The organism is Rhizobium sp. TAL182 (assembly GCF_002117725.1).
GTDB lineage: Bacteria > Pseudomonadota > Alphaproteobacteria > Rhizobiales > Rhizobiaceae > Rhizobium > Rhizobium esperanzae.
This window is the reverse complement of sequence record NZ_CP021026.1, coordinates 226,511-280,614: the sequence shown is the minus strand read 5'-3', so window position 1 is coordinate 280,614 and position 54,104 is coordinate 226,511. Positions and strand designations below refer to the sequence as shown.

General features: G+C 61.3%; 55 protein-coding genes (1 of these 55 cut by a window edge). 28 read left to right on the top strand and 27 right to left on the bottom strand.

Annotated elements, in window-relative coordinates; translation table 11 throughout:
- The 4 genes from repC to Tal182_RS24325 all read right to left on the bottom strand — a co-directional run bounded on the left by repC (nt 1) and on the right by Tal182_RS24325 (nt 5,827).
- Complete coding sequence (repC, locus tag Tal182_RS24340; protein WP_085861330.1) at nt 1-1,305, bottom strand: plasmid replication protein RepC; 1,305 nt, start codon at nt 1,303-1,305, stop codon at nt 1-3.
- 199 nt (nt 1,306-1,504) lie between these two features.
- The gene (gene repB / locus Tal182_RS24335; RefSeq protein ID WP_085861329.1) at nt 1,505-2,494 is read right to left on the bottom strand and encodes a plasmid partitioning protein RepB; all 990 of its coding nucleotides are present in this window, start codon (nt 2,492-2,494) and stop codon (nt 1,505-1,507) included.
- The gene (repA, locus tag Tal182_RS24330) at nt 2,491-3,708 is read right to left on the bottom strand and encodes a plasmid partitioning protein RepA (RefSeq protein WP_064807157.1); all 1,218 of its coding nucleotides are present in this window, start codon (nt 3,706-3,708) and stop codon (nt 2,491-2,493) included. The genes repB and repA overlap by 4 nt, the downstream gene beginning before the upstream one ends.
- A 1,033-nt stretch (nt 3,709-4,741) precedes the next feature.
- Nucleotides 4,742-5,827 carry an ROK family protein gene (locus tag Tal182_RS24325; protein ID WP_085861328.1) on the bottom strand — a complete coding sequence of 362 codons (1,086 nt, stop codon included), beginning with the start codon at nt 5,825-5,827 and terminating at the stop codon, nt 4,742-4,744.
- A gap of 124 nt (nt 5,828-5,951) precedes the next feature.
- On the opposite strand from Tal182_RS24325, the gene otsB reads away from it, so the two are divergent.
- The 7 genes from otsB (at nt 5,952) to Tal182_RS24290 (ending at nt 12,780) form a co-directional block, all read left to right on the top strand.
- Nucleotides 5,952-6,731: a trehalose-phosphatase gene (gene otsB / locus Tal182_RS24320; protein WP_170965873.1), complete on the top strand. Its 780-nt coding sequence runs from the start codon at nt 5,952-5,954 to the stop codon at nt 6,729-6,731.
- A gap of 182 nt (nt 6,732-6,913) precedes the next feature.
- Nucleotides 6,914-7,798 (top strand): AraC family transcriptional regulator, encoded by an 885-nt coding sequence (locus Tal182_RS24315; RefSeq protein WP_064807153.1) that lies wholly within the window; start codon nt 6,914-6,916, stop codon nt 7,796-7,798.
- Between the two features lie 211 nt (nt 7,799-8,009).
- Entirely contained in the window at nt 8,010-9,083 is a 1,074-nt protein-coding gene (locus Tal182_RS24310) for a sugar ABC transporter substrate-binding protein (RefSeq protein ID WP_170965874.1), read from the top strand.
- Between the two features lie 64 nt (nt 9,084-9,147).
- Nucleotides 9,148-9,966, top strand: a complete 819-nt coding sequence (locus Tal182_RS24305) for an ATP-binding cassette domain-containing protein (RefSeq protein WP_085861327.1) — start codon at nt 9,148-9,150, stop codon at nt 9,964-9,966.
- Nucleotides 9,963-11,222, top strand: coding sequence for an ABC transporter permease (locus Tal182_RS24300; protein ID WP_085861326.1), 1,260 nt, complete (start codon nt 9,963-9,965; stop codon nt 11,220-11,222). Before Tal182_RS24305 ends, Tal182_RS24300 begins: the two co-directional genes overlap by 4 nt.
- Nucleotides 11,223-11,247: 25 nt before the next feature.
- Nucleotides 11,248-11,976: an SDR family oxidoreductase gene (locus Tal182_RS24295; RefSeq protein WP_064807149.1), complete on the top strand. Its 729-nt coding sequence runs from the start codon at nt 11,248-11,250 to the stop codon at nt 11,974-11,976.
- Between the two features lie 39 nt (nt 11,977-12,015).
- Nucleotides 12,016-12,780, top strand: coding sequence for an SDR family NAD(P)-dependent oxidoreductase (locus Tal182_RS24290; protein WP_085861325.1), 765 nt, complete (start codon nt 12,016-12,018; stop codon nt 12,778-12,780).
- Between the two features lie 66 nt (nt 12,781-12,846).
- On the opposite strand, the gene Tal182_RS24285 is transcribed toward Tal182_RS24290, so the two are convergent.
- Both Tal182_RS24285 and Tal182_RS24280 read right to left on the bottom strand, forming a co-directional pair.
- Nucleotides 12,847-14,115 (bottom strand): D-tagatose-bisphosphate aldolase, class II, non-catalytic subunit, encoded by a 1,269-nt coding sequence (locus Tal182_RS24285; protein WP_085861324.1) that lies wholly within the window; start codon nt 14,113-14,115, stop codon nt 12,847-12,849.
- Nucleotides 14,116-14,118: 3 nt separating this feature from the next.
- Nucleotides 14,119-15,102 (bottom strand): sugar kinase, encoded by a 984-nt coding sequence (locus Tal182_RS24280; protein ID WP_085861323.1) that lies wholly within the window; start codon nt 15,100-15,102, stop codon nt 14,119-14,121.
- Between the two features lie 334 nt (nt 15,103-15,436).
- Here Tal182_RS24280 and Tal182_RS24275 point away from each other — a divergent pair, with 334 nt between their 5' ends.
- The 4 genes from Tal182_RS24275 to Tal182_RS24260 all read left to right on the top strand — a co-directional run bounded on the left by Tal182_RS24275 (nt 15,437) and on the right by Tal182_RS24260 (nt 19,836).
- Nucleotides 15,437-16,750, top strand: a complete 1,314-nt coding sequence (locus Tal182_RS24275) for a sugar ABC transporter substrate-binding protein (protein WP_085861322.1) — start codon at nt 15,437-15,439, stop codon at nt 16,748-16,750.
- A gap of 135 nt (nt 16,751-16,885) precedes the next feature.
- Nucleotides 16,886-17,656 carry an L-iditol 2-dehydrogenase gene (locus Tal182_RS24270; protein WP_085861321.1) on the top strand — a complete coding sequence of 257 codons (771 nt, stop codon included), beginning with the start codon at nt 16,886-16,888 and terminating at the stop codon, nt 17,654-17,656.
- Between the two features lie 33 nt (nt 17,657-17,689).
- Nucleotides 17,690-18,700 (top strand): zinc-dependent alcohol dehydrogenase family protein, encoded by a 1,011-nt coding sequence (locus Tal182_RS24265; RefSeq protein ID WP_085861320.1) that lies wholly within the window; start codon nt 17,690-17,692, stop codon nt 18,698-18,700.
- A gap of 125 nt (nt 18,701-18,825) precedes the next feature.
- Nucleotides 18,826-19,836 (top strand): LacI family DNA-binding transcriptional regulator, encoded by a 1,011-nt coding sequence (locus Tal182_RS24260; protein WP_085861346.1) that lies wholly within the window; start codon nt 18,826-18,828, stop codon nt 19,834-19,836.
- A gap of 7 nt (nt 19,837-19,843) precedes the next feature.
- On the opposite strand, the gene Tal182_RS24255 is transcribed toward Tal182_RS24260, so the two are convergent.
- From Tal182_RS24255 to Tal182_RS24235, 5 genes are all read right to left on the bottom strand, one after another.
- A complete protein-coding gene (locus Tal182_RS24255; RefSeq protein WP_085861319.1) occupies nt 19,844-21,733 on the bottom strand; it encodes a sugar phosphate isomerase/epimerase and 4-hydroxyphenylpyruvate domain-containing protein in 1,890 nt (629 codons plus the stop codon).
- Between the two features lie 22 nt (nt 21,734-21,755).
- The gene (locus tag Tal182_RS24250; protein ID WP_085861318.1) at nt 21,756-22,616 is read right to left on the bottom strand and encodes a shikimate dehydrogenase; all 861 of its coding nucleotides are present in this window, start codon (nt 22,614-22,616) and stop codon (nt 21,756-21,758) included.
- Between the two features lie 64 nt (nt 22,617-22,680).
- The gene (locus tag Tal182_RS24245; protein WP_085861345.1) at nt 22,681-23,697 is read right to left on the bottom strand and encodes a TRAP transporter substrate-binding protein; all 1,017 of its coding nucleotides are present in this window, start codon (nt 23,695-23,697) and stop codon (nt 22,681-22,683) included.
- Between the two features lie 68 nt (nt 23,698-23,765).
- Nucleotides 23,766-25,046, bottom strand: a complete 1,281-nt coding sequence (locus tag Tal182_RS24240; RefSeq protein ID WP_085861317.1) for a TRAP transporter large permease subunit — start codon at nt 25,044-25,046, stop codon at nt 23,766-23,768.
- 10 nt (nt 25,047-25,056) lie between these two features.
- Nucleotides 25,057-25,620, bottom strand: coding sequence for a TRAP transporter small permease (locus Tal182_RS24235; RefSeq protein WP_085861316.1), 564 nt, complete (start codon nt 25,618-25,620; stop codon nt 25,057-25,059).
- 280 nt (nt 25,621-25,900) lie between these two features.
- Here Tal182_RS24235 and Tal182_RS24230 point away from each other — a divergent pair, with 280 nt between their 5' ends.
- On the top strand, nt 25,901-26,539 hold the full coding sequence (locus tag Tal182_RS24230) for a TetR/AcrR family transcriptional regulator (RefSeq protein WP_085861315.1): 639 nt from the start codon (nt 25,901-25,903) through the stop codon (nt 26,537-26,539).
- 13 nt (nt 26,540-26,552) lie between these two features.
- Here the strand turns inward: Tal182_RS24230 and Tal182_RS24225 are convergent, their stop codons facing one another.
- The 6 genes from Tal182_RS24225 to Tal182_RS24205 all read right to left on the bottom strand — a co-directional run bounded on the left by Tal182_RS24225 (nt 26,553) and on the right by Tal182_RS24205 (nt 31,296).
- A complete protein-coding gene (locus tag Tal182_RS24225) occupies nt 26,553-27,575 on the bottom strand; it encodes a HAMP domain-containing sensor histidine kinase (RefSeq protein WP_085861314.1) in 1,023 nt (340 codons plus the stop codon).
- The gene (locus Tal182_RS24220) at nt 27,575-28,279 is read right to left on the bottom strand and encodes a response regulator transcription factor (protein WP_085861313.1); all 705 of its coding nucleotides are present in this window, start codon (nt 28,277-28,279) and stop codon (nt 27,575-27,577) included. The genes Tal182_RS24225 and Tal182_RS24220 overlap by 1 nt, the downstream gene beginning before the upstream one ends.
- A 2-nt stretch (nt 28,280-28,281) precedes the next feature.
- Nucleotides 28,282-29,823 carry a DUF4173 domain-containing protein gene (locus tag Tal182_RS24215; protein WP_085861312.1) on the bottom strand — a complete coding sequence of 514 codons (1,542 nt, stop codon included), beginning with the start codon at nt 29,821-29,823 and terminating at the stop codon, nt 28,282-28,284.
- On the bottom strand, nt 29,802-29,978 hold the full coding sequence (locus Tal182_RS32400) for a hypothetical protein (RefSeq protein ID WP_164517820.1): 177 nt from the start codon (nt 29,976-29,978) through the stop codon (nt 29,802-29,804). Before Tal182_RS32400 ends, Tal182_RS24215 begins: the two co-directional genes overlap by 22 nt.
- A 251-nt stretch (nt 29,979-30,229) precedes the next feature.
- A complete protein-coding gene (locus tag Tal182_RS24210) occupies nt 30,230-30,418 on the bottom strand; it encodes a hypothetical protein (RefSeq protein WP_020922905.1) in 189 nt (62 codons plus the stop codon).
- A 161-nt stretch (nt 30,419-30,579) separates the two neighbouring features.
- On the bottom strand, nt 30,580-31,296 hold the full coding sequence (locus tag Tal182_RS24205; RefSeq protein WP_064807121.1) for an Ig-like domain-containing protein: 717 nt from the start codon (nt 31,294-31,296) through the stop codon (nt 30,580-30,582).
- A 643-nt stretch (nt 31,297-31,939) separates the two neighbouring features.
- On the opposite strand from Tal182_RS24205, the gene rpsU reads away from it, so the two are divergent.
- The 4 genes from rpsU to Tal182_RS24185 are packed head-to-tail and all read left to right on the top strand — an operon-like array spanning nt 31,940 to nt 33,543.
- A complete protein-coding gene (rpsU, locus tag Tal182_RS24200) occupies nt 31,940-32,173 on the top strand; it encodes a 30S ribosomal protein S21 (protein ID WP_011427834.1) in 234 nt (77 codons plus the stop codon).
- A gap of 46 nt (nt 32,174-32,219) precedes the next feature.
- Entirely contained in the window at nt 32,220-32,414 is a 195-nt protein-coding gene (locus Tal182_RS24195) for a hypothetical protein (protein WP_085861311.1), read from the top strand.
- A gap of 19 nt (nt 32,415-32,433) precedes the next feature.
- Entirely contained in the window at nt 32,434-33,003 is a 570-nt protein-coding gene (locus tag Tal182_RS24190) for an alpha-ketoglutarate-dependent dioxygenase AlkB (RefSeq protein ID WP_085861344.1), read from the top strand.
- A 60-nt stretch (nt 33,004-33,063) separates the two neighbouring features.
- Nucleotides 33,064-33,543, top strand: a complete 480-nt coding sequence (locus Tal182_RS24185) for a pyridoxamine 5'-phosphate oxidase family protein (RefSeq protein ID WP_064811920.1) — start codon at nt 33,064-33,066, stop codon at nt 33,541-33,543.
- Between the two features lie 44 nt (nt 33,544-33,587).
- On the opposite strand, the gene Tal182_RS24180 is transcribed toward Tal182_RS24185, so the two are convergent.
- Nucleotides 33,588-34,499: a LysR family transcriptional regulator gene (locus Tal182_RS24180; RefSeq protein ID WP_085861310.1), complete on the bottom strand. Its 912-nt coding sequence runs from the start codon at nt 34,497-34,499 to the stop codon at nt 33,588-33,590.
- A 97-nt stretch (nt 34,500-34,596) separates the two neighbouring features.
- Between Tal182_RS24180 and Tal182_RS24175 the strand changes: the two genes are divergently transcribed.
- Nucleotides 34,597-35,472 (top strand): aldo/keto reductase family oxidoreductase, encoded by an 876-nt coding sequence (locus Tal182_RS24175; RefSeq protein ID WP_085861309.1) that lies wholly within the window; start codon nt 34,597-34,599, stop codon nt 35,470-35,472.
- Between the two features lie 128 nt (nt 35,473-35,600).
- Here Tal182_RS24175 and Tal182_RS24170 read toward each other — a convergent pair whose 3' ends face one another.
- The 8 genes from Tal182_RS24170 to Tal182_RS24135 all read right to left on the bottom strand — a co-directional run bounded on the left by Tal182_RS24170 (nt 35,601) and on the right by Tal182_RS24135 (nt 43,934).
- A complete protein-coding gene (locus Tal182_RS24170) occupies nt 35,601-35,792 on the bottom strand; it encodes a hypothetical protein (RefSeq protein ID WP_020922900.1) in 192 nt (63 codons plus the stop codon).
- A 158-nt stretch (nt 35,793-35,950) separates the two neighbouring features.
- Complete coding sequence (gene ppk2, locus Tal182_RS24165; protein ID WP_085861308.1) at nt 35,951-36,865, bottom strand: polyphosphate kinase 2; 915 nt, start codon at nt 36,863-36,865, stop codon at nt 35,951-35,953.
- A gap of 154 nt (nt 36,866-37,019) precedes the next feature.
- Nucleotides 37,020-38,672 (bottom strand): GMC family oxidoreductase, encoded by a 1,653-nt coding sequence (locus Tal182_RS24160; RefSeq protein ID WP_085861307.1) that lies wholly within the window; start codon nt 38,670-38,672, stop codon nt 37,020-37,022.
- Between the two features lie 84 nt (nt 38,673-38,756).
- Nucleotides 38,757-39,839: an ABC transporter ATP-binding protein gene (locus Tal182_RS24155; protein ID WP_085861306.1), complete on the bottom strand. Its 1,083-nt coding sequence runs from the start codon at nt 39,837-39,839 to the stop codon at nt 38,757-38,759.
- 7 nt (nt 39,840-39,846) lie between these two features.
- Nucleotides 39,847-40,731 (bottom strand): carbohydrate ABC transporter permease, encoded by an 885-nt coding sequence (locus Tal182_RS24150; protein WP_085861305.1) that lies wholly within the window; start codon nt 40,729-40,731, stop codon nt 39,847-39,849.
- The gene (locus tag Tal182_RS24145; protein WP_085861304.1) at nt 40,731-41,618 is read right to left on the bottom strand and encodes a sugar ABC transporter permease; all 888 of its coding nucleotides are present in this window, start codon (nt 41,616-41,618) and stop codon (nt 40,731-40,733) included. Before Tal182_RS24145 ends, Tal182_RS24150 begins: the two co-directional genes overlap by 1 nt.
- Nucleotides 41,619-41,693: 75 nt before the next feature.
- Nucleotides 41,694-42,926: an ABC transporter substrate-binding protein gene (locus Tal182_RS24140; protein ID WP_085861303.1), complete on the bottom strand. Its 1,233-nt coding sequence runs from the start codon at nt 42,924-42,926 to the stop codon at nt 41,694-41,696.
- Between the two features lie 57 nt (nt 42,927-42,983).
- On the bottom strand, nt 42,984-43,934 hold the full coding sequence (locus Tal182_RS24135; RefSeq protein WP_085861302.1) for a sugar phosphate isomerase/epimerase: 951 nt from the start codon (nt 43,932-43,934) through the stop codon (nt 42,984-42,986).
- Between the two features lie 219 nt (nt 43,935-44,153).
- On the opposite strand from Tal182_RS24135, the gene Tal182_RS24130 reads away from it, so the two are divergent.
- From Tal182_RS24130 to Tal182_RS24095, 8 genes are all read left to right on the top strand, one after another.
- Nucleotides 44,154-45,224, top strand: coding sequence for a LacI family DNA-binding transcriptional regulator (locus tag Tal182_RS24130; protein WP_085861301.1), 1,071 nt, complete (start codon nt 44,154-44,156; stop codon nt 45,222-45,224).
- Between the two features lie 182 nt (nt 45,225-45,406).
- Nucleotides 45,407-45,826, top strand: a complete 420-nt coding sequence (locus Tal182_RS24125) for a biotin/lipoyl-containing protein (RefSeq protein WP_085861300.1) — start codon at nt 45,407-45,409, stop codon at nt 45,824-45,826.
- Nucleotides 45,826-47,220, top strand: coding sequence for an acetyl-CoA carboxylase biotin carboxylase subunit (locus tag Tal182_RS24120; RefSeq protein WP_085861299.1), 1,395 nt, complete (start codon nt 45,826-45,828; stop codon nt 47,218-47,220). Before Tal182_RS24125 ends, Tal182_RS24120 begins: the two co-directional genes overlap by 1 nt.
- The gene (locus Tal182_RS24115; protein ID WP_085861343.1) at nt 47,217-47,642 is read left to right on the top strand and encodes an acetyl-CoA carboxylase; all 426 of its coding nucleotides are present in this window, start codon (nt 47,217-47,219) and stop codon (nt 47,640-47,642) included. The genes Tal182_RS24120 and Tal182_RS24115 overlap by 4 nt, the downstream gene beginning before the upstream one ends.
- Complete coding sequence (gene pxpB, locus Tal182_RS24110; protein WP_064807091.1) at nt 47,639-48,346, top strand: 5-oxoprolinase subunit PxpB; 708 nt, start codon at nt 47,639-47,641, stop codon at nt 48,344-48,346. Before Tal182_RS24115 ends, pxpB begins: the two co-directional genes overlap by 4 nt.
- On the top strand, nt 48,343-49,338 hold the full coding sequence (locus Tal182_RS24105; RefSeq protein WP_085861298.1) for a biotin-dependent carboxyltransferase family protein: 996 nt from the start codon (nt 48,343-48,345) through the stop codon (nt 49,336-49,338). The genes pxpB and Tal182_RS24105 overlap by 4 nt, the downstream gene beginning before the upstream one ends.
- Before the next feature lie 21 nt (nt 49,339-49,359).
- The gene (locus Tal182_RS24100) at nt 49,360-50,127 is read left to right on the top strand and encodes a 5-oxoprolinase subunit PxpA (protein ID WP_085861297.1); all 768 of its coding nucleotides are present in this window, start codon (nt 49,360-49,362) and stop codon (nt 50,125-50,127) included.
- A gap of 61 nt (nt 50,128-50,188) precedes the next feature.
- On the top strand, nt 50,189-51,391 hold the full coding sequence (locus Tal182_RS24095; RefSeq protein WP_085861296.1) for a pyridoxal phosphate-dependent aminotransferase: 1,203 nt from the start codon (nt 50,189-50,191) through the stop codon (nt 51,389-51,391).
- A 10-nt stretch (nt 51,392-51,401) separates the two neighbouring features.
- Here Tal182_RS24095 and nac read toward each other — a convergent pair whose 3' ends face one another.
- Entirely contained in the window at nt 51,402-52,307 is a 906-nt protein-coding gene (gene nac / locus Tal182_RS24090; RefSeq protein WP_064807084.1) for a nitrogen assimilation transcriptional regulator NAC, read from the bottom strand.
- Nucleotides 52,308-52,563: 256 nt separating this feature from the next.
- Between nac and Tal182_RS24085 the strand changes: the two genes are divergently transcribed.
- The 3 genes in view from Tal182_RS24085 to Tal182_RS24075 are tightly spaced (each overlapping or abutting the next) and all read left to right on the top strand, a layout consistent with a single transcriptional unit that may run on beyond the window.
- Nucleotides 52,564-53,337, top strand: a complete 774-nt coding sequence (locus Tal182_RS24085) for an SDR family oxidoreductase (protein ID WP_085861295.1) — start codon at nt 52,564-52,566, stop codon at nt 53,335-53,337.
- Complete coding sequence (locus tag Tal182_RS24080; RefSeq protein WP_085861294.1) at nt 53,334-54,041, top strand: amino acid ABC transporter permease; 708 nt, start codon at nt 53,334-53,336, stop codon at nt 54,039-54,041. The genes Tal182_RS24085 and Tal182_RS24080 overlap by 4 nt, the downstream gene beginning before the upstream one ends.
- On the top strand, nt 54,038-54,104 hold the 5' portion of the coding sequence (locus tag Tal182_RS24075; protein WP_085861293.1) for an amino acid ABC transporter permease. 692 nt of this gene lie beyond the right edge of the window; only the first 67 of its 759 coding nucleotides appear in the window; it begins with the start codon at nt 54,038-54,040; its stop codon lies beyond the right edge, outside the window. The genes Tal182_RS24080 and Tal182_RS24075 overlap by 4 nt, the downstream gene beginning before the upstream one ends.

Sequence of the window (54,104 nt, the reverse complement as noted above, 5' to 3'; positions counted from 1 at the left end):
TTATCCCGCCTTTCGGCCGGCCGGCGCATTTGCCCGCAAGAGCGCCATCAACATCGGGCCGATCGCGAATTCTCCCTTTTCGGTTCGCCGCGTCAGGTCGCGAAGATAGCCGCCGGCGGAATTGATGTGGCCTCCGCGCTCCAGGATGCACGCCATCACGGTCGCGGCATTTTCCGCGCCCATCACATTTGCCGCCTCCTCATAGGCGGACGGGCTGACGCCCAGCATCGATCGAACTGTGACGGCTGCCGTCATCAGGTCGCGCCAGTTTCGGATCACGCCATCCGGCCCGTAGGCAAGGATCTCGGGGCAGGCCTGCAGAACCAGGCCGAGCGGGAAGGATTTCAATCCGCCGGCATCATCACGGCCGCCGGGTCGTCCAGCCTGCCGTCCCGGCCGATTGTCCGAACGGATCGCCTCGCTCCTCCCCTCTTCCGGCGTCACGGCGCCTCGCCCGTTGTCTTGCTCCGGCCTCGCGCCCGGCTTCGTGTCGAAGCTTGGTTCAAGTTCAGAGGTGGAGTCGGGATTTGAATTCTGTATGTGACGCTCGATATGAGAGGCATTGCCGCGCTGTTTTGTCGATTTAACACGAATTTCCAGCCGGTTAAGGATATCCGTCCGAAGCGCCGTCAATTCCTCCAGCAATTGTTCGAGCTGTGCCGTCGTCGGCGACCGTGGCAGGCCTTCGATCAGTTCCCGGAACTCCAGGTGAAGGCTCTGCCAATCCCCTTCAACGTCCTCTTCGATGGCCGCTTCGATCAGCTTGGCGATATCACGACGGCAAAGCGTGATGCGTTCGCGCAGGCGCTGGACATGCAGCCGCTCGGCCATCACCTCGGCGGCCAGTTGTTCGATCTCTTCGGCGCGAGCAAGCAGCGGCGCCAGCGAAAAGCCGAAGGCGTCGTTGACCTCCCCTGCCCTGTCCCTGCGGACATAACGCTTGCCGTTGGGACTGTCCTTGCGCACCAGAAGCCCCGCCTCGACGAGTGCCGCAAGATGGCGCCGCACGGTCTGCTCGGCCATGCCGTGCGTTCTCAGCGAAAGCTGGACATTGGACGGGAATACGATCAACCCGTTTTCCTCGGCCAGTTCGTTCTTGGGATAGAAGCTCAAGAGCGCATTGAGCACCGCTAGCGCCCGGTCGCTGATGCCAAGCAGCGGCTTTGCTTCGCACAGCGCGCGAAACAGCTTCCATTTGTCGACCGATTGATCAGGCTTGATCTCACCCGCCATCACCTGGCTTGCGAGCATGCCAAGCGTCATCGGCCGCCGCCCGAAGGGCGTCGTTATACTTCCGGTTTCCATCTCTTCCACCTCGACGAGGCAAAAGAAATCCGCTCGCCAAAACGGCGCCAAAAACTCTTGACAGCGATTCTCGGAAGTGCGATTCTCGGAGGTGTTCAAGACTACGAGGAAAGCTTCCGTGACGGTGACGTTCGGGGGCTTTTTTCTTTTGCGCGTTATCTCCTGTCCGAATTGTCAGCTGACAATCGGTCTAACTGCCTCATTTTCCCTCATTTTCCTCTTCGAACTCAGCGGCGAGGCCTATCAACCGCCGGGCCAGGAATTCCGAAAACGCCGCCGATTTGGCGGCGATGCGAAAGGTTTTTCCAGAACGGGTCACCGAAGCGAGCGTTCCCCCGCTTCGGGTCCGAAGCGTCTGCTCCGCCCGCTGCGGTGCGCTCTTCTCCTCCAGCGCCTTCCAGATGATATCGAAGCGGCTATTGCTCTCCAGCGTGTGGAAAGCTGCAGCGCCGATTGCGGCCTGCACCTTCTTTCGCCCGCCTGCCTCCCTGAATTTTTCGGCAAAGGCCAACCAGCGCGGACGCCCGACCTTAGGTGCCGGTCCGATGGCCAGAATGATCTCGGGATCGATCGTCTGCGCCACCTGCAGCAGCCGTGACGTTTCCGGCTTGTCCGTCGCCAGCGCCTGGGCAATCATGTCGCGGCTGAAGCCGTGTTCATCCATGCGTCGCGCAAACAGCGCCCGTTCGATGAAGCTCAAGTCGACACGCGGGCCGTTCTCCTGGCCCTGCGCGAGAATCAGTTCTTCATCCGTGAGCTTGCGCACTATGGCCTTGACGGGAAGACCGATCTCCGCGGCCGCACGCAAGCGCCGGTGGCCATAGGCGGCCTGGTAATGCCCAGCCTTTACCGGGTCCGGACGCACAAGGATTGGAACCTGCTGTCCGCTTTCCTGGATCGACTGCTTCAATCGCTCGAACTCAGGATCCTTGTCGACCGGGATGCGGTCGCGGATAAAGGACATTTCGACGGCAGCCGCATCGATCTCCAGCACTTTGTCGCCAGAGGCGAGGGACTCACGCAGGGCCTTGGCGGCGGCTGCTTCCTCTCCCAACCGTCCCAGCGACAAGTTCATCGCCTTGACCGCACCCGATGGTCGATGCGGCGGCGGCGCGCTTGGCGTCTCCGGCCGCGCCGGTTCGACAGCGCCAACCATGCTCTTCAGGATATCGCGACCTTTTGGGCTCATGTCCTGCTCCATGCACTGCGGATGAGTTGCTCGACCTCGGCATTGACATTGTCGACGGATTCGACGCCGCGGTCATAGGTCTGGCGATGCATCGTCTCGCGGCCCGCCTCGTAGATCGTCTGCTTGGACAGGCCAGCGTCCGAAACCGCCGTTGACTTCACCATCATCGAGGTCAGCACACGCTCGCCGAACAGGCTGCGCAGGAAGGCGACGATCTGCGCCTGCGGACCGTCATTGGATTCATAACGGGTGATCAGATAGCGCATCCAGTCATATTCGAGATTGCCGCCTGCCTGCTTGACGACGGCCAGAAGGTCGGAGGTCATCGTCAGGAACTGGTTCATCGACGCCACGTCGAGCATCTGTGGATGGACGGTGATCAGCACGGCAGTCGCAGCGCAGAGAGCAGACAGCGTCAGAAAGCCGAGGGTAGGGGGACAATCGATGATGACGACGTCGTAGCTCTGTTCCAGCGAATGCAGCGCATTGCCGACCCGCATGAAGAACATGTCTTTGTCGTCGCGATTGCTGTCGGCCAGCGCCTTCGGGGTATCGTGCTCGAACTCATGCAGTTCGAGATTGCCCGGAATGAGATCGAGACCGGGGAAATAGGTCTGGCGGACGATGTCGGCAACGTCGCGGCGCGTCTCGTCATATTTGATGGCGCCGTAGAGCGTCTCGTTTTCACCGACATCGAACTCCGGCTGATATCCGAGCATCGCCGACATCGACGCCTGCGGGTCGAGGTCGACGGCGAGCACACGATAGCCGCGCAGCGCCAGGAACTGCGCCAGATGGATCGACGTTGTCGTCTTGCCGGATCCGCCCTTGAAATTGGTGACGGCGATCACCTGGAGGTGGTCGCCCGGCCGGCGCGTCGGCAGATAGGAGGGTTTGGTGCGCCCCAGATGCTGGCGCATCGCATGGATTTCTTCGAGCGAGAAGACACGGCGGCCGGCCGCCGTCTTTTCGGGATTGATGCTTTCCACCTGGGCGGTGAGGTGGCGAACATAGCTGTCGGTGACGCCGAGCAGCTTGGCGGCCTCGGTGCTGCTGAATCGCCGCAGCGATTTGCGGGCATCGGGCGAAAATAACCGCTCGAACAGCACCTGGAGCTGGCTGCTGAGCATCGTCGAGTCCTGCGCAATCGTCTCGTCGATCGAGACTTGACTCGCTCTTCTGGCTTTCTCAACAATCGCGGCCTTGGTCGGCATTCACGCAAATCCTGATAAATCGGGCAATTTTGCGCAAATGATCGTGAGTCTGGCGATTCCGTCAAGCGATTTCTTGGTTAGCCAATATATAACAAACTGAATTCGTCAAAAAAATTGCGTGGAATTCCGGAATCTTAGCGCAATTGTCAGCTGACAACGGCGGCGAACCCGCATCGCCGGCGCCGGCCCGACGTATCGCCGCAGATTCTCGACGGACGTGAAAGCCACCGCCGGCTCATCGCAGGGTAACTGCGCTTGGCACAGATCGACCAGACAAATGCCGCTTCTTATTTATAGGCAGAGGAACGGCAGAGGCTTTCGGCCTCCAAGCCGCGGACGGGCTCGACGCCGGAAGCCTTGACATTTCCATCTTGGGATTCGGGATCGCGGCGTGACGGGGCAAGGCCGAGCATTTGTTCGAGACGGCCGGCATTGAGCGGAGCGCTTATTCCCTTGAAGTTCATCTTCCATCTTTCGTCTGCATGTGAGCTTGCGTGAAGGAGAGATAAGCGCAATTTGAACCGGCGGAGAACCGCCCGGCGACTTTATCACCATCTTTTCCATGTGCGGCGAAAAAGGAGAGGGGCTCAATCAAGCATCGGTCCCGATGATGGCGCTTGCGACAGCGACAATGCGACGGCATGCCCGCGAATACGACGGCCGTGTTCTGTCCGGACCATGCGTATTGCAGGAGTCGCGAACAGCGGCCGCAGCTGAGCTGCGCGCAGACGGGAACAGTCGCATGTGACCATCGACTGTAAGGATTGCAGACGCTCGCGCTATGCGAATCATGTCTCGAGAGATATGATGGAAATCGTTGAACGGTCCCATGCCGACCTGCTCCTCCGGAAATCATCTCCTGCCTAACGGAACCTACGGGGGAATTTGCTTCCGTCTACGGAATTCCTCGTTGTTTACCTGTTGTTTACCATAAGGCTGACACAGCGGCGGCCGACTCCATTTGCAGTCAACGCGCGCAGGAGGGGCGACATGATCATTGCGTTGCCGGCCGCTTTCCCGCTCTTGGTCGGGGCTACCGCGCTTTCATTCCCTCTCGATTGGTAAAATGGGCATTGCCCAACCCTGTTCCGATGGTCAGCACCGCCCATGTCGATACGTCGTCGATGAATGGGATCTGCGACAAGCCCTGCACGACGGCGTCATTGTGCATCATCACGAATGTGCTGTGATCGCCGATTGCGGGAATGGCCTTCATCAGTGCCGCGGGAAGGTTGAAGCTGTCGCTTTCCCAATTGCCGCCTGGCAGGTTCTGTCCGCCGCGTTCGATCGAACCGTCTGCTTTGATGATACCGGGACAGCCGATCCCGATGATCGGGGCAGGCTTCAGATTGGCCTTTTCTGCCTTATCGATCAGCTCCTGCAACATCGCCGCCAGCCTTTCTATCGTCGCACTGCGGCTCGGCTCGTCGTCGGCGTGACGCCAGATGGTCGATTCCCAGACACTCGCATCGGCAAAGTGCGGTTTTTTTTCCTTTCCGAACTCGACGACTCCGGCACGGACGTTCGTGCCGCCGATATCGACGGCCAGCATCGCCTCATAGCCTTTGAACATCCAGGACGGCATGAGGTGGACGGAACCGATCAGTCCAGCTTCGTCGGGATGGTGGACGATCGGGATGACATCGATATCGATACCGGCCGCCTTGAGCAGAACCATGGTCCTGGCGATCGTCAGCTCCCCGAAGCGGCTTTGCCTGAAGCCGCCGCCGACGACGATGCGCTCGGTCTTGGACCAGCGCTCGTCCTTGAGGAATTTTTTGATGACCTCGGCGAAATCCTGTGCGAAGTCCTCCACCGCGCCCATGATCAGTGCGGCGGCCTCCATGTCGTCTCCCTTCAGCAGAGACTCGATCTTTTTCTTGGAAAGCTTCGTCGTCTCGACCCTGCCGAGCGGATCGTCTCCGAACTTGCGGACATGATTTCTCCAATCCTCAAGCTTCTGCTGAAAGGTCTTCTTGTTGGCGTTGTCGCCAACGAAGCCGTTCTTGTCACGCAGTTCGTTGTTGTAGTCGTCGATCGTTACCAACGGCAGGACCATCGCGCCATGCGCTAATGGGGCACTCGCCCCGTCACGGGGCTCCGGATTGCGTTTGGCCATCGATGTCCCTTTCCGGCCGCGAGGGGTCGAACAGGCGGCAAAATAAAACGCCGACCAGCCTCTGGATGTTCCGGAGCTTATTAACTCATCTTGCCCTCGTCCGCCGGCGACCTAGCTTCAATGATTGCAGAATTTGGAGAATGCCGTGCAGGACGACACCACTACGCAGGAAATGCTTTCATTGGTGCTGGGGGAACCGGAGCACTGGGCGATGTTTCTCGACATCGACGGAACGCTGCTTAACCTTGCGCCTACGCCGGATGCGATTGAGGTCCCAGAAGACCTGCCTGGACATCTTCATCGCCTTTCGAACAAGCTCGGCGGCGCCTTGGCGCTGGTCACCGGGCGCTCGCTTGCCTATGCAGACGAGCTGTTCAAGCCCTTTGCATTTCCAACCGCAGGCCTGCATGGCGCCGAGATCAGGAGCGCCGCCGGAATGCATACGGTCGAGGCGACCCCCGAATTCCAGGCGCTGAAACATGCATTGACCGCCGAAGCCGAACATTACCCGGGTGTTCTGATAGAGGATAAGGGTGCAGCCGTTGCCGCGCATTACCGGCTGGCGCCGGAATATGAAAAAGTCATTGAAGAGCGCATGCACTACTATGCGGAGCTTGCCGGACCGAACTGGGCGCTGCAGCTCGGTAAAAGGGTGTTCGAGCTCCGACCGGCACGGTCGAGCAAGGGCGATGCGCTGGAGCGCTTTTTTCAGTCAGATCCTTTCAAGAACCGCTGCCCGATTACCATCGGGGATGATTTGACCGACGAGTCGATGTTTGCGATCGCCAATGCGCGCGGCGGCGTCTCCGTGCGTGTCGGGGCCATCGGTGCCCCGAGCTGCGCCACGAGCCGGCTGTCTTCGGCTGCACTGGTCAGGAATGTCATTGCCGCCCTGGCCGCCTGAGATGAATTTCAGATTGCCGTCGTCTTTGCGCCGCCGGCGTAGCGTCAATCATCAAAAAAGTATCGGTTTTGGCCGGGAATCGTGGTGGCGGGCATGAAGCGAGCCCACTACACTCGTCATAATAATAAAGCCGAAGGGAATTTGGCAGGCGGACGTAGAATCGCCCCTCGGAGGAGGAAACGATGGAACCCGACTTGGAAGTCGTTCAGATCAGACCGGGCGAATCCTTCGCAACGAAGGCGCATGGTTATCCCTATCACACCGTTCGCTGGCACTTTCATCCGGAATATGAACTGCATCTCGTCGTGGCGACCACGGGACGCTATTTCGTCGGCGATTTCATCGGGGAGTTCGAACCCGGCAATCTGGTGCTGGCCGGCCCCAATCTGCCTCACAACTGGATCAGCGACGTCCCGAAGGGATCGAGTATTCCGCTTCGATGCCAGCTCATCCAGTTCAGTGAGAATTTTATCAGCGACACGATGAAGGTGCTGCCCGAGCTCAATCCCTTCGAGCCGGTCCTCGAAGCGTCCCGCCGGGGCGTGCTCTTCGGCACTGAGACCAGCCGGCAGGTGGCGCCTCTAATGAACGAGGTGCAGCAGGCCCAGGGCGTACGCCGTATCGAGCTCTTCATGATGATCGTCGGGCTGCTCAGCCGGGCGCAGGATGCCCAGCTTCTCGCAAGCCCTAGCTATCTGCCCGATCCCTCGGGCTATATGTCGGCCGGCATCAACCAGGCGCTCGCCTATATCAGAGAAAATCTGACGAAATCCTTCGACGAAACCGATCTCGCTGCGATTGCCGGACAGTCCACAGGCGCCTTCTCACGCGCTTTCCGCCGCCATACCGGCATGTCGCTCGTGCAATATGTGAAACGCCTGCGCATCAATCTCGCCTGCCAAATCCTGATGAGCGACGACCATGCGTCGATCACCGACATCTGCTTCGAGGTCGGCTTTAATAATCTGTCCAATTTCAACCGCCAGTTTCTCGCGGAAAAAGGCATGACACCGTCGCGCTTCCGGCGATTGTTGGGTGACAATATCAACGTGGCAAAGGCGGCATAAGGTCCGCCGAAGACGGCAATAGGGGAGGACAAGGAGGAGGAACGAAAACTGACGCAGGCTTGAACGTGAGCGCGCGAGGAGCGGCTCGCGAGAGGAGACGCTTGTCCTCAGAAACAGCAAACCACTGGGACAGGCACAGCCGCTCATTCAGCCGAACGGCACAGCAGAACACTGCAATCACGCACTACACGATTTTTTCCAATGGGAGGAGATGGAAATGATGAAATTTTCGACAAAAGCGGCAGGCGCCGCGGCACTTATGCTGTCCTTGCTCGGCGGGACTTCCGCCTTTGCACAAGGCGCTGTTGCGGATGCGACCGTCGCGTTCCTCATGCCAGACCAGGGCTCGACCCGATATGAAGAGCACGACCACCCCGGCTTCGTCGCCGAAATGAAGAAGCTTTGTGCGTCCTGCAAAGTCATCTATCAGAATGCCGATGCCGACATCGCCAAACAGCAGCAGCAGTTCAATTCGGCCATCACCCAGGGCGCCAAGGTCATCGTGCTGGATCCGGTGGATTCCGCGGCGGCCGCATCGCTCGTTCAGCTCGCTCAGAGCCAGGGCGTCAAGGTCATCGCCTATGACCGTCCGATCCCGAAGGGCAAGGCCGATTTCTATGTCTCCTTCGACAACAAAGCGATCGGCAAGGCGATTGCGGAATCGCTCGTCAAGCATCTGAAGGCCAAGAACGTGCCGACCGACGGCGGCGGCATTCTGCAGATCAACGGTTCGCCGACCGATGCCGCCGCCGGGCTGATCAAGGACGGCATTCACGAGGGTCTGGCGAGCGGCGGATACAAGACGCTTGCCGAATTCGATACGCCGAACTGGCAGCCGGCGAATGCCCAGCAATGGGCGGCCGGACAGATCACCCGTTTCGGCAAGCAGATCGTCGGCGTCGTCGCCGCCAATGACGGCACTGGCGGCGGCGCCATCGCCGCCTTCAAGGCGGCCGGCGTCGATCCCGTGCCGCCGGTGACCGGCAATGACGCGACGATCGCGGCGCTGCAGCTCATCATATCGGGGGATCAGTACAACACGATTTCCAAGCCGAGCGAAATCGTCGCTGCTGCCGCTGCCGACGTCGCCGTGAAGCTCTTGGCAGGCGAGACGATCAAGGCCGAGATGACGCTCTACGACACACCGGCGCAGCTCTTCGTGCCGGCCGTCGTGACCGCCGAGAACCTGAAGACCGAGATCATCGACAAGAAGATCAACACCGCCGAGGAGCTGTGCACCGGCCGTTACGCCGACGGCTGCAAGAAGCTCGGCATTATCAAGTAATCCGCCAGGGAAGCGCGGCCGCCATCGGTCGCGCTTCCGCTTCGCTTTTCGGAAAGGCCAGGCGATGTCTGACACCTCTCACACTTTTGACTCGCGCCAGCCCGTCCTCAGCCTGCGCGGAGTTTCGAAGAATTTCGGAGCGGTGTCGGCGCTGACCGACATCGAACTCGACGTGCATGCCGGCGAGGTCGTGGCGCTGGTGGGCGACAATGGCGCCGGCAAATCGACACTGGTCAAGATTCTGGCCGGCGTCCACCAGCCGACCTCGGGCACCATCCTGTTCGAGGGCCAACAGGCAGATTTATCGAGCCCCAGCGCTGCGCTCAATCTGGGCATTGCGACCGTGTTCCAGGATTTGGCGCTTTGTGAAAATCTCGACGTCGTCGCCAATATCTTTCTCGGAAAGGAGCTCAATCCCTTCCAGCTCGACGAGGTCGCGATGGAGATCCGCGCCTGGAAGCTGCTGAACGAACTTTCCGCGCGAATCCCAAGCGTGCGCGAGCCCGTCGCCTCGCTTTCCGGTGGCCAGCGTCAGACCGTGGCGATCGCCCGGTCGCTGTTGCTCGAACCGAAACTGATCATGCTCGACGAACCCACGGCCGCCCTCGGCGTTGCCCAGACGGCCGAGGTGCTGGATCTGATCGAGCGCGTGCGCGAGCGCGGCCTCGGCGTTATCATGATCAGCCATAACATGGAGGATGTGCGGGCCGTCGCCGACCGTATCGTCGTCCTTCGGCTCGGCCGCAACAACGGCACTTTCATGCCCGACGCATCCAATGAAGAGCTCGTCAGCGCGATTACCGGCGCATCCAACAATTCCGTCTCCCGTCGCGCGATGCGCCGCAAGGCGCAAAGCCAAGAGAATGAGGAGGGCAGGCCATGATGAAGACCATTCAGAACGAGCCGGCAACACCCGCGCTTCTCGACCGGCGCGACGAAAGAGTGCGCCATGACGACAGCTTTGCCGGATCGGTCCGCGCCTTCTGGGACCGCATCCGCTCGGGCGACCTCGGCTCGCTGCCTGTCATCGTCGGCCTGGCGATCATCTGGACAGTTTTCCAGGCCCTCAACCCGGTGTTTCTCTCCAGCGCCAACCTCGTCAACATGCTGTTCGATTGCTCGACGGTCGGCGTCATCTCACTCGGCATCGTCTGCATCCTGATCGTTGGCGAGATCGATCTCTCCGTCGGTTCAGTCAGCGGCTTCGCCTCGGCGCTCACGGGCGTCTTCTGGGTCAACCAGGGCTGGCCGGTGGTCCTGGCGGTGCTCGCTGCAATGATCGTCGGCGTCCTGATCGGCTCGCTCTACGCGTTCCTGTTCAACCGCTTCGGTATGCCGAGCTTCGTCTCCACGCTGTCCGGACTGCTCGCGGTTCTCGGCCTCCAGCTCTATATTCTCGGAGCAACCGGTTCGATCAATCTTCCCTATGGGTCCTGGCTGGTGAATTTCGGCCAGATCATGGTGATGCCCGACCCGGTCGCCTATCTGCTGGTGGCGGTTGCCGGCTTTGCCTTCTTCTTCGCGAGCTACCGAACGGCGGCGCGCCGACGGGCGGCGGGCTTGTCGTCGAAAACCGTTGGCGGGCTGCTCCTGCGCGCCGTCATCATTACCCTCGCCCTGGAAGCGGTCGCCTTCTATCTCAACCAGTCACGCGGCATTCCCTGGATGTTCGGACTTTTCGTCGGCCTCGTCGCAGCGATGAACTATGCGCTGACCCGCACGAAGTGGGGACGCTCCATGCATGCCGTCGGCGGCAACAGGGAGGCGGCCCGCCGCTCGGGCATCAACGTATCGCGCATCTATGCGAGCGCCTTCGTCATGTGCGCCCTGCTGGCCGCGACCGGCGGCGTGCTTTCGGCGGCGCGATTGGCGACGGCCAGTCAGCAGGCCGGCACCGGCGACGTCAATCTCAACGCCATCGCTGCGGCGGTCATCGGCGGCACCAGCCTGTTCGGCGGGCGCGGCAGCGCCTATTCGGCCCTTCTCGGCATCATCGTCATTCAGTCGATCGCGAGCGGTCTGACGCTCCTCGATCTGTCGTCGTCGCTTCGTTACATGATCACGGGGGCCGTTCTTGCCGTCGCCGTCATCGTCGACTCGCTGGCACGCCGATCGCGCATTTCGCACGGCCGGGCCTAAATCAACAGGAAAGCAGAGGAAGAAAATGGGACAGGATCTGTCTGGAAAAGTCGCGGCCGTCACTGGGGCGGCGTCGGGTATCGGCCTGGAGTGCGCCAGGACCATGCTTGCAGCAGGCGCCCGCGTCGTGCTGATCGACCGCAACGAAGAGGCGTTGAGGGATGTCTGCTCGAAACTCGGCGAAAAGGCCATTCCCCTGGTCGTCGATCTCTTGGATCCAAAAAGCGTGGCGCAGATGATGCCTGCTATTCTGGAGAAAGCGGGCCAGTTGGACATTTTCCACGCCAATGCCGGCTCCTATATCGGCGGTGAAGTGCTTGACGGCGATCCCGACGCCTGGGATCGCATGCTCAACCTGAACATCAACGCCGCATTTCGCTCGGTGCACGCCGTGCTGCCGCATATGGTCGGACGCAAGACCGGCGATATTATCCTGACGAGTTCGGTCGCCGGGATGATCCCGGTGGTCTGGGAGCCGATCTATACGGCTTCCAAACACGCGGTCCAGGCCTTTGTCCACACCCTTAGGCGACAGGTCGCCAAGCATGGCTTGCGGGTCGGCGCCGTCGCGCCAGGGCCTGTCGTGACCGCTCTTCTCAGCGATTGGCCGCAGGAGAAGCTCGACGAGGCGCTCGCCGCCGGTGGTCTGATGGAGCCGAAAGAAGTGGCCGAAGCGGTGCTCTTCATGCTGACGCGTCCACGCAACGTCACCATCCGCGACCTCGTCATTCTGCCGCAGAGCACCGATATCTGAGGAGGATGTGCCGCCCACGACCGCAGAAAGGAATCGGCCATGATCTTCGATAGATTTCGCTTGAACGGACAGGTGGCGCTTGTGACCGGCGGCACGCGCGGCATCGGCCTGGCGATCGCCGAAGCGCTCGGCGAGGCGGGCGCCAAAATCTTCATCAGCGGAAGAACCCGCAGCGCGGCGGCGGAAGACCGGCTCGCCAAGGCCGGCGTCGATTGCGATTTCATCGCCGCCGACATGACGAAAGATAATGCCGCCGATGCGCTCGTCACTGAGATCCTCTCACGGGCGGGTCGGCTCGATATCCTCGTCAACAATGCCGGCATCGCCATTCATGGCGACAGCGGCGAATTCTCCGATGCCATCTGGCGCGAGATCATGACCGTCAATGTCGACGCCGTCTTCCGCACCTGCCGCGCAGCACTCGCACCGATGCGGCGCCAGGGCGGCGGCGTCATCCTCAATCTCGGCTCGATCTCCGGCATCGTATCCAACATTCCGCAGAACCAGGTCGCCTATAACGCCTCCAAAGCGGCGGTCCACATGATGACGAAGAGCCTGGCAAGCGAAGTCGCCGCCGAGAACATCCGCGTCAATGCCATTGCGCCAGGCTATATCGAGACCGATATGTCGCGCGGCGGCATCGCCAATCCCGACTGGTTCCCGACCTGGCGCAGCATGACACCGATGGGACGTGTCGGGCAGCCGGAAGAGGTGGCCGGGGCCGCCTTGTTCCTCTGCTCGGCGGCGGCAAGTTATATCACCGGCGAGGTGCTTGTTATCGACGGTGGCTATACGACTCGGTAAGCGTCGGAGAGGGGAGGGCGGGTTCCCCGCCCGGCAGCCAGGCGTCTCTCTTTTTGCTCGGAAAATTCAGGTCGCCGTGCCGCAGGCGCTCTGGTAATCGGCCAGCACGCGGTCGACTGCGGCAATCAATATAGTCTCGGGATCGCCGACTTCAGCCGCCGAAAGCTGCGGCAGATACTGATGCAGCAGCGTCTCCGGGATCGTCTTTCCGCGCAGCGCGCCGAGCAGTCTCTCGAACGCCTTGTCGGCCTCGGGCCTGTTCCAGTAATAGCGGATACGATCGCTGTAGCTGTAGTGCCGCTGCAGACGCAAAGCCGTCTCGTCGCCGTGATAATGGGCCTGCCAGTCGCCCGGTGCTGCCAGCATCAGCGCCTCCATCGCGGCCGCAAGGGGTCTATCGCCGTAACCGGCAACCATCTCCGATGCGATCATATCGAGCGCATAGGTGGCCTCACGCATCGCAAAGGTCAGGCCGGGGCCGACCTTCAGGATCGGGAAGCCGTCCTGCACCAGCCGCGTCAGCGCATCGCGCGTCTGATAATCAGTGGAATGAGCCTCGAAGACGAATTGCGGTTCCTCGTCGAGCAGTGCGGTCAATTCAGTCGCAAGTTCGGGCCTGTAGCCGATGACGTTCTCGCTGCCGAATTCGACACCCGGCTGGACGACGAAAGCGATGACGCGGGAAAAGGCGTCTTCCAATCCTGCCCGCGAAAAGATCTCGCGATGAATGGCGATCGTCGAGCGGGCTGCATCCGCCGAGGTCGGCCGGAGTTCTTCGAGCGCATGGTCGGCGCCGCCCGGCACAGGAACCTCGGTGCCGAGGATATAAAGCGGCAGCGGCACGCCGCTCGCCTTTGCCGCCCTTTCGCTGATCTGCGCCAGTCTTGCGGCGCGCTCGGCGATCGTCCGGTCGTCGAGTGCGGCCGGCTCGCCGGCGCAGCCCATCGAGGCATCGAGATGGATCTTGCTGAACCCGGCTCGGACGTAAGCTTCGACCATGGCCTCAGCCTTCTCGAGTGCGGCCTCCGGCTTTTCCTTGCGCCATGGATTGGGACCGAGGTGATCGCCGCCGAAGATCATCTGCGACCGGTCGAGCCCTTCCTCGGCGGCAATGCGCTCGGCAAAGCGGATGAAGTCTTCCGGTGTCATGCCGGTATAGCCACCGAGATGGTTGACCTGGTTGCAGGTCGCCTCGATCAGAACTGGCCCGCCGTCGTGCACCGCCCGCCGGATTGCGGCCCTGAGGACGAGGGGATGGGCGGAGCAGACCGAGGTGATGCCGAAGGGTCTGCCTTTACGCCGGGCGGCGGCAAGACGGGTCAATATCCGGTCCATCGTCTATCTCCTCGGGGTTTCGGCGATAAAGGCCGTTAGTTCGGCAAGGGTGGAGACGCCTTCCATGGGTCCGAGCTGGGTCACGTTGCGAGCGCCGGCCGCATTGGCGTGGAGCAGGGCGGCATCCGGCGCCATGCCCTTGCGGCGGCAGGTGAGATAGGCCGCGCCGAAGCTGTCTCCGGCGCCGGTCGGATCGACCTCGTCAACCGCAAAGGCAGCGCAATCGATGCGCGGAAAGCCGCGGGCGAAGAAGGACGCGCCCTGTTCGCCGCGCTTCAGCGCGATTTCACCGATGCCGCTCTCCAAAAGCTTGGCCACAGCGGCAGCTTCGTCTGTGTGGCCGGCGGCGGTGAAAAGCTCCTCGCCGGAGGGTAGCAGCAGGTCGGCAGCGGCAAGCACCTTGCCGAAGCTTTCCAGCGCGCAGTCATCCGTCAGCAGTTCCTTGCGAAGGTTGGGGTCCAGCGACACCGAACCGCCGCGAGCCTGCACCGTCTCGACGGCATAGAGGATCACCTCGCGGGCACCGGGAATGGTAAGAGCCGTTCCCATGACATGCACATGGCCGGCACGCCGAACGAGAGCCTCAGCGGCAGACGTCAAGCCGATCTGGCCGGCCGCGGATCTGGCAATGTTGAAGACGAAATCACGGGCACCATGCGGCCGGTAGCGAACGAAAGCACTGCCTGTCGGCCAGTCCTCATGGATTGCGATGGCGGATACGTCGACGCCGTCTTGGCGCAGGCGATCGACGTTCAAGCGGCCGAAATCGTCATTGCCGACGCCGGCGATGATGCCGGCCGCACCGCCCATGCGCGCAACCTGGTCGATGAAGATGGCCGGTGCACCACTCGGATAAGGCCCCGTCAGGGATTGCGGCTCGAGGAAGCCCGCACCGACCGTCGTCGCCATGATCTCCACCAGGATTTCGCCGACCGTGATCGTCGGCCCAAGCGCTTCCGGCGCAATCGCCCTTTGAGACAACGGCATCTGCAATCTCCTTCATGCGGGCAGCGGCGGCATCCTGCGCTCCGCACACCCGTCAAAAAACCTCGATCCGCCCGTAACTTGGTTGGGAGGACTAGTCAAGAATAATTTGACGCGCGGCAATTTCAATATTGCAGCGCAATAAATAGGGGACTGGTTTTATTTTGCGTTGCGAGGCTCACTTTCGATCCGCACCAAACACGATTCCCACGTGAACAGATTGAATTCCAGCCGATTATCTCTTCAAAACCTGCTTGACAAGATTAACCGAGATGACGGATAAAAGTTTACGCATGTAATTTTATGCGTGAACATCCGTAAAGGAGGAGCGGAGACCATGAGCAAGATCATTTGCATTCTATCTGCATCCGTCGCCTGCCTCGCCGTGACCGCCGGACTGGCCGGCGCCGAGGAACTGACGATCGCCACCGTCAACAATGGCGACATGATCATCATGCAGAAACTGTCGCCGGAATGGGAGAAGGAGACCGGCAACAAGGTGAATTGGGTGGTGCTCGAAGAAAACGTCCTGCGCCAGAAGGTGACGACCGACATCGCAACGAAGAGCGGCCAGTACGACATCATCACCATCGGCGGATATGAGGCGCCGATCTGGGGCAAGCAGGGCTGGCTGGCGCCCGTTGACGATCTCGGCGCCGACTACGACTATGACGACCTGCTCGCACCGATCAAGACGGGCCTGACCGTCGACGGCAAGCTCTATGCCGTGCCTTTCTATACAGAAAGCTCGTTTACGCTTTACCGCAAGGATCTCTTCGATGCCGCCGGCATCAAGATGCCTGATGAACCGACCTACGACCAGATCAAGGAATATGCAGCGAAGCTGACCGACAAATCGAAGGAACAGTACGGCCTATGCCTGCGCGGCAAGCCCGGCTGGGGCGAGAACATGGCGTTCCTCGGAACCATGATCAACGCCTATGGCGGACGCTGGTTCGACATGGACTGGAAGCCGCAAATCAACTCTGAGCCTTGGAAGAAGGCAATTACAGACTACGTCGACCTGATGACCAAATACGGCCCTCCCGGCGTGACCGCGAACGGCTTCAACGAGAACCAGGCGCTATTTTCAACCGGCCACTGCGCGATGTGGATCGATGCGACCTCGGCTGCCGGTCGCGTCTATGACCCGAAGCAGAGTACAGTGGCCGATAAAATCGCATTCACACGCGCGCCTGTCGCCGTCACCGCCAATGGCTCGAGCTGGTCATGGTCCTGGAACCTGGCGATCCCGGCTACCTCGACCAAGCTCGATGCGGCCAAATCCTTCCTGAAATGGGCGACCTCCAAGGACTACGTCAAGAAGGTTGGCGAGACGGAGGGCTGGGTCGCGGTGCCGCCCGGCACCAGAAAATCGACCTACGCCCTGCCGGAATATCAAAAGGCGGCTCCCTTTGCCGATACCGTGCTGAAGGCCATCCTCTCGGCCGACCCGTCCAAGCCGACCAAGGATCCCGTTCCCTATACCGGCGTTCAGTTCGTCGCCATTCCCGAGTTCCAGGGCATCGGCACGCTCGTCGGGCAGCAGATCGCCGCCGCGCTGTCCGGACAGCAATCGGTCGATGCCGCTCTCGACAGTGCCCAGAAACAGGTCGAACGCGATATGAAGAAGGCCGGCTACCCGAAGTAAGCCTTTCATCCTCGCGGTTTGCCGCGAGTTCCTCCCGGAAAGGTCCCGGCAGCACGACTGCCGGGACCTTCTGGTCAGGCGGTTAGCCGTCATTTCGCACTACCGGCGTCTGCGCCGGCTGAACTGGAGAACGACATGAGACTGAAAGACAAGGTCGCCCTCATCACCGGCGGTGCGCGCGGCATCGGCCTTGGCTTTGCCGAAGCATTCGTCAAGGAAGGCGCCAAGGTCGTCATTGCCGATATCGACATCGAACGGGCAACGAAATCCGCCGCCGCGATCGGCCCTGCGGCCAAAGCGATGAAGCTCGACGTCACGGATCTCACAGCGATCGACACGCTCGTTGCGGAGATCGACAAGGAGTTCGGCGGGATCGACATCCTCGTCAACAATGCTGCCATTTTCGACATGGCCCCGGTCAACGAGATCACCGAGGCCAGCTACGACAAGGTTTTCTCGATCAACCTGAAGGGCCCGCTCTTCATGATGAAAGCCGTCTCGAACGTCATGATCAACCGGGGCAGGGGCGGCAAGATCATCAATATGGCCAGCCAGGCCGGGCGTCGCGGCGAGGCGCTGGTGCTTTTATACTGCGCTTCCAAGGCGGCGATCATCTCGGCGACACAGTCGGCAGCACTGGCGCTCGTCAAATACGGCATCAACGTCAATGCCATAGCCCCCGGCGTCGTCGACGGCGAGCATTGGGATATCGTCGATGCGCATTTTGCCAAATGGGAGGGGCTGAAGCCTGGCGAGAAGAAGGCTGCCGTCGCCAAATCCGTTCCGATCGGCCGCTTCGCCACTCCCGACGACATCAAGGGCCTCGCCGTCTTCCTTGCCTCATCGGACAGCGACTATATCCTTGCCCAGACCTACAATGTCGACGGCGGCAACTGGATGAGCTGATCGCCCTTCCGCAAGAAGTCTGGAGCCAGGAAGATGGAAGCCATCTGCTATACCGAGAAGGGCGTCGCGGTCACCAAGGCGCTGCCGCTGCCGGGACTGCGGCCCGGCCATGCGCTGGTGCGCGTGCGCGCCGCCGGTCTTTGCCACACCGATATCGACGTCCTCCATGGCCGTTACGGCGAGGGCCGCTTCCCGCTCGTCCCCTGCCATGAATTTGCCGGTGTGATCGAGGCCGTGGCCGGCGATGTCTCCGGCCTCGCCGTCGGCGCCTGTGTCGTCGTCGATCCCAACCTTCCCTGCGGAGAATGCCGGGCCTGCCGCAAGGGATTGACCAATCTTTGCCGCGACCTGAAGGCCTATGGGGTCACGGAGAACGGCGGTTTTGCCGAATACAGCCTGGTCAGGACCGATCACCTTCACGAAATCGGCGATCTCGACTTCAATCTCGCCGCCCTTGCCGAGCCGCTCGCCTGCGTTTTGAATGGCCTTAACAGCGCCGGCCTGTGGGCGGGGCCGACAGGAACGGAGACAGCTCTGGTCTTCGGCGCCGGACCGATCGGGCTGCTGCTTGCGCTTTCCCTGAAGGCAGAGGGCGTCTCGTCGGTGACGGTCGCCGACATCAACGAGGGACGTCTCGCCTTTGCGGAAAAGCTGGGGCTGGAGATAACAGTTTCGGGTTCCCAGGCACTCGCGGACCGCCGCCGGGCCTTCGATTTCGTCGCCGATGCGACCGGGATCGCCCGCGTCGTGGAAGGCATGATCGATTTCACCGCCGATGGCGGCACGGTTCTCGTCTTCGGTGTTTGCGCGCCCGATCAGCGCATTTCCATTACCCCCTTCGAGATATTCCGCCGCCAGATCCGTTTTGCCGGGTCCCATTCGCTGAACCGCAACATTCCCGAGGCCCTTGCCATCCTCAAACGGGACGAGGGCGCGATGGCGGCGCTGGTGTCCCACCGCCTGCCGCTCGGCGAGGTGCTGCCTTTCATCACCAGGAAATCCGCCGATCCGGCAACGATGAAGGTGCAGTTCTCCATCGACTAATCTTGAACTATCGCCGTCATCACGGTCGCTCGACAGGACCGCTTTTCGTCCGGCGATGAGTCATCTAGAAAGCCGTCAGAAACGCCATGTCAGGAGATCAGATGGTGGGAAAGACGATCAAAACCATGGAGGACTTTTCGGAGTTCGTCGGCCTGTCGCGTCCCACCGTCTCCAAATATTTCAGCGACCCGATGTCCGTGCGCCAGAAGACCCGGGAGACAATCGAGCAGGCCCTGAAGAAATCGGGGTTCCGACCGAACATATTCGCCGTCAATCTCAACCGGCGGCGCAGCAATATTCTCGGCGTCATCATTCCCAATTCCACCGACCCCTTCTATATGGCGCTTACCCGCCGCATCGAGATGATCGCCAACGAGACGGGCTTCCTCGCCTTCGTCCTGTCGTCGGACGGCAAGGCCGAGATGGAAGACCGGGCGATCAAGACGCTGAAATCGATGAATGTCGCCGGCGCGATCATTGCGCCGCTCGGCGTCGAATCCCATCATGCGACACTCGACGAACTCGGCCGCAGCGTGCCCCTCATCTATGTGGACTCGCCGCTCGACGAGACGTCCTCTTTCGTCGGCACCAACAATCGCCAGAGTTTCAGCCTGATCGTCGACTATCTCTGCCGCTCGGGCGAGCCGCCCTGCTACTTCGGCATGCCGCATGTCAACACCAACGCCCTGACGCGCCAGACGGCGTACCTGGAGGCGATGGAGCAATTCCGCATGGCGCCCAGCATAGTCGAGCTTGCCGATAGCAAGAGCTGGGATTTCGAGCGTTTCGGCTTCGAGGAGGCAACCCGCATCCTGACGTCGGGCCAGGGCTTCCCGACACGCACCGTACTCTGCGCCAACGACCGCGTCGCCTTCGGCGTCATCGCCGCCGCTTACCAGCTGGGCCTCAAGGTCGGCCACGGCGCCAACCATGACCTGCGCGTCGCCGGACATGACGACCATCCACTGTCCCGATATGCCTGCCCGCCGATCACCACGGTCGCACAGAACTATAACGAGATCGGCCGGCTGGCGATCGAGCTGTTGCTCGACCGGCTCGGCGAGGGGGAGGGGCCTGCCGCACCGGCGGGCCGCATTCTTCTCAATGCCGAACTGATGCTGCGGGCGTCGGCCTGACGGCCTTTCAGGCGCGGGGCAGACCTGCCGGTCTGAGATGTTTCCTCAGTGCCGCAATCCTGAAAATGGCGTTCGCGGCGCCATAACCACGATAACCGCGCCGCTCGACGATCTCGAAAAACAGGCCCTCGCCATAAGTCGGGCTGTAGAGCTGGAAATATTCGCCGGAGTCATCGCGGTCGTAGAGGATGTTGTTGGCTTTGAGGCGATCGGCGAAGTCGGCGTCGAGGCCGAAGCGCGCTTCGAGATCGTCATAATAGTTCGGCGAAATCGTAAGCGCCACGAAACCGTTTGCAGCAAGAGCGGCGGCGGCCGCAAAAATGTCGTCGGTCCTGAAGGCGAGATGCTGAATGCCCGAGCCGAAGGTGTCGGCGATGAAGCGGCCGGCGAGCGTATTGCGATTTTCCGCACCGTTCATGGTGATGCGCAAAGACCCGTCGCTGTTCTCCACGACCTGGCTGCGGACGATACCCGAGGGATCGACGATATCGACCATCGGCGTCTTCTCGGCCTCGACGAGCGAGGTGTAGAACAAGAGCCAGGTCAGCAGCTCCTCATATTTCATCGTCTGCGCCATATGATCGATCGATTGCAGCCCCACCGGCTGCGGAGCGGCCTCATCCTCGATCGCATCGAACTCAATTTCCCAGATGCGGCCGAGCGCGGTCTTGCGGTCGAGGAAATAGAGGACGCCGCCACCGACGCCGCGGACCGCCGGCATCTCAATCTCACCGGTATCCAGCGATTGGGAGAACCGTTCGGCGCCCAGCGCCATCGCGCGCTGCAAGGCCGTCTCGGCATTGTCGACCATCAGGCCGGCGGCGTAGGCGGAAGTGCCATGGACGGCGTAGGAGGCGCTGGCAAAGCCTTTCCGCTCGGTATTGATCACGAGATTGATGGCGCCCTGGCGAAAGACCGTCACCCGCTTGGTCTTGTGTTTGGCCGCCTTGCGAAAACCGAGGCTCGCAAACAGCGCCTCGAGCTCCGGCGCCTCGTCTTCATCGGCGGTGAACTCGACGAAGGCGATGCCCTCGACGGCAACGCGCGGCGGCATAGAAGGCACCGGCAAAGCGCTCTCCGGCTGCTCACGCTTCACCTGATCGCCGAGATAGATCAGCGAACGGCGGCCGTCGACGGCAATCGCGCTTGGCGAACCGCCGCGGAACTGATCGTTGAAGATCTCCAGCGAGAGATAGCCGTCATAGCCGGTTGCGGCAACGGCCTTCATGAAATCGAGCACCGGCAGGTCGCCTTCACCCGGCATGTTGCGGAAGTGCCGGCTCCAATAGAGCAGATCCATATCGATCACCGGCGCATCGGCAAGCTGAATGATGAAGATCTTTTCCTTCGGGATCGACCGGATCGAGTTGACGTCGATCTTGCGCGACAGCGTGTGAAAGCTGTCGAGAATCAGGCCGATATTCGGATGATCGGCCCGCCGGACGATCTCCCAGGCATCGCGATGGTCGTGTATGTGGCGGCCCCAGGCGAGCGCCTCATAGCCAACGCGCAGGCCGCGTTTGGCGGCGCGCTCACCGAGTTCACGAAAATCCGCCGCCGCCCGGTCGAGACCGCCGAGTGATGCCGGCGAGACGTTGGAGCAGACCAGCACGAGATCGGTGCCCATTTCCTGCATGAGGTCGAATTTGCGCTCCGCCCGGTCGAAGGTGCGGCTGCGCAGCGGCTCCGGCATGCCTTCGAAATCGCGGAACGGCTGAAAGAGCGTGATCTCCATGCCGAGATCGCGCACCATCCGGCCGACCTCCTTCGGGCTTTCGTCGAAGATCAGGAAGTCGTTCTCGAAGATCTCAACCCCATCGAAGCCGGCCTTGGCGATCGCCTCCAGCTTGTCGCGGAGGTCGCCGCTCAGCGAAACAGTCGCAATCGATGTCTTCATCGCAGTGGTCCTTGCGAGAGCGTTAAGTCGTCATGGTCTTGAAATGCCCAAGCATGCGACCGGCATCCGGCTCCCTGCCGGTAATCAGGCGAAAGGCGCCGACCGCCTGAAAGACAGCCATGCCGCCGCCATCGAGCGTCCGGCAACCGCGCTGCCTCGCCTGCCGCAATAGCTCGGTCTCCAGGGGGAAGTAGACGATCTCGGCGACCCAATGCCGCCTTTCCAGAAGTTCGGGCAGAAGCGGCGTGCCGGGATATTTGGCCATGCCGGTCGGCGTAGCGTGGATCAGCCCGGATGCCGCCTTCATCGCGGCCTCGAGGTCGCCTCCGGCAGTGATCGACGCATCGGGAAAGAGCGCGGACATCGTTTCCGCCAGATCGACGGCGCGCTCATGCTCACGATCGAAGACCGTCAGTCTCTTCAGGCCGAGGGTCAGGATCGCATAGGCGGTTGCGACACCCGCTCCACCCGCTCCGAGCTGCACGGCCGAGGAAAGATCGGCCTGCGGCAGCCCGCGCCGGAAGCTCTCGGCGAAGCCCCACCAGTCGGTATTATGCCCGAAGCGCTTGCTGTCCTTCAGCACGACCGTATTGACGGCGCCGAGCGCCCGGGCTTCCGGCGACAGCTCGTCGAGCAGGGCAATGACGAGCTGCTTGCAGGGATGGGTGATGTTGAGGCCGGCAAGACCACGCTCTTCGGCATCCGCGACCAGCCGCGAAAGATCGGCAGGCGAGGCATTCAGCTCGACGAGATCGATCAGCTCATAATCGTAATCCAGCCCCTGCGCCGCACCTTCCTCCATATGCATGGCAGGCGTCAGCGAAGCCTGGATGCCGGAGCCGATCAGCCCGGCCTTCAACGGTTTCAGCAGTGTCTCGGCCATGCGCCAGTTCCCGTTTCTCTTGTGATGGGAAAGGCCCGCAGGATTGCTGCGGGCCCTGATCCGCTTACTTGCCGCGAACCGTGTCGAGCTCCTTGAAGAGCTGCGTGACGGTCTCCGCGCCGATCTCAGCCGTGAACTTGTCGATCAGCGGCTTGACGGCGTCGCGCAACTTCTGCGTCTCTTCGGGGCTGAGTTCGGCGACTTCCATGCCGGACTTCTTGATTTCCGCGATCGCGTTGGCATCCTTTTCCCTGGACACCTTGCGCTGATAGTCGCGGGCTTCCGTTGCGGCGGACTGGAAGACCGCCTTTTCCTCATCGTTCAGACCATCCCAGAACTTCTTGCTGATGAGCACGATCTGCGGATTGTACTGGTGACGGGTGATCGTCATGTACTTCTGCACTTCGAAGAATTTGGCATTGATGATGTTGGCGGCCGGGTTCTCCTGGCCGTCGACGGTGCCGGTCTCAAGCGCTGTATAGAGCTCCGTATAGGGCAGCGGCACGGCATTGGCCCCGAGGCTGTTGAAGAGTTCGATCGGGATCGGCGACTGGATCGTGCGGATCTTCAGGCCCTTGATATCCTCGAGCTTGGTGACGGGATGACGGTTGTTGGTGAGGTTACGGAAACCGAGCTCCCAGTAGCCGAGACCGACGAGGCCATTATCGGGCAGGAGCTTCATCAGGTCGGTGCCGAAGGCGCCGTCCATCACCTTGTCGGCCTCTTCGCCGCTGTTGAAGAGGAAGGGCAGGTCGACAGCGCCGAACTGCTTGACGTTGCTGGCGAGAATACCGGCGTTGAGCACCGTCATCTCGATCACGCCGCCCTGCAGCGCCGACACGGTCTGGACGTCGCCGCCGAGCACGCCGCCCGGAAACAGCTTGACCTCGATCTTGCCGCCGCTCTTTTCCTTCATCAGCTCGGCAAACTTCTCCATGCCCATGACCTGGGGATGGCCCTTGTTATTGGCAGCGGCGAATTTGAGGCTGTGTTCGCGGATTTCGGCCATTGCAGGGCCGCTTGCCAGGAGGGCAATCGGCAGGGCCAGCCCCAGAGCCAGTTTCATCAATCTAGTCAGCATGTTTTCCTCCCAGGATGAGGCCGGCATCTCCCTCCGGCCATGTTGAAATTCCATCGCCGCAGGCGAAGTCAGTGCCCGAACCAGGCGACCGGCGCGGTCACCAGTGTGGGAAAAAGGACGAGCAGAAAGAGAACGAGCAGTTCGGCGATCATGAAGGGAATGACGCCCTTCATCAGATCCTCCATCGAAAGCTTCGACACGCCGCAGATGACGTTGAGAACCGTACCAACGGGCGGCGTGATCAGCCCGATCGAATTATTGATGATGAACAGCACGCCGAAATAGACCGGATCGATCCCCGCCTGCTTGATGATGGGCATCAACACCGGCGTCATGACGAGGATCGTCGGCGTCATGTCCATGGCGGTACCGACGACGACGATCAGCACCATGATGGCAAGCAGCAGCAGTGTCTGGTTGTCCATCAGCGGTTCGACGAGAGCGGCGAGTTCGCCGGGCACGTCGGCGACGGTGATCAGCCAGGCCGAAACGGCGGCGCAGGCCACCAGGAACATCACCACTGAGGTGATTTTCGCGGCCGCGACGAAGACCTCGAACAGCCGCGACGGCGGCAGTTCCCGATAGACGACCATCGATACGAAGAGCGAATAGACAGCCGCGACGACACCGGCTTCAGTCGGCGTGAACACGCCGAATTTCAGGCCGAAGATGATGATCAGGGGAAGCATCAGCGCCCAGATGCTCTCGGCGAATGCCTTCATCCGCACCGCGCTGCTTTGCTTCGGCGGAAGGGCGAACTGCTCCTTGCGCGCCACGATCAGCCAGGTGACACAAAGGGCCGCGCCGATCATCAGGCCTGGAAAAATGCCGGCCAGGAACAGCTTGGTGATCGAGACCCCGCCGATGACGCCATAAAGGATGAAGCCGATCGAGGGCGGGATGATCGGGCCGATGATCGAGGCGGAAGCGAGCAGGCCGCCGGCGCGAGCCGGATCATGGCCCGATTTCAGCATCATCGGGAAGAGCAGGGCGCCAAGCGCGGCCGCATCGGCGACGGCCGATCCGGAAAGACTCGACAGCACACAAGCCGCGAAGATGGCGACGAAGCCGAGGCCGCCTCTGATATGGCCGACCATGGCCGTGGCGAGATTGACGATGCGGCGCGAAAGGCCGCCTGTGTTCATCACCTCGCCGGCGAGAAGGAAGAAAGGCACGGCCATCAGCGGAAAGCTGTCGGCGCCGTTCAGCACGTTCTGCGCGACGATCTGCGCATCGAACATGCCGAGATACATCATCAGCGCCACGCCTGTAATGATGAGGGCAAAGGCGATCGGAACGCCGAGCGCCATCGGACCGAGAAGGGCGCCGAGGAAGATCGTGACAGTCATGACGCGCTCCTCAGTGCTTCGGCTTGAGAACGGGGAAGGCCGTCTGCGCGGGATCTTCGAGTGCCGCCTGTTCCTCGCTGTCGCGCACAAGCTCGGCGGTCGTCACGTCGATGCGGTCGGTCACGATGGCAAAAGCGTCCCAGAGAAGGATGAAGAAGGCCGGCACGCCAAAGGCGAGCCCCGCGCCGTAGAAGACGCCCATCGAAATGCCGGTCGCCGGGGCCGAGACGTGAAGGTTGATCAGCGTTTGGGCCCAGCTGCCGCTGATCATCAGCCAGGTGGCGACCAGCATCATTCCATAGCCGAGGAGCACGGCGAGCTTCGCGAGGGGTTTCGGGAGGCGGACGATGAGGGAGTCGACGCCGAGATGGGCATGCTCGCGCATTGCCACCACCGCGCCGAGGAAAGTCAGCCATATGAAGAAGATACGCGACAGCTCTTCCGACGAGGTGATGCCTTGGTTGAAGGCATAACGCAACACGACGTTCCCGAAGACGAGGACGACCATGCCCGCCAGTAACAGAGCGATCGTTGCTTTCAGCGCGAAGAAATAAAAGTCGATAATACGGTTCATTCGCTCCTCCAAGCGCGGCCTTGTTTAGGCCGTCCGCCGACCATCCGTCAGACATGCGAAAGCGTGCCGTGACCGAAGAATTGCCGTCGCGATCAATTCCTCCACTGTCGCACTTTCAAAATGTACTAACTAGTTCGTATGTCAAGCGTCATCTATTGAAACATACGGCCAAGGTGAATAAGACTGACGAAAAGACAGATGGAGACGTTCGCGTCGAACGCCGGCCACGGTCTGAATTCCTTATGCGCTACAATAAGTTAGAGGATCAGCAATCAGGCTCATGGCGGAACGGGGCGAAAACGGCCGGAAGAACGATCCACAGCAGACGAAGGAAGATATCCTCGTCGTCGCAACGGAGGAATTCTCCACCCATGGGCTTGCCGGCGCCCGCGTCGACGCGATCGCCGAGAAGACGCGCACCTCGAAGCGGATGATCTATTACTATTTCGGCAGCAAGGAAGGGCTCTATCTTGCCGTCCTCGAGCAGTCCTACCGCAAGATACGCTCGCTGGAATCCGATCTGCATCTGTCCAATCTCGAGCCGGAAGAGGCGTTGAGGACGCTGATCTCAACGACTTTCGATCACGACGAGGCCAATCCTGATTTCGTCCGTCTCGTCAGCATCGAGAACATCCATCATGCCGCCCATATGCTTCGCTCCGAGGCGATCCGCGATCTCAACGTCTCGGTCATCGAAACCATCGCCGGCATTTTGCAGCGCGGCTTCGACCAGGGCGTCTTCCGGCGGAACGCCGACCCGATCGACATCCATATGATGATCAGCGCCTTCTGCTTCTTCCGCGTCTCGAACCGCTATACGTTCGGCACGATCTTCCGGCGCAACCTATCGGACAGCGACACCATCGAACGCCATCGCGGAATGATCGCCGATGCCGTCGTCAGCTATCTGAAAAGCTGACGGCGCGGTCTCCTCAGCCGCGCTGGGAAAGCAAGGGCATCGCAATCTCGAATTCGGCGCCGGCGCCGGTCGTCTGCCGAAGGTGGATCGTGCCGCCGTGGGAGCTGAGCATGGCATGGACGATGCCGAGCCCCATGCCGGTGCCGCCCTCTTCGCGGCGGGTCGAGAAGAACGGCTGGAAGATGCGGTCGCGGTTTGCCTCGGAAATACCGCTGCCATCGTCACGGACGAGAATGAGTGCTGTTCGGGCGTCGGCCGACACCCTGAATTCAAGCAGCGTGGCGCCGTGCTGAAGGGCGTTGTCGGCAAGGTTGGCGAAAACGATGATGGCAGCCTCGTCGGGAAGCGCAATCAATATCTCCGTATCGCCTGTCCCTGAGATATCAAGAGCGGGAAATCGCTGGCGCAGTAGGGCCATGACGCTTGCAATGCTGCTTCCGCCCCCGGTCATCGGCATTTCCGCCTGCGCAAGTTCCCTCAGCCGCTGCAGCAGCGCGTCGAGACGGACAGCGTCGGCGGCGATGTTGTCCAGAAAGTGCAGGCGTTGCGCCTTCGTCATCGCTCTGTCGGCATCATCATCACGCAGAAGCTCCGCCGCGCCCCGAATGGCCGTCAGGGGCGATTTCAATTCGTGGGACACATGGGCGGCAAAGGAGCGGACATATTCGGTGCGGTCGACCAGTTTTCCCGCGAGATCGAGGAAACTCTGCGACAACACGGCGATCTCCCGCGTCCCATAGCTTTCAAGCGGACGGATCGCTGCCTTGCCGCCGCGGGCGATCTCATCCGTCCGGGCGATCAGGGCGTCGATGGGACCGATGATGGTGCGCGTCAGCACGTAGGCGACGGCGAGCGTCAACACGAGGACGACGACGAGGGCGATGATTTCCACCGGCTCCATCCGGTTCGCGCTCGCCTCCGTGGCGCGAAACCAGATGACGATCAGGACAGGCAGCGCCATCACCGTGAGAAGCACCGCGTAGACGATCAGCGCCAGCGGCGGCCGCCATTTCACCCGGACTTTCGGCGCCGGCATCACGCCTTCCTCCCGATTTCACCGCCGAGCTTGAAGCCGATGCCGTGAACGGTTGCGATGACCCCGGAGCCGCCGGCGGCGGCCAATTTGGCCCTGATATTGCGAATATGGCTGTCGATCGTGCGATCGGCGACATAGGTGCCGGCCCCGTAGGCCGCCTCCATCAATTGCTCGCGGCTGAAGACCATACCGGGCCGTGACAGCAATGCGTCCAGGATGGCGAATTCGAGCGCCGTCATCGCAACAGCGCTCTTGTCGAACATAACGGTCCTGCCGGCGCGATCCAGGCTGAGCTCGCCGGCGACGAGCGTGGCGTGGCGCCTGTCAGGCCCCGCTTCATTGCCACTGCGCTTCAGGATCGCCTTCACCCGCGCCACGAGTTCACGCGGGCTGAAGGGCTTCGTTACATAGTCGTCCCCGCCGATTTCGAGCCCCAATATCCTGTCAATCTCCTCGTCGCGCGCCGACAGAAACAGGATCGGCAATCCTGACGTCGTGCGGATCTGACGGCAGACTTCCAGACCGTCCATACCGGGCATGCCGACATCGAGAATGATCAGATCGATATTGCCGCGGCGGAACGCCCCTATCGCCTCCGCACCGTTGCGGGCCGCCATCGACGCCAAGTCCGCGCGTTCAAGGGCGAAACAGATCACATCGCGGATGTGAGGTTCGTCGTCGACGACGAGAATACGGGGCGCCATTACTAGTCCTGCGTTGGTTTGTCGTGCCTGTTGTTATCGTTCTCGTTCGATCTTGCAATGGTCGCAGGAGCCAGAAGATGGGTCTCCAGCCGCGCTGTCCGGAAAGTCCAGCTTCGCCAGCCGCGCGGGTGCTGTTCAAAATCCCTGACGAGGTCGTATCGGATTGATAGCGCTTCGTTCCTCTTGTTGACCAGGTGGTCCGGCAGCATGCTGAGGTAAAGATCGAGCGCCGGAATGACGGAAGGGCCGAGCGAGGAGAGATAGGCAAGGTCGAGCGGCAGGCCTTCCTGGTTGATTTCCTGGCTATGGATGACATTGAAGCGGGCGATGAATGCCGGGAAATCGATGAAGGCACTGATGTAGAGAACCGTCACGAGGGAGGCGAGGTTGGCGGCGATCAGCCACTGGTTGGATCGGTTGAGCAGAATGCGCAGCAGGATGAGCACCAGACCGATGGCGACGAGCCCCATCCAGAGACCGGCGGCGACACGCAGTTCGGTCAGCGAATAAGCTTCGACATAAAGTCCAAGGCGCAGCATCGACGACAGGCAGAGAAGGACATTCTGGGCAATCCAGGCGTGGACAAGGCCGCGGATGAGCGGACTATAATCGCCGGGCCCGCCGCGCCGCATGGCAACGAGGACAAAGCCGGCGGCCAGAAGCGCCGTCGCAATCAGGGGATAGGCGCCGCGATGTGCATATTCAGCATGACTCATGTGATCCGGCAGATCCGCGCCACCCCAGAGATAGACGAGATCGAGGAGCGTCTGCACCGCAAAGACGGCATTGAACAAGGCGAGCGACCGCAGCAGCGAGGCGTGGCCGAGCGGTGCATTCCTGGCGGGCACGATCATGAACGTCCTGCCGGCCTGCGACCGCGCAGCACGCCGCTTCAAGCGCGGCCGCAGCATCGCCCAAACCACGATGGCGGTCATCAGCCAGAAGCCGATCCGCCAAGGATCGAGGAACTGCAGCAGAACGCCGAAATCGATGCTCCGCAGCGCAATCTCGATAAGCGGGTCCGCAGCCGCAAAGAGAGACACGAAAACCGCTGCGAGAACAACAGGCATGATCCAAAGACCGATGCCCCGTCGAACGCTGACAAGGGAGAGGCATCTGCCCGGCGTCGCAAGATATTTATTGATGCTCTCGACAAGTCGCAAAGGAATGACGAACGCGAACCGAAGAAATACCGGGGGCAGGGCTGCTAGCCGACGAGGCATCAGGTCGGCGCTGACGAGAGCGACCGATATCAGCCCACCGACGCAAAAGGCAAGGCCCGTGAGTGAGGGCGCTTCCAGCAGGGGCGCCGAAGCCAGGACCAGAAAGCCCACGAGAAGAGCCGCTGTCGAAGGCGATGGCGGCTTGCGCGCCGAGAACAGAATGCCGATGCAGACCGCAACAGCAAAGAGAAAAAGATTGATCCCGGGCGCGTAACCAAAGATCAGAAAGTCGGCAAGCGCCACCAGCGCAAGCAGCGCGGCGACCCGGCCGCTGCCGCGCCTGATGGGCATCGGTTGTGTCAGGATGTCGGCTGTGTCCATTGCTGCTCCCCTTGCGGATGCCGATTTTCAATCATGATGAGCGTATTTCCCAACCTTGCCTCGATAGGAACCTCGGTCAGCCACCACCCGTCCTTGCGCAGGCGATCCGGCAAGGTTGGCGATGTGAGGCGCGGCGGGGTGTCGTTTTTGCTCATGACGGGAAGATGCCCCGCCGGATTGCAGATTTTGTGCAGAGAGCGAGGAGCAATTCAGGAGATTGTCCGATCGGGAAGTCATGGAGGGTCGCTCCAGCTCGCAGCGGCCGTGACTGCGGGAATTCCCCGATCCCTCCGGAGCGCGACAACGAACGTCACCCGATCAGGTGATGCTTCTGCCGGTTCACGGGGATGGCAAGTCGAAATGAACTAAGGAAGCGGGGAATATCGCCGGTCGGCGAGCGAGGACCTCATCGGTATCGAGGCGCACGCCTGGCATTATGGAGCAACTCGCAGGCTGTCGCGAATGGTCCGAAGAGTTTGAGCAACAACGCTTGCTCCTCGACATCTATCCGATGGCGAGCGCAAAACTCGGTTACGGACCAGACTTTCGTCAGATCGTCTGTTTCGATTTGCTTGGGTTCGATGTGTTCGGTCAAGGGCGTGTCCTCCGAACATCGAGACTACGCCCGCCTCTCTTTTATAAGAACTAGCTAAAAAGGGTTATGTCTACCAACCCTTGCTCCAAGGGCGGCACATATACAGAAAAGCCCGCCGATTGCGCGGCGGGCGTCTTGTCTCACTGATCTATTGCTGCGGATCAAACACCGACGCTGTCGGGATGAGCGTCCGTGCCGGTGATGTTGAGCGTCACCAGGGCAGTGTCCGTGTGGCCTTCGCCGTCGGAGATCTTGTAGTAGCGAAGAACTTCCGTGTAGGTCTGACCATCGTTCAGATCGCTCGTCAGATCATAGGTGAACGAGCCGTCGGCCTTGACGTGGAACATGCCGTAGGTGCCCTGAACATCGGTTACGGCATCAGCCTTGGAGTCCACCTTCGTGCTCAGAAACTGACGGAGAAACAGCTTGCCGTTGTCGCCGGCAATGTCGTTGTCGAGAACGTTGCCGGCAATGGGGCTGCCTTCGGTGAAGCTGTAGGTATCGTCGACCGCGATCGGCTTTTGGGTAACGCCCTGTATGTTCAGCGTGAAAAGGCCAACATCGGTGTGACCGCTGCCGTCGGAGATCTTGTACGATACCTTCTCCTGGAGCAGTTCGCCGTTGGTGAAGCCAATCTTGGCAGCATCGCTCAGAACATAGGTATAGCTGCCGTCCGGCTTGACGAAGAACGTGCCGTACTCACCCTGAATTTCGGTGACCTGGCTCATGCCGCTCTTAGCACCAACGCTGGCACCGTCAAAGGCGCGCAGGAACAGGTGACCGTTGTCGGACGAATCGTTGGAAAGCAGATTTCCGGAAATTACGTCAGTTTCTTGAAATGTTGCACTATCATCAGTTGCGTGAATTGGGGAAGCCATTAGTTTCTCCTAAAATTGTATATTAACGGGCCAATTTGACCTTCGAGAGCGGCTTCTTTAACAACTTATTAATACTTCAAGTCAACGGGTTATTTAACGAAAGGTTAAGATTCACTTATAACGTGTGTCACCGCTTCACAAAACGACCATTACGTACGCCGCTTCAATCAAATTTGAAGCAATTTAGAACAATTTACACGCGGTAAACTTGAAGGAACTTCTGTGGCGACTGGGTTACGGCGGCGTTTTTCTGGTGCTGCTTTATGGTGCCCGCACACCATTGCAATCCCCATCGCCGCCACCTATTTTTAGAGCCGAACCCGATCCCATCGGTCACTCAAGCAGTGCCGACTCGTCAAAGAACGTAAAGGATCGGCGGTGGGCGTCATCCGCCCGCTATGGGCAATCCCAGCAACAAACGATGAATCCGGCCGCGGCCGGCAGAGGATTTCTTTTTGAGCGACGAAACACAGCGACTGCGATTGCGGTCGTAGGCCGGCAAGCGCAAAAGGACGACATGTTCCCGAACTTGCCGGAGCCTCAAAGGCATTTCAACCTCTTTAGCCGCGCGAATACAGACGCCGATCGCCGCGCAGTTTGGCTGAAAGACGATCGACACATCATTCAACAAGGAGAATTCGACATGCAGGTACTCGTCAGAGACAACAATGTCGATCAGGCCCTCAGGGCCTTGAAGAAGAAAATGCAGCGCGAAGGGCTGTTCCGCGAAATGAAGGAACGGCGCGCCTATGAGAAACCGTCCGAACGCCGCGTCCGGGAAAAGGCGCAGGCGATCAGCCGGCAGCGAAAGGCTGCACGCAAGAAGATGCAGCGCGAAGGGCTGCTGGTCGGGCGCAAGCGGACGGCCGCACGTTAGAATCCTGCCCCGGTCTCAGCGGTTACATTTCCCGAAAGGATAGACAATGGACGAATTGAATAGCCTCACCATTTCGGAGGAACGCCTCGAGGATTGCCGCGATGTCGTGGAGCCGGATTTGCAGGAGCTGATCCAGCGCGCACTGACATCGGGCTTTTCACGAGAGGAAATCCTCATAGCAGTCAGCGAATTGGTCGCAGAAGATTTCGCGATGGTCATGGAAACCCGGAGCGTGCATTGAGGAACGAGTGGTGGCCATGATGGCACAGAAGGATCTCTTTGGCGGGGCTGACGACGGCTTTCCCGAGGGTTTCCAATATTCGCGGGATATTGTGCCTGCCGATCTGCAGCGCTCGATTCTCGAAGCAATACCTGTCCTGCCGTTCAAAGCCTTCGACTTCCATGGGTTCGAAGGCAAACGCAGAACCGTCTCCTTCGGCTGGAGATACGACTTCCAGAGCCAGCGCATGAGAAAAACAGAGGAAATACCGTCATGGCTGCTCCCCATTCGCGAGGTCGCCGCACACTTCGCGAATATTGTGCCGGAGGCGCTGGAACATGCTCTCGTGACGGAATACGCACCCGGCGCGCCGATCGGCTGGCACAAGGATAAATCCGTGTTCGGACGGGTCGTCGGCATCTCTCTGCTTTCGTCCTGCACCTTCAGGCTGAGGCGCCGGAACGGCAATAGGTGGCAGCGGCAATCGCTCGTGCTTGAACCCGGCTCCGTCTATTTGTTGGCCGGCGCCTCAAGAACGCTCTGGGAGCATTCCATCCCGCCTGTCGATCAACTGCGTTATTCAATCACCTTCCGGGAATTAGCCGAATAGACCGCGGGAACATCGGCTCCAGCAGATGGTTACTCCGTCTTCACACGAATGGAGATGACGATGGCCGACCAGGATGACGCGACACGGGTATGGGAGTTGATCGACAGAATAGGGTTCTGCATGTTGACGACCCGCAACGGCGACAATCTGCGCGCCCGGCCGATGTCCGCCTATAGCGCGCAACTTGAAAACGCGGTCTATTTTCTAACTGATCTCGCTAGCCACAAGGACGACGAGGTCGCCCGTTGGCCGAACGTCTGCCTGGCCTTTGCCGACACCAAGGCACAGAAATATCTTTCCGTATCGGGGATGGCCGAGGTGCAGAACGATCGCGAGAAGATCCGTGAATTGTGGGCCACTCCGGCAAAGGCCTGGTGGGACAATCCCGACGATCCCTCCATCCGCATCCTCAAGGTCACCCCGTCTTCGGCCGAATATTGGGACAGCCCCGGCATCATCATCAGCTATATCAAAATGGCGGCCGCAGCGGTCACAAACAGCAAACCGCATATGGGCGACAATGCCGAGGTCACGCTCTGAGACACAGGCGCGGAGTCCGAAGGCATGCCGCTCGCCAACCGACGTCAAGCCCGGTTGGCCGACGCCTTGACGAAATCGATGAATGCTCTGAGCGGCGCAGGCACCAGACGCCGGCCGGGATAATAGAGGAACGGCCCGGAAAAGCGTTGCCACCACGGCTCGAGGATAGGCTCAAGTGCGCCGCTGTCGAAATGCGGGCGCAGCCAATCTTCGAAAATGCAGACGATTCCTGTGCCCGCTATCGCCGCGTCGACGGAAAGATCGGTCGCCCCGCCGACCCTGACGATCAATGGGCCGGCCGGTTCGATCCGCACCACCTCGCCGCCCCGCTCATATTCCCATGGGGTCGTCAGCGCACCGCTGGCAAAACGGCCCAACAAGCAGGCATGATCGAGGAGTTCACTCGGATGTTGCGGCCGCCCGTGGCGGTCAAAATAAGCAGGCGATGCTGCAGTGGCAAAGCGCTGGTGGCGCGGACCGATCGGAATCGCGATCATATCCTGCTCCAGCCGCTCGTCATAACGGATGCCGGCATCACACCCGGCAGCGAGCACATCGACAAAGCTCTCCTCGGCGACGATCTCCACGCGAATGTCGGGATAGGCGGCGAGGAATGGCGGGACGATAGCGGGCAGCACCAGCCTCGCAGCGCTGACCGGAACATTGAGCCGCAGCGAACCAGCCGGCCTGTCGCGAAAACGGTTGACCACGTCGAGCGCGGCCTCCACCTCCGTCAAAGCAGGGCCGAGCCGCTCTAGCAGTCCCTTGCCCGCTTCGGTCGTAACGACGCTACGCGTCGTGCGATTGAAGAGCCTGACGTCGAGATCGGCCTCCAGGCGACGCACCGCTTCGCTCAAGAAGGAGGCGCTGCTGCCACTGGCACGCGCTGCCTCGCGAAAACCACCCGCCCGCGCCACTGCGACGAAGGCGTTGAGATCACTCAGGTCTGCTTTCACTGTTCGCCACTCCGCACAGCCTGTGCACATTGTACCCAATTATCATACGCGCCGCTACGGCGTAAGCTCGACCTCATCTCTTGAAAGGAGTGAAATCATGTCCATCATAGATCAGTCTGGCACATTCAATCTCGGCGACCACAAGGTGAGGCGACTTGGCTATGGGGCCATGCAGCTCGCCGGGCCCGGCGTGTTCGGCCCGCCCAGGGATCATGACGCCGCGCTTGCGGTGCTGCGCGAGGCGGTCGCAAGCGGTGTCAATCACATCGACACCAGCGATTTCTACGGTCCGCACATCACCAACCAGATCATCCGCGAAGCCCTCCACCCCTATCGCGATGATCTCGTCATCGTCACCAAGGTCGGCGCAAGGCGCGGCACGGACGGGTCCTGGATTCCGGCTTTCTCGCGCGATGAGCTGACCGAGGCCGTACAAGACAACCTCCGTAATCTCGGCCTTGACGTGCTTGACGTCGTCAACCTCAGGATTATGTTCGACGTGCATGGCCCGGCCGAAGGCTCTATAGAAGCACCCCTGACGGTGCTTGCCGATCTCCAGCGCCGGGGTCTCGTCCGCCACCTCGGCTTGAGCAACGCCACCTCGCGCCAGGTCGCCGAAGGCCGCGGGATCACCGAGATCGTCTGTGTGCAAAACCAGTACAATCTGGCGCATCGGAACGACGACCGGTTGATCGACGATCTCGCCCGTTACGGCACCGCCTATGTACCGTTCTTTCCGCTCGGCGGATTTACGCCGCTACAATCGTCCACGCTCTCCAATGTCGCCGCACGCCTGAGTGCCACGCCGATGCAGGTGGCGCTCGCCTGGCTGTTGCGCCGCGCACCCAATATCCTGTTGATCCCAGGCACGGCCTCGCTCGGCCATCTCAGGGAGAATCTCGCCGCCGCCGGATTGGCGCTGCCGGATGATGCCGTCGAGGAACTGAACCATATGGCTGACATCGCGGCCTGACGCCTGCCGGTGGGGCGATCGTTACGCCGTGTTCTCGCGCGGCGTGGCGATCTTGCCGGACGTGGTAGCGCAATCTGTCGGTCGGCCGCACCTTGTTGGCTGCGCCAACGGGCCGGTAAACGAGAGCATCAGGAAGGTTTCCGTGTCAGAAGCTCATAAGCCACCAAGGCTCCTGACATCGCCAGAAAAACCACGATTGCCAACGGATAATTGGCACTGGTGTTCGGATCGGTAAGCTTGGGAAGGCCGAGGACAGCGCCGGCCGCCAGAATCGCCGAGAGCACAATCTCCTGAACGATTAATCTCCAAAAACCCGTCATGACCAACCTCCTGTCATCTCCGTATTATCGGCCGATGGGACGCCCAGTCTTTATACTTCACGATGCAGCCGTTGGGAAACACGCATTGACCGCACGGTCCAGTGACCATGCGGTCTCGGTTTCAACGCTTCGGCAGCCGACTTGTTGCGGCTATGCTTTCAATAGCGCTCCGGTACGTGCATTTCAGGCGGAACCGGCGCCCTGATGTAGTCGGCATGGCGGATACGATCCGGCAGCTGAATCTCAGGCTTCGGGACATCCTCATAGGGAATCTGGTCGAGAAGATGGGCGATGCAGTTCAGCCGCGCCCGCTTCTTGTCGACGGCCTGCACCACCCACCACGGCGCCTCCTTGGTGTGTGTGCGCGCCAGCATTTCTTCCTTGGCCTTGGTATATTCCTCCCAGTGGATGCGGCTTTCCATGTCCATCGGCGAAAGCTTCCACTGCTTCAGCGGATCGTGGATGCGCATCTTGAAGCGGAATTCCTGTTCCTCGTCGGTGATCGAGAACCAGTATTTGATCAGTACGATGCCGGAACGGACGAGCATCCGTTCGAATTCGGGCACCGAGCGGAAGAACTCCTCGAGTTCGTCAGGGGTGCAGAACCCCATCACGCGCTCGACGCCGGCGCGGTTGTACCAGCTGCGGTCGAAGAGCACGATCTCGCCGGCGGTGGGAAGATGCGGGATATAACGCTGGAAATACCATTGATGGCGCTCCCGCTCGGTCGGCGCAGGCAATGCCACGGTTCGGCAGACGCGCGGGTTGAGCCTTTGGGTGACGCGCTTGATCGCGCCGCCCTTGCCGGCCGAATCCCGGCCTTCGAAAAGCACGACCACTTTCAATTGCTTGTACTGGACCCAATCCTGCAGCCGCACCAGCTCATGCTGCAGCCGGAACAGCTCGCGGAAATAGATCCTTCGATCGAGCGTCTGCTCCGCCGGTTCGGTCATTCCTTCGACGACCAGATCGTCCAGCCGGTCTTCCTCCATCTGCATTTCCAGCTCCTCATCGAAGCTGTCGGCGATTTCGGCCTTTATCCGGCTGAGCTGGTCCTGATGTGTTTTAGACATGGGCTTTTCCTTCCTGCTCATTTGACAGGAGCATGTCACTGCAAACTTTGTGTGACGGTTGGATAACCCCAAGCTCGTTCACTTGTTCGCCTCTTTCGTCATTCCGTATCCCGGAGATCGTTTCGACGCCGGTCGCATCGAGGCGGAGGCGTGTCTAGAGCAGTCCCGTCCTGTAGCGCTCGACAAGGTTGCGGCAGGCGCGGATCGTCAGCGCCATGACGGTGAGCGTCGTGCCGGCGATGCCGCTGCCCGGGAAGGCGCTGGCGTCGGTAACAATGACGTTCGCGGCATCCCAGAGCTGGTTGTAGGAATTGAGCACGGAAGCTTCCGGAGTTTCGCCCATGCGCGCACCGCCGGTTTCATGGATCGCCGCGCCCATGCACATGGTCTTGCGGAACCATGTGCGGAACATGAAGCGGCTGAAGGCGTCGGCGTCGGGAAAGGCGCCCCTGCCCATCTCCCTGAGGCCGGTGGGCGAGCCGATGAACTCGAGATCGCCGCCGACCTCCCGGATCATGGCGATCAACGTCTCCTCCTGCCGGCGGAGCAGCCGCCGCTCCTCCTCCTGCATGACGCAGCGAATGTGCGGCACCGGAATGTTCCAGGCATCCTTTCGCTTGCCATCCAGGGTGATGCGGTTGTCGGCATAGGGCAGCATACGACCGAAGCCGAAGAAGGCGAGACGCGCATCGGCCTCCTCTGAAACCGGCGCCCTGCCGATGCTGCCCTGATAGTCGAAATCGCCTCGGGCGGCGTCACCCTCGCCGAAGCGCGGGATGAAGATCCCACCGGACGGATTGTAGAAGGGATCGACGGGAGCGGAATCGTCAACAGCCCAACCCTTCGCCTTGGAAAAGGAGCCGAAAGCGAGGCATGGAAGCTGATCCATGAAATAGCGTCCGAGCGCGCCAGAGCTGTTTCCGAGCCCATGAGGATGTCTTGCCGATGCCGAGTTCAGCAGCAGCCGCACGCTTTCAATCGGCGAGGCGGAGAGCACTACCATCGCGGCATGCGCCGTCGAAACCTCCCCCGTGTTGCGATCGATGAATTCCGCGCCGGTGGCGCGGCCGGTTTTTTCGTCGGTGGTGATGCGGCGCACGACGGCATCATAGCGGACCGTCAGCCGCCCGCTCGCCTTTGCCTCCCGCAGCGGTCGCGGCATGCGTTCGGCGTCCGGCGCGATATAGCGCCAGGAGACGACGCGCCTCTCCGGCCATCGGCTTTCCACTGCCTGCTTGAAGATCTGTTCTGCCGGCGTCAGGTTGGCCGGCTTCGCATAGAGGCCGTCCGGCAAGGTCGGCACATCATCCTTGTTGCCGTAGAGCCCGAGATAGGCCTCCACCTCGTCATAGAAGGGCGTGAGCTCGTCATAGGAGACCGGCCAGTCCACGCCCTTGCCACTGCGCGATCGGATCTTGAAATCATCGTCGGTCCAGCGGAGCAGCACGCGGCCGAAACTGTGCAGGCGACCGCCGCCCTGGCGGCCGCGGATCCAGAGAAAGGGCTCGCCCTTCGGCGTCGTATAAGGGTTCTTGCGATCGTTGACGAAGAAGTGGCTGAAGCGTTCGGTAAAGAAGGCCGCCCGCGCCTGGATCGGCTGGCCCTTCAGGGTGGCACGTGCGCGCTCCCAGATATTGATACTACTTGCCGGCGCCTTCTTGCGCGCCGGGTCGAAATCCTTCGGCTCGACGGCGGGGCCGGCCTCGAGCAGCAGCACCGACAGCCCCTGAGCCGTGAGTTCTTTGACGGCGAAGGAACCCGCCGCGCCGGAGCCGATCACCAGCGCATCATAAACGATCTCAGACATATCTTTTTCAAATCCTGTCCTGGGCAATTCCTCAAAGCAGCGCAAAGCGCATCCGAAATTGCGGGAAAGCAAAGGGATGGCGCGTCAAAGCCGCGACCCATCGGCAGCGAAGAGCGACGCCTTGGTGATATCGAGACCTGGAGCCACGGCATCGCCGGGCTTGAGGTCGACGTCGCCCATGAAACGAAGCGAAAGGCTTTGCTCCGCCCAGTCGAACCAGACGACGGCATCCGAACCCATCGGCTCGACGACGGAAACGCGGCCAGGAATGGTGGCCAGCCCGCTTGCCACACCGTCGAGCACAAGGTGCTCAGGGCGAAAGCCTAACGTAACAGGCCCTTCCGCCACGGCTGCCCGGAAGGCATAGCCGGAGAGATCGACGGCCAGCCCGCTGTTCCGGAAGAGGGGAGCCTCGCCGTCGTGCTCGATCCGGCCCTCGATGAAATTCATCGCCGGAGCGCCGATGAAGCCGGCCACGAAGAGGTTGGCCGGGCGGCGGTAGATCTCCGTCGGCGAGGCGAGCTGCTGGATCACGCCGTCACGCATGATGGCGATGCGATCGGCAAGCGTCAGCGCCTCCACCTGATCGTGGGTCACATAGATCATGGTATTACCGAGGCTCTGATGCAGCTTCTTGATCTCGACGCGCAATTCGTTGCGCAGCTTGGCGTCGAGGTTCGAAAGCGGTTCGTCGAAGAGGAACACATCCACTTCGCGCACCAGTGCCCGGCCGATGGCGACACGCTGACGCTGGCCGCCGGATAGTTCGGCAGGGCGCCGGTCGAGCAATTTGTCGAGATGGAGAAGGGCAGCGGTCCGGGCGACGCGCGCCTCGATCTCTGGCTTCGGCAGACCGGCGACACGAAGGCCGAAAGAGAGATTCTTGCGCACCGACATGCGCGGATAGAGCGCGTAGGATTGGAAGACCATGCCAATGCCGCGGTCCTTCGGCTCTTCCCAGCTGACGTTCTTGCCTGAAATCCAGACCTCGCCCGCCGTAATGTCCTGCAGGCCGGCGATAGCGTTCAGGAGCGTGGACTTGCCGCAGCCGGAGGGGCCGAGCAGCACCAGGAACTCGCGAGGGGCGATATCGATCGACATCTTTTCGATCACCGTATGGTCGCCATAGGCGATCTTCAGGTCTTTGACGGAGACGGCGGATTGCATCGAAGCCTTACCCCTTGACTGCACCGGCGGCGATGCCGCGCACGAACCAGCGGCCGGACAGGAAATAGATCGCGAGCGGAACGATGGCGGTCAGGATCGTCGCCGCCATGTTCACATTGTAGGTTCGCTCGCCCATCGTGGTGTTGACGATATTGTTAAGCTGCACGGTCATCGGCAGGTTGTCGCGCCCGGCGAAGACGAGACCGAGCAGGAAGTCGTTCCAGATGCCGGTGAACTGCAGCATGGAGACGACGACGACCATCGGCACGGCGATCGGCAGCATGATTTCGAAGAAGATGCGCCAGAAGCCGGCGCCGTCGACGCGCGCCGCCTTGCAGAGCTCCTCCGGCACGCTGACGAAATAGTTGCGGAAGAGCAGCGTCACCAGCGGCAGGCCGAAGATGACATGGACGAGAATGATGCCGGCGAGCGAATTGTAGAGGCCGATATTCGCCATGGCGCGAACCATCGGATAGAGGAAGATCTGGTAGGGGATGAGACCGCCGGCCATTAACAAGCCAAAGAGCGCATTCGCCCCGCGCGGCCGCCAGAGCGACAGCGCATAGCCGTTGACGGCGCCGATGAAGACCGAGATCGCGACCGCGGGAACAGTGATCGCCACCGAATTCCAGAAGCCGCTGCGAATGCCGACACAGACGGTTCCCATGCAGGCGCCCGACCAGGCGGTCACCCAGGCGGAGAAATCGAGCTTTGCCGGCAGGGCGAAGATCTGCCCGAGCCGGATTTCGTCCATGCCCTTCAGCGAGGTGACGACCATCGTATAGAGCGGCAGAAGGAAGAAAAGGGCGGCGGCGACCAGGAAGGTATAAAGGCCGATACGTCCCGCCGTGATCTGCGCCGGCTTCGGCCCGTTCGGGTGAGGCTGGTTCATCACGCCGCTCCCTTCGCCCGGTTGCGCATGTGCATCGCATAGCGGAACGGCGCGACCGCGATGATGACGCCGAGGACGAGCACCGTTGCGCCTGCCGTGGCAAGGCCGAGATTCTGGCGCCCGAACAAATTGTCCATGATGAACTTCGCCGGCACCTCGGTCGCATTGCCGGGGCCACCGTTGGTCATGGCGACGACGATGTCGTAAGTCTTGATCACGCCCATGGCGAGCAGCATGCCGGCGGCGGCGAGGGCCGGTCCGAGCTGGGGCAGGATGATCGAGACATAGATGCGCCAGACGGGAATGCCGTCGATGCGCGCCGCCTTCCATTGCTCAGCCTCGATGCCGCGTATGCCGGCGAGCGCAATGACCATAACGAGCCCCGCGCCCTGCCACACGCCGGCAAGCACCAGCGCGTAGATCGCCATGTCGCGATTGACGACCCAGTCGAGGACGAAGCTGTCCCAGCCGAGCGCACGCACGCTCGCCTGAATGCCGAGCGTCGGATTGAGTATCCATTGCCAGATCAGCCCCGTCACCACGAAGGACATGGCGTAGGGATAGAGAAAGATTGTCCTGAAGGCACTTTCGAAGCGGATCTTGCGATCGAGGGCGGCGGCCAGCAGGAAGCCGAGCACCAGACATCCCGACACATAGAGGACGCCGAAGACCAAGACGTTCTGCAGCGAGGCGAGCCATTTGGCCGAGGCGAAGAGCTTCGAATATTGCGCGAAGCCGACATAGGTTGAAGATGGAAAGAGCGTGGAATTGGTGAAGGACAGCCGGATCGACCAGGCCATCGTGCCGATGAAGACCACGACTGCGGCGAACCATGTCGGCAAGAGGGCGATGGTCGCGGAAAGATTGCGCTTGCGTTTGACGGACATCGGCCAGCTCGTTGACGGATGAAAGCGGAACACGCGCCGTGGCCTCGGGATCAATCCGACGCCACGGGCACGATCCTACTCGAAGATGCCGAAGAAATTCTCGGCCGCAGACGCCGCGTCGTTCGAGCCGCCGCTCCAGTATTCGTCGACGAAATCATCGAGCGCGCCGACCTGCTGCGGTGTGAGCACGATAGCCTGATCGGGCACGATCGCGCCGGCGCTCATCAGCTCGACGCCCTTCTGGGCGCAGACATCGAGTTTCGACTTGTCGACGTCGGCGCGCATCGGGATAGAGCCCTTCTTACGGGCGAATTCGACCTGAACGGTCGGGTCCATGACGATCTCGGCGAGAAGTTTCTGCGCCTTGTCGGTCTGGGCATTGCCGGTCTTGGGGAACCAGAGGGAGTCGGCGATATAGACCATACCCTTGGATTCGGGAGCGATCATGCAGCCATAATCCTTGCCAGGCTCTTTGCCGGCAACGGTGAATTCGCCCTTGGCCCAATCGCCCATGAACTGCACGCCGGCTTTGGCGGTGATCAGCATGGCGGTCGCATCGTTCCAGTTGCGGCCCGCCGCACCCGCGTCGACATAACCGCGCAGCTTGCCGAGGATTTCGAGAGTCTTCTTTACGCCGTCGACGGATGCCTCGCTCTTGTCCTTGTCTGCATAGATCTTCAGAAAGCCGTCGCTCCCCACCTGCGAGAGCAGGATCATGTTGAAGACCTTGGTCTGCTGCCAGGGCTGGCCGCCCCAGGCGACCGGGATAAGGCCGGCGGCCTTCAGCTTGTCGAGATCAGCGAAAAACTCGTCCCAGCTCTTCGGTTCCTGCGCAATACTGGCCTTGTCGAAGGCCTCCTTGGAATAGAAGACCCAGCTTTCGCCATGGGCTCCGGTCGGAGCGAGATAGACCTTGCCATCATAGGAAATGAGATCGCTGATCGATTTCGGCAAGACGTCGGCCCATTTGCCGGCGGCAGCAACGTCGTCGATCGGGTTGAAAAGACCCTGGCTGACGAAATCGGCGGCAGCAAGACCGATGACGCCCTGTTTGGCGCCGGGCGCGTCGCCGGCGACGATGCGGTTCTGGAAGGCGGCATCGGCAGCGCCGAAGCCGGCAATGGAGGAATCCCTCCAGATGCCGCCGCGCTTTTCGAATTCCGTCTTGATGACGTTCAAGGCTGCCGCTTCGCCGCCCGACGTCCAGGACGACATGATCTCGATCGTCGGCTTGTCCTCGGCATGCGCCGCGGCGATGGGACCGGCGAAAGCCACACCGGCAAGAAAGAGCTTCATCATGGTCTTCATTGTTCCACCTCTTGAAAATGCCCTCTTGGCGGGGCGTTTGTCGTCTTCGGAATGATCTCAGCGATAAATCGGCAGGAGCGCCTGCCGGACGAGCGTGAGCCCGTTGGCGATGTCGCGGACGGGATCGGGCGCGGCATCGAGTTCGAGGATCGCCCAGCCTTCATAGGCCCGGTCACGCAGCAACCGGATCCAGGCCGGCCAGTCCACCCGCCCGAGGCCGAAGCCGCAGAAATAGGGCTGGTGGCGGTCGTGGATGTGCTTGTCGATCGGAGTATCGGCAGGCATCGGACCGATCGCATCCTTCCAGTGAGCGATGATCATGCGCTCGTGATGGCGGTCGACGAGCTGGATGGGGTCGGAGCCGGCAACGATGATGTGGGCCGTGTCCGGGCACATATGCACATAGGCCGGATCGGTCAGCAGCATCATCAGATCGACGTCGCGCGCGGCGGCAAAGATCGAGTGCGCCTCCGTGTGCAGCGCGAGCCGGACGCCTCTGGCATGGAGGGTCGCGCCAAGCCGATTGAGGAAATCGGCGATTGCCTTGGCACGGTCGAAATCGTGGAACTGCACCGGCTGGGCGCCGAGGGTTTGGCGTAACGGGGCGCCGATCACCATGATGTCGCTGCCGCAGGCTTTCAGGAAATCGGCATATCGTTCCGCCTTGTCGATCAGCGCACGCTGGGCTTCAGGGGCGGTAAAGTCTCCCGCTGCCTCGAGCTCTGCGAAGAAGCCGCTGCAAAGCGTCAGCCCGCGCCTTGCCAGTTCGGCGGCAAAGCCATCGATCGAACCGTAGGTCTTGATCGCGTCCTGCCAGTTGAAGGGAGAAAAGGTCAACTCGACACCGGTGACGCCGGAAGCCTGGACGCTGTCGAGGATCATGTCCCAGAAGGCGCGCGGCGCGGCGCGTGCATGGTCGACGATCGCATCATGGCTGCCGACGCCCCAGAAGCCGGGATGGAAGAATGTCACGAGATCGACGCCGAAACGCAGCCTGTCGCCAGCCATAACCTATCCATTTCTCAAGGCATGACCTACCGCGTGCGGAACGAGAGTTCCACATCCAAGAAGCCATGGATTTCAATGCATTAATGAATGGCAATCGTTTGCCATGCCCAGATGATAACCAAGCTGGTTTTTTAAGCAAGCGATTTTTGGCAAACGTTTGCTATAAACCGCCACCTGCCTTAGAGTTGCAAATCGAAGCATCCGGGAGCGGAATTAAAGGTGAATAAAAACAAAGGCGTGGCGGGAGAAGAGCCGTCTGGCGCGTTGATGGCTGACGTTGCGCGGCTCGCCGGCGTCGCGATATCGACGGTCAGCCGGGCGCTTGCCAATCCCGGACGGGTCAACGAGAAGACCCGCGCCAAGATCAATGCGGCCGCCAGGCAACTCGGCTACACGCCGAACGCAATGGCGCGCGGCCTCAGGGTCGGAAAATCCAATACCATTATGATCATTTTGCCGGGTTCGCCTTATTATGGCGCCTCGCAGATCATCCCGCAGGTCCTGCAAAGCATCAATAAATCCCTGATCCAAAGGGGGTATAACTTGATGATCGCCAATCTCGATCGCGAGGAAGCTTCCGAACGGCACATACTTGATCTTGCCTTCAGCGGCACGGTTCGGGGAGCCATTATCTTCTCGTCGAAACTTCCGGAGATCGAAGGGCGTTCGCCTGCGGGGGCAGGCCTGCCGATCGTCTCGATGTTGTTCGACATGAGTGATGCCGGTTTGCCGAGCGTCGTCACCAACGACCGGGAGGCGATCCGTGACGCGACGATGGAATTGATCCGTTCGGGTCATCGGCGCTTCCTCTATATAGCCGGCCCCGAGGGAAACTACCACGACGTCGAGCGCTACGCCGGGGTCCTTGAGGCTCTACGCGCAGAGGGACTTTCCGAGGAAGCCGTGTCGAGATCTGGCGGCGACCTCGAATACCAGCATGGCTTCGAGATCGGCATTCGCGCCGCCGAGGATTTCATGAAGCTCGCCGTCAGGCCGACGGCTGTCATCGCAACGAGCGATGACATGGCAATCTCGTTCATGAGCATCATTCAACGCGCAGGCCTTGTTATTCCAGAGCACGTGTCCGTCGTTTCCTTCGACGGCTCCCCGGTCTGCGAATTCTGTTCGCCGCCGCTCTCGACGATCAAACAGCCCGTGGAAGAGATGGGACGCGCGGCCGTGGAACTTCTGCTCGGCGCCATCAGCCAGTCGCAGGATGCGGCAACAACGCGCACCGTCATCCGCAGCCAGCTTATCCTGCGGGAGAGCATTGCCCCTGCAAGGGATTGACCCGCACCTGTCGGTTGGGGAATTCGCAACCGACAGGCGAGATGCCCCATAGGGTACAGACTGCGCTCCATCAAAACTTCGTCTGACCCCATCAATCCGCCCGTCGTGCTACGAAATCACAACACCGGGCGATCTGAAACTTCGGCTATGCGCGGTGGGATTTTGAAATTCCGAGCACGCACATGGACCTCTCGAAGATCAAGACGCTGATCGACTTTGTCGGACGATCTAATATTACCGAGCTGACCGTGACGGAAAAGGACGTGACGGTTCGGATTTTCCGAACGGCGGCGGGCCAGGAGGCTGTCGTCGAACCCGAGCAAAAGCCGAGACCGATCGCCGATGCGTCCTCGGGGATCGAGCAAACCTTCCATGCGGTGACGGCGCCTGTTTTCGGCGTTCTACACAAGGCCCCGGCGCCCGGGGAACCGCCATTTGTCGCGATCGGAGATGCGGTGGAGGAGGGGCAGACGCTCTTCATCATCGAGGCGATGAAGGTCTTCAACACGATCACCGCACCGCGGGCCGGGCGCATCATGCGCCTGACCGAAATAGACGGCGGAGAGGTCGAGACCGGCGATCTGCTGGCGGAGATTGTCTGATGCCGGAAACATTTGAACAATCCGCTGTCTCAGGGCGTCGCTTCGATACCGTCCTCATCGCTAATCGCGGCGAGATCGCAGCACGGATCCAGCGTGCCTGTCGCGAGCTCGGCCTTAGGACGGTCGCCATCTGCTCCGAGGCGGACAGGGAAGCGCCCTACGGCAGCACCGCTGACGGCTTTCTCTGCATCGGCCCGTCGAGCGCGGCGAAAAGCTACCTCAATCAGGATGCCATTCTTCTCGCGGCGCGCCTGACCGGTGCGGGCGCCATCCATCCCGGTTACGGATTTCTATCGGAACATGCGGCATTCGCCGACGCCGTCGAAAAGGCAGGGCTGGTCTTCATCGGTCCGACGGCTTCGTCGATCGCGACCATGGGCGACAAGATCGCGGCGAAGCGGGCGATGATGGCGGCGGGCGTGCCCTGCGTTCCCGGGCCGGACACAGCACTGCCCGACGATCCCGCATCGGTGGAGCGGCTCGCGCTGGAGATCGGCTATCCCATCATCATCAAGGCATCAGGCGGCGGCGGCGGGCGCGGCATGCGCGTCGTTCCGAAGGCCGGTGAGTTGCATGAAGCGATCGCGCTGACCCGGGAAGAAGCCCGCAAGGCTTTCGGCTCACCCTCGCTCTATATGGAGAAGTTCCTCCAGCATCCGCGCCATATCGAGATACAGGTTCTTTGCGACGACCACGGCAATGCCGTGTGGCTGGGTCACCGGGACTGCTCGATGCAGCGCCGCCATCAGAAGGTAGTGGAGGAGGCACCGGCGCCAGGGATTGCGCCCGAGATCATCCGGCCGGTCGGCATGGCCTGCGTCGAGGCCTGTCGGCAGATCAGCTACCGCGGCGTCGGAACCTTCGAATTCCTCTATGAGGACGGTGCTTTCTATTTCATCGAAATGAACACACGGCTTCAGGTCGAGCATCCCGTCACCGAACTGACGAGCGGGGTCGATATCGTCCAGGCGCAGATAAAGGCGGCCCAGGGTGAGCTTCTGAACCTCATCCAAAGTGAGGTGATCTGCGAAGGCCACTCTTTCGAATGCCGCATCAACGCCGAAGATCCCGACACCTTCCTGCCGTCGGCCGGTGTCGTCACCCATCTGACTTTGCCGCAGGGGCCGGGCATCCGCGTCGATACGCATATCCATGCCGGCTATAAGGTCTCGCCCTATTACGACTCGCTGATCGCCAAACTGATCGTGCATGCACCGACGCGGGCGAAAGCCATGGCAAGGATGTGCGAAGCGCTTGCCGGCACCGAGATCGAGGGAATCGCGACCAACATTCCCTTCCTGCGCGCCCTGTTCGAGGACCATGCTTTCGCCCGGGGCGAGACGGACATTCACTATCTCGAACAATGGCTGAAGCTGCGGAGGGCGGCGGCATGAGCGCGATCGATTTCAGCGATCCGGCCACCATCGCGCTGCTGACCCAAGCACTGACGGCCGCCGGAGTGGACGGGCTGGAGATCTCCCGTCCGGGCGCACAGCTTCGCATCATCATTTCAGGTGAGGGAGAGGCGCGGATCAGCGCGACGGAAGCAGCGCCGCGCGCGCCGGGCTCTGCACAGACGGTCGTGAAGGCGCCGATGGCGGGCCGCTTCTGCGTCGAACATCCGGCCGCCTCCGCCGTGCCGCAAAATTTGCCGCGGTCCCTGTCCGACACCGATATCCTCGGCTTCATCAGGGTCGGGGATGTGCTGCTTCCCCTTCGCGCCGGCGGTTCCGGCGTTATGACCAGGCTGCTCGCCGCGCCCGGCGCGCTGGTGGGCTACGGCGATCCTCTGTTCGAAATCGAGTTTCCATCATGATCGTCACGACGAACAGGCACGCTTCGCAACGCGAGATTGTTCCGGCCACCAAAAGCCGGGCACGGGTTTCCTCGATCGGCGCTAGAGCCTTCCTGCTCGAGGCGCCGGGTGAATTCGACGTTGCCGCGCAGCGGCGGATCTGGGCTCTCTCCCAGACCGTGAGAGGCTGGGCGGACCTCGCGGAAGACATTCCGGGGATGACCAATCTGCTGGTAATTTTCAAGGAGACGCCCGAGGACCCCGATGCGGTGGTCGCCCGGCTGCTGGAGGCATGGGCGAATGCTGAGAGCATCGATCTCGATGGCAAGACCATCGAGATCCCCGTCCATTACGGCGGCGAACACGCGACGGACCTTCCGGCCCTTTGCGATCTCTCGGGCTTAAGCGACCGCGAAGTGGTGCGCATCCATCATCAAGCGATCTATCGTGTTTTCGCTTTGGGAAGCGCTCCCGGCTTCGGCTATCTGCATGGTCTCGACCCACGTATCTACATGCCACGGAAGACCGTCCCCTCGCTGAAGATGGCGAAGGGCTGCGTGACCATTGGCGGCATGCAGACCGGCGTCGCCATGCTGACAGGACCGAACGGCTGGAATTCCATCGGTTTTGCCACACTTGAAATGTTCGACCCCACCTCGCCGATCCCGGCCATGATGGCGCCGGGAGATACGGTCCGGTTCCTGCCGGCGAGGATCGAGCTATGATCGAGATCTTGGAAAGCGGCCCTTTCAATACGGTGCAGGATCTCGGCCGTTCCGGCTATCGCGATATCGGCGTATCGGCGAGCGGCGCGATGGATCCGCTTGCCGTCCGGATCGGCAATATTCTCCTCGGCAATGGCGAGAATGCGGCCGCGATCGAGGTGCAGACCTTCCCGTTCAGCCTGCGTTTCCAGCGACGCACCGTGTTTGCCGTAACCGGCGCCGACGGCAATGCTCATCTCGACGGATCGGAACGGCTTGCCTGGTGCGCCCATATCGCCGAACCCGGACAGGTTCTCGAGCTGAGGCAGTCGCCGCGGCTGGCACGCTCTTACATTGCACTCGGCGGCGGGCTGGATGTTCCTGTTATCATGGGCTCGCGCAGCACGTCGCTACGCGGCGGCTTCGGAGGCAATGCAGGCCGGCCACTGGCGAAAGGCGATCGGATCGCGGTCGGCGAGGACGCGGAGATTGCCATGCTGCCGGCCATGGGCCTCGCCGTCGTCGAACCGGCGACAGCGCTCAGCGATGTCTTTCCCGCCCCGGTCGACGGCGTATTGCCGATCCGCGCCCTGCCGGCTGGCGAGCATGAGCTTTTCGCCGGAGACGGCGAAGCCTTCTGGAGCCAGATGTGGAGGATTTCCTCCCGAAGCGACCGGACTGGCTACCGCTTGTCAGGCGAACCCATCAAGCCGGTGGCATCGATCGAGATGCGCTCCCACGGTGTCGTGCCCGGCGTTATCCAGGTACCGCCCGGCGGCGAACCGATCGTGCAGATGAGCGATGCGAACACCGCCGGCGGATATCCGAAAATCGCCGGTGTGATCGAATGCGATCTCTGGCGGCTGGGACAGGCCCGCATCGGCACCCGCCTGAGCTTTGTTCGCTCGACACACGCCGAAGCGCGCGCTGTCGAACAGGCCGTCACCCGCTATGTCGACGACGTCAGACGGACGTCCCGGATGGTCAAGCGCGCGTTGAAGGCGATGGCCTAGGACCCTCACAAGGAGGAACTCATGAAGATCGATCTGAATTCCGATATGGGCGAAGGATTTGGTCCCTACCGGCTGTGCGACGACGAGGCGATGATGAAAATCGTCTCCTCGGCCAACATCGCCTGCGGTTTCCACGGCGGCGATCCCGATACGATGGGGCGCATGGTCCGGCTCGCAAAGCTGAACGGCGTCGGCATCGGCGCTCATCCCGGTCTGCCCGACCGGCTCGGATTCGGCCGGCGCGAAATACCGTTTTCGGCGGACGAGCTTCGCCAGCAGATGCTCTATCAGCTCGGCGCCCTAATGGCGATCGCCAGGAGCGAACGGGTCGCCGTCTCCCATATCAGCTTCCATGCGGCGATGGGCAATATGGTCAACCGCGATCCCGTCCTCTCCGACCTGATGATGGATGCGATCGCTACCGTGGACCCCGGTCTCGTCGTCTTCGTCACGTCGGGCAGCGAGATCGAATTGGCGGCCAGACGTGCGCGGCTGAAGACGCTGGCGCTTTTCCTCGCCGACCGTGCCTATGATGCCGACGGCAAACTCGTCGCGCGCGGGCTCCCGGGCGCCGTCATCAAGGATGAAGCCTCGGTGCGCGCCCGGGTGCGGCAATTCCTGCTCGACGGGACCGTCCGGACGATGGACGGCGCCGTGATCGCCATGCCGGCGCGCTCCATTCTCGTTCACAGCGACACACCCGGTGCCCTCGAACTCGCCGGCGTCGTGCGCGGCGAGATCGAAGCCACCGGCGCGGCGCTCGCTCCCGCCGCCGAACTCGCCGAATGACACAATCCCGATCGCCCGCGGGCGGTCCATAACTCCAATCCCTCACCGAAGGACCATTCCGATGTCCATCAAAGCCGACCGCCTGAAAAACGTCTCCATATCAGCATCCGCCGCCATGACCCAGCGGGCCAGAGAGCTCGCCGCCAAAGGGATCCAGGTCGTCAGCCTCTCCTCCGGCGAGCCGGATTTCCCCACGCCGGCGCACGCCGTCGAAGCGGCGCATGCGGCGGCGCTCGCGGGTGACACGAAATATCCGCCGATGGACGGGACGCCGGCCCTCAAGGCCGCGATCATCAGGAAGTTCAAGCGCGACAATAATCTCGACTATGACGCCAGCCAGATCGTCGTCTCGGGCGGCGGCAAGCAGGTGATCTTCAATGCGATGCTCGCAACCTGCAATCCGGGCGACGAGGTCGTCATTCCGACACCCTCCTGGGTCAGCTATGCCGATATCGTCAAATTCGCCGGCGGCGTCCCGGTCGCCGTCCCCTGCCACGAACAGACCGGCTTCAAGCTGCGCCCGGAGGATCTGGAGGCGGCGATCACACCACGCACCAAATGGCTCTTCCTGAATTTCCCGAACAATCCGACCGGCGCGGCCTGCTCCCGGGCCGAGATGGCCGCCATTGCCGAGGTCATGCTGCGCCATCCCCACGTCTGGATCATGACCGACGACATTTACGAGCACCTGGTCTATGACGACTTCCAGTTCTGCACCATGGCGGAAGTCGAACCGAGGCTCTATGAGCGCGTCCTGACGATGAACGGCGTCTCCAAGGCTTACGCGATGACGGGCTGGCGGCTCGGTTTCTGCGCCGGCTCGAAAGAGTTGATGGCAGCTATCAGCAACGTCAACGGTCAGAACGGCGGCGGCATCGCGACGCTCACCCAGGCGGCCGCGACCGCAGCACTCGACGGACCTCAGGATCTCCTGAAGGAGCGGGCGGCGATCTACAAGAAGAGACGCGACTTTGTCCTCGAGAGATTGTCGGAGGTGGAAGGGCTGCGCTGCCACAGGCCCGAAGGCGCCTTCTACATCTATCCCAACATTTCAGGGCTGATCGGCAAGACCAGCAAGGGCGGACGAAAGATCGAAACGGATGTCGATTTCGTTATGGCGCTCGTCGAGGAGCATCATGTCGCGACCGTGCAAGGCGCCGCTTACGGAATGAGCCCCTTCTTCCGTATCTCCTATGCGACAAGCATGGAAAAACTCGGCGAAGGCTGCGCCCGCATCGCTGAGTTCTGTAGGGATATGCGCTGACCGGCAGCCGTTAATCCTTCAGCCGCGCCGTCAGCTCGAGGAGAATGTCCCGGACGGCAAGCGCCGGCTCCGACAGGGGATTCTGGTCGGAAACGCAAAGCGACAGGGTTTCCTCGATCCGCGGAGAGACGAGCCGGCAGATCAACGGCTCGCTCGATTCCGATACGATACGATCGGCGATGGCCTTCGGCATAATCGTCGCGCCGAGACCGTCGCCGACCGCGCGTCCCAGGGTGCGGACGATCTCGACTTCCGCCACGACCTTCAAATTGGTGCGGGTGCGCGTGAAGGCGGTATCGACTGCGCGGCGAACAAAATTATAGGCCGGCGGCAGCAGCATCGGTATCCCGTCGAGAGCGTTGACGGCGACAGGTTTGGCATCCGCGTCGATCGCAAAATCGCGATGCGCGACCAGGAAAAATTCCTCGCTGAGGATCGGTTCGAACCGCACGCCTTTGATTGGCCCGGTTCCATGTAGAAGGGCCATCTCCAGCCGGCCGTTCATGATCATCTGGCTATAGGTCTGACCCACGCTTTCGGTCAGATGCAACAGGATGCCGGGATGCCGCTTCCGGGTCTCCGCCAGCAGATCGACCGACAACGTGGCAGCGCTGCTGAAAGGGACCAGACCGACGGACACGCGCCCTGCAAGGGAATTGCCGGCCGCCGAAGCATCCGCTTGCGCCTGCTCCATCTGCCGAAGAATAATCTGCGCGTGGCGATATACCGCATGGCCCGCATCGGTCATGCTGACGCCCTGCTGGCTGCGGATCAAAAGCTTCTGGCCGAAATGCTCCTCCAGCGCCGCCAGCTGCTGACTGAGCGCCGGCTGGGCGATATGCAAAAGATCCGCCGCGCGCGTGATGCTGCCGCTGTCGACGATCACGATGAAGGATTTGAGGCGTCTGATGTCCATGAGGATCGGGGAACCATTCTGATCTGCTGGGATGGCATGTTTGCAGACGCGTATAGCTTTTGCAACGCGACGAGATCGCCAACCGGGCCGGGCCTTGCTGAGCACGAACCACGCGAATAGCGCCGACATCGCGTCTTTCTGTTCTTCGGCAGCCGCGCAAGGCTCCATAACCGTTGCTTATTGCTCCAGAGATAATCGGTCTTAGGCAAGGAGTTAAAGCTTCGCTACTCTCTCCATCAACAACAAGGGAACGACAATGCCATTCTCCGACTACAAGACCGCACTGGTAACCGGCGCATCCTCCGGAATCGGCGCAGCCGTTGTCGAGCGGCTCCGCCGGGAGAACATCGAGGTCCATGCCGTTGCCCGCAGCACTGAGGCGCTGCAGCAGCTGGCCACGCGGACCGGCTGCATCCCTCATGTCATCGATGTGACCGACCGCAAGGCAATGGCCGAGCTCGCGGCTCGGGTGGAATTCGACATTCTCGTCAATAATGCCGGCGTCGATCGGCCGAAGAAGTTCCTCGAAGCCGACGAAGGCGATATCGATCTCATCGTCGACGTCAATCTGCGGGCAGTGCTGCATATCTGCCGCCTGGTGGTGCCGGGCATGGTGGCGCGCGATCGCGGCCACGTTATCAATATTTCCTCGATCGCCGGCGCCTACAATTTCGGCGGCAACTCGTCCTATCACGCCACCAAGGCGGGGGTGAGCATGCTGTCCAACCAGCTGCGCATCGACGCCTTCGGCAAGCGGGTGCGGGTCACGGAAATCTGCCCCGGCCGGGTCGCCACGGATATTTTCAACCACGTCCACGGCAATGATCCCAGCATCCGGGAGCGGTTCATCGACGGTTTCGAACTGCCACAGGCCACCGATATCGCCGACGCGATCGCCTTCGCCATATCAGCTCCGGTCGCCGTCAATATCGGGCATATGGAGATCACGCCGACGCTGCAGGTCATGGGCGGCCTGCAGACCGCAAGGCCGCAGCCGAAGACGGATCCATCCGGGGAGCCAAGTCCGTGAGCGGTTTCGACCTTTCGGCAATCCTCGGAAATCCCGAATATTCCGCCATGCTGCTGCATGGCATCGAGATGACCTTCATCATCTATGCCGGGTCCTGGTCGCTGGCGATGGCGCTGGCATTGCTGCTGCTGGGTCTGCGCCTGTCGCCCTTTCGCTTCGGCGATCCGTTGGTCGCCGCTTACGTTTCCTATCACCGCAACGTCCCGACGCTGGTGCAGCTCATGCTCTGGTATTTCGGGATCTTCACGCTGATGCCGAGCGGCATCGCGAATTGGCTTGCCAGCCACAATGCGGAATCCATCTTCGCGGTGATCGGGCTGGGGCTCTGCCAGGCGGCCTATTTCAGCGAAGATCTTCGTTCGGGCGTACGCTCGGTCGGTGACGGCCAGATGCAGGCAGCCCGTGCACTGGGCCACGGCTACGTCTCGGCGATGCGTTTCGTCATCATGCCGCAAGGCGTGCGCAACGCTCTACCGCCGCTGATCAATCACAGCGTCTCCCTGTTCAAGAACAGCAGCCTCGCCGTCGTCATCGGCGCGTCGGAACTGACGCATGCCGTCAAGGAAATCGAGAACCTCAGTTTCCGCACCTTCGAGATCTACCTGATCGGCACGGTTCTCTACCTCTTCTTCTCGCTCGTGATCATGAGCATCGGCGCCTACCTGTCGATGCGCGCCGATCCTGCCCGGAGTGCCCGCGCATGATCCAGGACATGATCGCCATCATCAAAGACTATTGGCTGCTGCTCTTGATCGGCCAATATCCAA

Bases quoted from the DNA above. Each gene is read 5' to 3' on its own strand.
- repC (WP_085861330.1), bottom strand. From the start codon at position 1,305: ATGGAAACCGGAAGTATAACGACGCCCTTCGGGCGGCGGCCGATGACG.
- repB (WP_085861329.1), bottom strand. From the start codon at position 2,494: ATGAGCCCAAAAGGTCGCGATATCCTGAAGAGCATGGTTGGCGCTGTC.
- repA (WP_064807157.1), bottom strand. From the start codon at position 3,708: ATGCCGACCAAGGCCGCGATTGTTGAGAAAGCCAGAAGAGCGAGTCAA.
- Tal182_RS24325 (WP_085861328.1), bottom strand. From the start codon at position 5,827: ATGGCCAAACGCAATCCGGAGCCCCGTGACGGGGCGAGTGCCCCATTA.
- Tal182_RS24315 (WP_064807153.1), top strand. From the start codon at position 6,914: ATGGAACCCGACTTGGAAGTCGTTCAGATCAGACCGGGCGAATCCTTC.
- Tal182_RS24310 (WP_170965874.1), top strand. From the start codon at position 8,010: ATGGAAATGATGAAATTTTCGACAAAAGCGGCAGGCGCCGCGGCACTT.
- Tal182_RS24305 (WP_085861327.1), top strand. From the start codon at position 9,148: ATGTCTGACACCTCTCACACTTTTGACTCGCGCCAGCCCGTCCTCAGC.
- Tal182_RS24300 (WP_085861326.1), top strand. From the start codon at position 9,963: ATGATGAAGACCATTCAGAACGAGCCGGCAACACCCGCGCTTCTCGAC.
- Tal182_RS24295 (WP_064807149.1), top strand. From the start codon at position 11,248: ATGGGACAGGATCTGTCTGGAAAAGTCGCGGCCGTCACTGGGGCGGCG.
- Tal182_RS24290 (WP_085861325.1), top strand. From the start codon at position 12,016: ATGATCTTCGATAGATTTCGCTTGAACGGACAGGTGGCGCTTGTGACC.
- Tal182_RS24285 (WP_085861324.1), bottom strand. From the start codon at position 14,115: ATGGACCGGATATTGACCCGTCTTGCCGCCGCCCGGCGTAAAGGCAGA.
- Tal182_RS24280 (WP_085861323.1), bottom strand. From the start codon at position 15,102: ATGCCGTTGTCTCAAAGGGCGATTGCGCCGGAAGCGCTTGGGCCGACG.
- Tal182_RS24275 (WP_085861322.1), top strand. From the start codon at position 15,437: ATGAGCAAGATCATTTGCATTCTATCTGCATCCGTCGCCTGCCTCGCC.
- Tal182_RS24270 (WP_085861321.1), top strand. From the start codon at position 16,886: ATGAGACTGAAAGACAAGGTCGCCCTCATCACCGGCGGTGCGCGCGGC.
- Tal182_RS24265 (WP_085861320.1), top strand. From the start codon at position 17,690: ATGGAAGCCATCTGCTATACCGAGAAGGGCGTCGCGGTCACCAAGGCG.
- Tal182_RS24260 (WP_085861346.1), top strand. From the start codon at position 18,826: ATGGAGGACTTTTCGGAGTTCGTCGGCCTGTCGCGTCCCACCGTCTCC.
- Tal182_RS24255 (WP_085861319.1), bottom strand. From the start codon at position 21,733: ATGAAGACATCGATTGCGACTGTTTCGCTGAGCGGCGACCTCCGCGAC.
- Tal182_RS24250 (WP_085861318.1), bottom strand. From the start codon at position 22,616: ATGGCCGAGACACTGCTGAAACCGTTGAAGGCCGGGCTGATCGGCTCC.
- Tal182_RS24245 (WP_085861345.1), bottom strand. From the start codon at position 23,697: ATGCTGACTAGATTGATGAAACTGGCTCTGGGGCTGGCCCTGCCGATT.
- Tal182_RS24240 (WP_085861317.1), bottom strand. From the start codon at position 25,046: ATGACTGTCACGATCTTCCTCGGCGCCCTTCTCGGTCCGATGGCGCTC.
- Tal182_RS24235 (WP_085861316.1), bottom strand. From the start codon at position 25,620: ATGAACCGTATTATCGACTTTTATTTCTTCGCGCTGAAAGCAACGATC.
- Tal182_RS24230 (WP_085861315.1), top strand. From the start codon at position 25,901: ATGGCGGAACGGGGCGAAAACGGCCGGAAGAACGATCCACAGCAGACG.
- Tal182_RS24225 (WP_085861314.1), bottom strand. From the start codon at position 27,575: ATGCCGGCGCCGAAAGTCCGGGTGAAATGGCGGCCGCCGCTGGCGCTG.
- Tal182_RS24220 (WP_085861313.1), bottom strand. From the start codon at position 28,279: ATGGCGCCCCGTATTCTCGTCGTCGACGACGAACCTCACATCCGCGAT.
- Tal182_RS24215 (WP_085861312.1), bottom strand. From the start codon at position 29,823: ATGGACACAGCCGACATCCTGACACAACCGATGCCCATCAGGCGCGGC.
- Tal182_RS32400 (WP_164517820.1), bottom strand. From the start codon at position 29,978: ATGAGCAAAAACGACACCCCGCCGCGCCTCACATCGCCAACCTTGCCG.
- Tal182_RS24205 (WP_064807121.1), bottom strand. From the start codon at position 31,296: ATGGCTTCCCCAATTCACGCAACTGATGATAGTGCAACATTTCAAGAA.
- rpsU (WP_011427834.1), top strand. From the start codon at position 31,940: ATGCAGGTACTCGTCAGAGACAACAATGTCGATCAGGCCCTCAGGGCC.
- Tal182_RS24195 (WP_085861311.1), top strand. From the start codon at position 32,220: ATGGACGAATTGAATAGCCTCACCATTTCGGAGGAACGCCTCGAGGAT.
- Tal182_RS24190 (WP_085861344.1), top strand. From the start codon at position 32,434: ATGGCACAGAAGGATCTCTTTGGCGGGGCTGACGACGGCTTTCCCGAG.
- Tal182_RS24185 (WP_064811920.1), top strand. From the start codon at position 33,064: ATGGCCGACCAGGATGACGCGACACGGGTATGGGAGTTGATCGACAGA.
- Tal182_RS24175 (WP_085861309.1), top strand. From the start codon at position 34,597: ATGTCCATCATAGATCAGTCTGGCACATTCAATCTCGGCGACCACAAG.
- Tal182_RS24170 (WP_020922900.1), bottom strand. From the start codon at position 35,792: ATGACGGGTTTTTGGAGATTAATCGTTCAGGAGATTGTGCTCTCGGCG.
- ppk2 (WP_085861308.1), bottom strand. From the start codon at position 36,865: ATGTCTAAAACACATCAGGACCAGCTCAGCCGGATAAAGGCCGAAATC.
- Tal182_RS24160 (WP_085861307.1), bottom strand. From the start codon at position 38,672: ATGTCTGAGATCGTTTATGATGCGCTGGTGATCGGCTCCGGCGCGGCG.
- Tal182_RS24155 (WP_085861306.1), bottom strand. From the start codon at position 39,839: ATGCAATCCGCCGTCTCCGTCAAAGACCTGAAGATCGCCTATGGCGAC.
- Tal182_RS24150 (WP_085861305.1), bottom strand. From the start codon at position 40,731: ATGAACCAGCCTCACCCGAACGGGCCGAAGCCGGCGCAGATCACGGCG.
- Tal182_RS24145 (WP_085861304.1), bottom strand. From the start codon at position 41,618: ATGTCCGTCAAACGCAAGCGCAATCTTTCCGCGACCATCGCCCTCTTG.
- Tal182_RS24140 (WP_085861303.1), bottom strand. From the start codon at position 42,926: ATGAAGACCATGATGAAGCTCTTTCTTGCCGGTGTGGCTTTCGCCGGT.
- Tal182_RS24135 (WP_085861302.1), bottom strand. From the start codon at position 43,934: ATGGCTGGCGACAGGCTGCGTTTCGGCGTCGATCTCGTGACATTCTTC.
- Tal182_RS24125 (WP_085861300.1), top strand. From the start codon at position 45,407: ATGGACCTCTCGAAGATCAAGACGCTGATCGACTTTGTCGGACGATCT.
- Tal182_RS24120 (WP_085861299.1), top strand. From the start codon at position 45,826: ATGCCGGAAACATTTGAACAATCCGCTGTCTCAGGGCGTCGCTTCGAT.
- Tal182_RS24115 (WP_085861343.1), top strand. From the start codon at position 47,217: ATGAGCGCGATCGATTTCAGCGATCCGGCCACCATCGCGCTGCTGACC.
- pxpB (WP_064807091.1), top strand. From the start codon at position 47,639: ATGATCGTCACGACGAACAGGCACGCTTCGCAACGCGAGATTGTTCCG.
- Tal182_RS24105 (WP_085861298.1), top strand. From the start codon at position 48,343: ATGATCGAGATCTTGGAAAGCGGCCCTTTCAATACGGTGCAGGATCTC.
- Tal182_RS24100 (WP_085861297.1), top strand. From the start codon at position 49,360: ATGAAGATCGATCTGAATTCCGATATGGGCGAAGGATTTGGTCCCTAC.
- Tal182_RS24095 (WP_085861296.1), top strand. From the start codon at position 50,189: ATGTCCATCAAAGCCGACCGCCTGAAAAACGTCTCCATATCAGCATCC.
- nac (WP_064807084.1), bottom strand. From the start codon at position 52,307: ATGGACATCAGACGCCTCAAATCCTTCATCGTGATCGTCGACAGCGGC.
- Tal182_RS24085 (WP_085861295.1), top strand. From the start codon at position 52,564: ATGCCATTCTCCGACTACAAGACCGCACTGGTAACCGGCGCATCCTCC.